General features: G+C 47.1%; 52 protein-coding genes (1 of these 52 running past the window's edge). 7 read left to right on the forward strand and 45 right to left on the reverse strand.

The window, feature by feature from the left end; all coding sequences use genetic code 11:
- Positions 1 to 317 (forward strand): helix-turn-helix domain-containing protein (locus ACPV3A_RS09080; RefSeq protein WP_426199091.1); only part of this gene is annotated, 317 nt, incomplete at its 5' end.
- Positions 318 to 455: 138 nt separating this feature from the next.
- Here ACPV3A_RS09080 and ACPV3A_RS09085 read toward each other — a convergent pair.
- The 15 genes from ACPV3A_RS09085 to ACPV3A_RS09155 all read right to left on the reverse strand — a co-directional run bounded on the left by ACPV3A_RS09085 (position 456) and on the right by ACPV3A_RS09155 (position 24116).
- Positions 456 to 1373, reverse strand: coding sequence for a hypothetical protein (locus ACPV3A_RS09085; RefSeq protein ID WP_426199093.1), 918 nt, complete (start codon positions 1371 to 1373; stop codon positions 456 to 458).
- Between the two features lie 68 nt (positions 1374 to 1441).
- Complete coding sequence (locus ACPV3A_RS09090; RefSeq protein WP_009593946.1) at positions 1442 to 1930, reverse strand: RNA polymerase sigma factor; 489 nt, start codon at positions 1928 to 1930, stop codon at positions 1442 to 1444.
- A gap of 506 nt (positions 1931 to 2436) precedes the next feature.
- Positions 2437 to 7938, reverse strand: coding sequence for a 5'-nucleotidase C-terminal domain-containing protein (locus ACPV3A_RS09095; protein ID WP_426199095.1), 5502 nt, complete (start codon positions 7936 to 7938; stop codon positions 2437 to 2439).
- On the reverse strand, positions 7892 to 8683 hold the full coding sequence (locus tag ACPV3A_RS09100; RefSeq protein ID WP_426199097.1) for a lamin tail domain-containing protein: 792 nt from the start codon (positions 8681 to 8683) through the stop codon (positions 7892 to 7894). Before ACPV3A_RS09100 ends, ACPV3A_RS09095 begins: the two co-directional genes overlap by 47 nt.
- A gap of 182 nt (positions 8684 to 8865) precedes the next feature.
- Positions 8866 to 9819: an ABC transporter permease gene (locus tag ACPV3A_RS09105; RefSeq protein WP_076322522.1), complete on the reverse strand. Its 954-nt coding sequence runs from the start codon at positions 9817 to 9819 to the stop codon at positions 8866 to 8868.
- A gap of 6 nt (positions 9820 to 9825) precedes the next feature.
- Positions 9826 to 10881, reverse strand: coding sequence for an ABC transporter permease (locus ACPV3A_RS09110; protein ID WP_216534982.1), 1056 nt, complete (start codon positions 10879 to 10881; stop codon positions 9826 to 9828).
- Positions 10874 to 12406, reverse strand: a complete 1533-nt coding sequence (locus ACPV3A_RS09115; RefSeq protein WP_260066836.1) for an ABC transporter ATP-binding protein — start codon at positions 12404 to 12406, stop codon at positions 10874 to 10876. The genes ACPV3A_RS09110 and ACPV3A_RS09115 overlap by 8 nt, the downstream gene beginning before the upstream one ends.
- Positions 12407 to 12801: 395 nt before the next feature.
- The gene (locus ACPV3A_RS09120; RefSeq protein ID WP_426199101.1) at positions 12802 to 13902 is read right to left on the reverse strand and encodes a BMP family lipoprotein; all 1101 of its coding nucleotides are present in this window, start codon (positions 13900 to 13902) and stop codon (positions 12802 to 12804) included.
- A gap of 367 nt (positions 13903 to 14269) precedes the next feature.
- Positions 14270 to 14458: a hypothetical protein gene (locus ACPV3A_RS09125; RefSeq protein WP_426199103.1), complete on the reverse strand. Its 189-nt coding sequence runs from the start codon at positions 14456 to 14458 to the stop codon at positions 14270 to 14272.
- Between the two features lie 408 nt (positions 14459 to 14866).
- Positions 14867 to 17767, reverse strand: a complete 2901-nt coding sequence (locus ACPV3A_RS09130; RefSeq protein ID WP_426199105.1) for a DUF4855 domain-containing protein — start codon at positions 17765 to 17767, stop codon at positions 14867 to 14869.
- Between the two features lie 80 nt (positions 17768 to 17847).
- Positions 17848 to 18036, reverse strand: a complete 189-nt coding sequence (locus tag ACPV3A_RS09135) for a hypothetical protein (protein ID WP_216534986.1) — start codon at positions 18034 to 18036, stop codon at positions 17848 to 17850.
- Positions 18037 to 18079: 43 nt separating this feature from the next.
- Entirely contained in the window at positions 18080 to 19624 is a 1545-nt protein-coding gene (locus ACPV3A_RS09140; protein ID WP_426199107.1) for an extracellular solute-binding protein, read from the reverse strand.
- A gap of 105 nt (positions 19625 to 19729) precedes the next feature.
- Positions 19730 to 20596 carry a carbohydrate ABC transporter permease gene (locus tag ACPV3A_RS09145; RefSeq protein ID WP_220687535.1) on the reverse strand — a complete coding sequence of 289 codons (867 nt, stop codon included), beginning with the start codon at positions 20594 to 20596 and terminating at the stop codon, positions 19730 to 19732.
- Between the two features lie 184 nt (positions 20597 to 20780).
- Positions 20781 to 21716 (reverse strand): ABC transporter permease, encoded by a 936-nt coding sequence (locus ACPV3A_RS09150; protein ID WP_071219226.1) that lies wholly within the window; start codon positions 21714 to 21716, stop codon positions 20781 to 20783.
- 174 nt (positions 21717 to 21890) lie between these two features.
- Entirely contained in the window at positions 21891 to 24116 is a 2226-nt protein-coding gene (locus tag ACPV3A_RS09155) for an AraC family transcriptional regulator (RefSeq protein WP_426199110.1), read from the reverse strand.
- Between the two features lie 728 nt (positions 24117 to 24844).
- Between ACPV3A_RS09155 and ACPV3A_RS09160 the strand changes: the two genes are divergently transcribed.
- The 3 genes from ACPV3A_RS09160 (at position 24845) to lepB (ending at position 26523) form a co-directional block, all read left to right on the forward strand.
- Entirely contained in the window at positions 24845 to 25081 is a 237-nt protein-coding gene (locus tag ACPV3A_RS09160) for a hypothetical protein (RefSeq protein WP_426199112.1), read from the forward strand.
- Between the two features lie 22 nt (positions 25082 to 25103).
- Positions 25104 to 25802, forward strand: coding sequence for a hypothetical protein (locus ACPV3A_RS09165; RefSeq protein WP_426199114.1), 699 nt, complete (start codon positions 25104 to 25106; stop codon positions 25800 to 25802).
- A gap of 73 nt (positions 25803 to 25875) precedes the next feature.
- Positions 25876 to 26523, forward strand: a complete 648-nt coding sequence (lepB, locus tag ACPV3A_RS09170) for a signal peptidase I (RefSeq protein ID WP_426199116.1) — start codon at positions 25876 to 25878, stop codon at positions 26521 to 26523.
- Positions 26524 to 26876: 353 nt separating this feature from the next.
- Here the strand turns inward: lepB and ACPV3A_RS09175 are convergent, their stop codons facing one another.
- From ACPV3A_RS09175 to ACPV3A_RS09185, 3 genes are all read right to left on the reverse strand, one after another.
- The gene (locus ACPV3A_RS09175) at positions 26877 to 28481 is read right to left on the reverse strand and encodes a hypothetical protein (RefSeq protein ID WP_426199118.1); all 1605 of its coding nucleotides are present in this window, start codon (positions 28479 to 28481) and stop codon (positions 26877 to 26879) included.
- 433 nt (positions 28482 to 28914) lie between these two features.
- On the reverse strand, positions 28915 to 29148 hold the full coding sequence (locus ACPV3A_RS09180) for a DNA recombinase (protein ID WP_426199120.1): 234 nt from the start codon (positions 29146 to 29148) through the stop codon (positions 28915 to 28917).
- Between the two features lie 48 nt (positions 29149 to 29196).
- On the reverse strand, positions 29197 to 30003 hold the full coding sequence (locus ACPV3A_RS09185) for a class I SAM-dependent methyltransferase (RefSeq protein WP_426199122.1): 807 nt from the start codon (positions 30001 to 30003) through the stop codon (positions 29197 to 29199).
- A gap of 232 nt (positions 30004 to 30235) precedes the next feature.
- Here ACPV3A_RS09185 and ACPV3A_RS09190 point away from each other — a divergent pair, with 232 nt between their 5' ends.
- The 3 genes from ACPV3A_RS09190 (at position 30236) to ACPV3A_RS09200 (ending at position 31833) form a co-directional block, all read left to right on the forward strand.
- A complete protein-coding gene (locus tag ACPV3A_RS09190; protein WP_426199124.1) occupies positions 30236 to 30889 on the forward strand; it encodes a recombinase family protein in 654 nt (217 codons plus the stop codon).
- Between the two features lie 114 nt (positions 30890 to 31003).
- Positions 31004 to 31198 (forward strand): hypothetical protein, encoded by a 195-nt coding sequence (locus tag ACPV3A_RS09195; protein ID WP_426199126.1) that lies wholly within the window; start codon positions 31004 to 31006, stop codon positions 31196 to 31198.
- A complete protein-coding gene (locus tag ACPV3A_RS09200; RefSeq protein WP_426199128.1) occupies positions 31195 to 31833 on the forward strand; it encodes a zeta toxin family protein in 639 nt (212 codons plus the stop codon). The genes ACPV3A_RS09195 and ACPV3A_RS09200 overlap by 4 nt, the downstream gene beginning before the upstream one ends.
- Before the next feature lie 378 nt (positions 31834 to 32211).
- Here ACPV3A_RS09200 and ACPV3A_RS09205 read toward each other — a convergent pair whose 3' ends face one another.
- The 27 genes from ACPV3A_RS09205 to ACPV3A_RS09335 all read right to left on the reverse strand — a co-directional run.
- A complete protein-coding gene (locus ACPV3A_RS09205) occupies positions 32212 to 32730 on the reverse strand; it encodes a type III toxin-antitoxin system ToxN/AbiQ family toxin (protein WP_426199131.1) in 519 nt (172 codons plus the stop codon).
- A gap of 528 nt (positions 32731 to 33258) precedes the next feature.
- Positions 33259 to 33855, reverse strand: coding sequence for a hypothetical protein (locus ACPV3A_RS09210; protein ID WP_426199133.1), 597 nt, complete (start codon positions 33853 to 33855; stop codon positions 33259 to 33261).
- Positions 33856 to 34191: 336 nt separating this feature from the next.
- On the reverse strand, positions 34192 to 34839 hold the full coding sequence (locus tag ACPV3A_RS09215; protein ID WP_426199135.1) for a DUF4367 domain-containing protein: 648 nt from the start codon (positions 34837 to 34839) through the stop codon (positions 34192 to 34194).
- Between the two features lie 14 nt (positions 34840 to 34853).
- Positions 34854 to 35333, reverse strand: a complete 480-nt coding sequence (locus tag ACPV3A_RS09220; RefSeq protein WP_426199137.1) for a peptidoglycan-binding domain-containing protein — start codon at positions 35331 to 35333, stop codon at positions 34854 to 34856.
- Between the two features lie 385 nt (positions 35334 to 35718).
- Positions 35719 to 36738: an SPFH domain-containing protein gene (locus ACPV3A_RS09225; protein WP_426199139.1), complete on the reverse strand. Its 1020-nt coding sequence runs from the start codon at positions 36736 to 36738 to the stop codon at positions 35719 to 35721.
- Between the two features lie 21 nt (positions 36739 to 36759).
- Complete coding sequence (locus ACPV3A_RS09230) at positions 36760 to 37548, reverse strand: TPM domain-containing protein (RefSeq protein ID WP_426199141.1); 789 nt, start codon at positions 37546 to 37548, stop codon at positions 36760 to 36762.
- On the reverse strand, positions 37545 to 38576 hold the full coding sequence (locus tag ACPV3A_RS09235) for a TFIIB-type zinc ribbon-containing protein (protein ID WP_426199143.1): 1032 nt from the start codon (positions 38574 to 38576) through the stop codon (positions 37545 to 37547). The genes ACPV3A_RS09230 and ACPV3A_RS09235 overlap by 4 nt, the downstream gene beginning before the upstream one ends.
- 27 nt (positions 38577 to 38603) lie before the next feature.
- Positions 38604 to 39308, reverse strand: a complete 705-nt coding sequence (locus ACPV3A_RS09240) for a PspA/IM30 family protein (protein WP_426199213.1) — start codon at positions 39306 to 39308, stop codon at positions 38604 to 38606.
- A gap of 157 nt (positions 39309 to 39465) precedes the next feature.
- Positions 39466 to 39924, reverse strand: coding sequence for an Hsp20/alpha crystallin family protein (locus ACPV3A_RS09245; RefSeq protein WP_426199215.1), 459 nt, complete (start codon positions 39922 to 39924; stop codon positions 39466 to 39468).
- A 349-nt stretch (positions 39925 to 40273) separates the two neighbouring features.
- Positions 40274 to 40501 carry a helix-turn-helix domain-containing protein gene (locus ACPV3A_RS09250; protein WP_113059088.1) on the reverse strand — a complete coding sequence of 76 codons (228 nt, stop codon included), beginning with the start codon at positions 40499 to 40501 and terminating at the stop codon, positions 40274 to 40276.
- Between the two features lie 67 nt (positions 40502 to 40568).
- Complete coding sequence (locus ACPV3A_RS09255) at positions 40569 to 40811, reverse strand: cold-shock protein (RefSeq protein ID WP_100539735.1); 243 nt, start codon at positions 40809 to 40811, stop codon at positions 40569 to 40571.
- A 99-nt stretch (positions 40812 to 40910) separates the two neighbouring features.
- Positions 40911 to 41111, reverse strand: coding sequence for a cold-shock protein (locus tag ACPV3A_RS09260; protein WP_006207692.1), 201 nt, complete (start codon positions 41109 to 41111; stop codon positions 40911 to 40913).
- A 394-nt stretch (positions 41112 to 41505) separates the two neighbouring features.
- Positions 41506 to 43311 carry an ABC transporter ATP-binding protein gene (locus ACPV3A_RS09265; RefSeq protein ID WP_426199146.1) on the reverse strand — a complete coding sequence of 602 codons (1806 nt, stop codon included), beginning with the start codon at positions 43309 to 43311 and terminating at the stop codon, positions 41506 to 41508.
- Complete coding sequence (locus tag ACPV3A_RS09270) at positions 43308 to 43811, reverse strand: lasso peptide biosynthesis B2 protein (RefSeq protein ID WP_426199148.1); 504 nt, start codon at positions 43809 to 43811, stop codon at positions 43308 to 43310. Before ACPV3A_RS09270 ends, ACPV3A_RS09265 begins: the two co-directional genes overlap by 4 nt.
- A 2-nt stretch (positions 43812 to 43813) precedes the next feature.
- Entirely contained in the window at positions 43814 to 44104 is a 291-nt protein-coding gene (locus ACPV3A_RS09275) for a lasso peptide biosynthesis PqqD family chaperone (protein WP_326098644.1), read from the reverse strand.
- Between the two features lie 109 nt (positions 44105 to 44213).
- Entirely contained in the window at positions 44214 to 45386 is a 1173-nt protein-coding gene (locus ACPV3A_RS09280) for a nucleotidyltransferase family protein (protein WP_326111669.1), read from the reverse strand.
- 49 nt (positions 45387 to 45435) lie between these two features.
- Positions 45436 to 46422 (reverse strand): GDP-mannose 4,6-dehydratase, encoded by a 987-nt coding sequence (locus tag ACPV3A_RS09285; RefSeq protein ID WP_426199151.1) that lies wholly within the window; start codon positions 46420 to 46422, stop codon positions 45436 to 45438.
- A complete protein-coding gene (gene gmd, locus ACPV3A_RS09290; protein ID WP_426199153.1) occupies positions 46419 to 47405 on the reverse strand; it encodes a GDP-mannose 4,6-dehydratase in 987 nt (328 codons plus the stop codon). Before gmd ends, ACPV3A_RS09285 begins: the two co-directional genes overlap by 4 nt.
- Before the next feature lie 73 nt (positions 47406 to 47478).
- On the reverse strand, positions 47479 to 48816 hold the full coding sequence (locus tag ACPV3A_RS09295; protein ID WP_426199155.1) for a UDP-glucose dehydrogenase family protein: 1338 nt from the start codon (positions 48814 to 48816) through the stop codon (positions 47479 to 47481).
- Between the two features lie 34 nt (positions 48817 to 48850).
- Positions 48851 to 50227, reverse strand: coding sequence for a sugar phosphate nucleotidyltransferase (locus tag ACPV3A_RS09300; RefSeq protein ID WP_426199157.1), 1377 nt, complete (start codon positions 50225 to 50227; stop codon positions 48851 to 48853).
- Positions 50228 to 50230: 3 nt separating this feature from the next.
- Entirely contained in the window at positions 50231 to 51370 is a 1140-nt protein-coding gene (locus tag ACPV3A_RS09305) for a glycosyltransferase (RefSeq protein ID WP_426199158.1), read from the reverse strand.
- Complete coding sequence (locus ACPV3A_RS09310) at positions 51370 to 52566, reverse strand: glycosyltransferase family 4 protein (RefSeq protein WP_426199160.1); 1197 nt, start codon at positions 52564 to 52566, stop codon at positions 51370 to 51372. The genes ACPV3A_RS09305 and ACPV3A_RS09310 overlap by 1 nt, the downstream gene beginning before the upstream one ends.
- Positions 52563 to 53750: a glycosyltransferase family 4 protein gene (locus ACPV3A_RS09315; protein ID WP_426199162.1), complete on the reverse strand. Its 1188-nt coding sequence runs from the start codon at positions 53748 to 53750 to the stop codon at positions 52563 to 52565. The genes ACPV3A_RS09310 and ACPV3A_RS09315 overlap by 4 nt, the downstream gene beginning before the upstream one ends.
- A gap of 67 nt (positions 53751 to 53817) precedes the next feature.
- On the reverse strand, positions 53818 to 55146 hold the full coding sequence (locus ACPV3A_RS09320; protein WP_426199164.1) for a lipopolysaccharide biosynthesis protein: 1329 nt from the start codon (positions 55144 to 55146) through the stop codon (positions 53818 to 53820).
- Positions 55118 to 56317, reverse strand: a complete 1200-nt coding sequence (locus ACPV3A_RS09325) for a glycosyltransferase family 4 protein (protein WP_426199166.1) — start codon at positions 56315 to 56317, stop codon at positions 55118 to 55120. Before ACPV3A_RS09325 ends, ACPV3A_RS09320 begins: the two co-directional genes overlap by 29 nt.
- Positions 56314 to 57096: an SGNH/GDSL hydrolase family protein gene (locus ACPV3A_RS09330; RefSeq protein WP_426199168.1), complete on the reverse strand. Its 783-nt coding sequence runs from the start codon at positions 57094 to 57096 to the stop codon at positions 56314 to 56316. The genes ACPV3A_RS09325 and ACPV3A_RS09330 overlap by 4 nt, the downstream gene beginning before the upstream one ends.
- Before the next feature lies 1 nt (position 57097).
- Positions 57098 to 57671, reverse strand: the final stretch of a protein-coding gene (locus tag ACPV3A_RS09335; RefSeq protein ID WP_426199170.1) for an O-antigen ligase family protein. Its footprint extends 851 nt past the window's final position; 574 of the gene's 1425 nt are visible here — the last part of the coding sequence; its start codon lies off the right edge, out of view; it ends in the stop codon at positions 57098 to 57100.

Consider the following 57671-nt stretch of genomic DNA (forward strand, 5'->3'; position numbering starts at 1 on the left):
CCGGATATATGGGGCTTCATTGCACGGAGAACCTGTCCGTGGAGGAGCTTGCCGCCTGGGCCGGCGTGCATCGCAGTCACTTCACCCGCGCGTTTACCCGCCGATACGGCATCTCTCCGTCCCGCTACATGCAGCAGTTGATCATGGAGAAAGCGACCCGCCTGTTATCCGCCGAGGGAACCAGCATCACGCAGACCGCTTTATCCCTGGGTTATTCGGATTTGTTTACGTTCTCCCGCGCCTTTACCCGGTATTTCGGAATGACGCCGAGCACATTCGTGAAAGCGAACCGCCCATCATCGAGAACAAGCGAATAACAATGATCCTCCATGCGATAAACGATAAAGGAATCACCCTTATCGATCCTACAGCAACGAAAAGAGGCCATCCGATTAGGGATAGCCTCTTTTCGTTTTACATTATCTTTATTTCGTTTCTATAAACGGTAGGACGACCTACTCCTTCATCAGATCCCATAGCGTAGTGAATGCCTCGCCTTCCAATTGAAAGAATACAGGTGCATTGGCATATCGCACATATTGGCCGCCCTTAAACAATCTTAACTGGACTTCCGTCCCGTCCTGCAGCTGGATATACAGAAATTTCTGCTCGCTAGGCCCGGTCTCGTAGATCCCTTGCTCAAACAGAGGCTCTGCCGCTATCGGCTTCGCTTCATATAAAGCTTCAACGAAGGCTTGCACCTCTGCATCGGCGGAAAGCTCGCGCAGCTTGTTCTCGCCCATGTTCCAGCTGTCGAAATCCTGCCATTTAACCGAAGTCATGTTCCCAATCAGATTCAGCTTGCCGATAATATCCTCGCCCTTGACCACCGTAATCCCGTTGAGGTGCTCATACAATTCGGCGTAGACTTCCCCGTCATGCTCCATGTAGGACATAATTCTAAAATCGGAGTCATATCCCTTAACCGTAAAGATGTCCATTTCGCCGATCGTCGAAGCAAGCTCCGTGTAATCATCGGAGGAGCTCCATTCCGTAATACCCGATTTCGACCGTCCGAGCTTGTCGCCCCGCAGCTGCTTGGCCATGTCCGGCGTGATTTGCGTACCGGTTTGGGTGTAGATATTGCCCTGGTATACAACCAAACCGATCATGTCGGCTTTGACGTTGCTGTCCTCCGGAAGCTCGATCTTCGGTATGGTTACCGGATCGTGACCAACCTTCGCGGTCGGCGGGGTATTCTCCCCCGTCCCTTGTTGAACAACCGGGATATCGCTGTTCGCTGGCTCGTTCTCAAGATTCAACACCAGCGAAGCTACTACCACCAGCCCCAACATAACGGCCGCGGTGACGCCGGCGACCCCCATTCGGCTCATTCTGGTCGTTTGACGCTGATTATGTTTCATTCCTTTCATAATCCTCTCCTCCAATCCTTTGTCAGGTTCTATTCGATCTATCAATGATTTGTAGTCATTCCGATTCATCAATCGTCCTCTCCTTCCAAGTCCATGCGCAGCAGCTTCCTGCCGCGCTGAAGACGCATCTTGACCGCAGACTCGTTAATCTGCAAAATCCCGGCGATTTCCTTAACGGAATAATCCTCGTAATAAAACAGATGGATGACCGACTTATACTTGAAGGGCAAACTCATGACGTTATCCATCAATGTCCGTTCCGACGGTTCGACAAAATAATCGTTCATATGCTCCATTTTGGTTACCCGCTTACGCCACAGACTCCCTTGCATGTTCTTGCAATGGTTCGTAATCACCCGAATGAGCCAGGCTTTCTTATGCTCCTGGTCCCTGAAGTCAGGCGCTTTATATATCAGTTTAATGAACGTCTCCTGAATGGCCTCTTCGACATCCTGTTTGTTCCCAAGGTACACCATCGCTATTTTAAAAAGCATATCGCCATATAATTCATAGGTTTCCGTAATATCTCCGCCCGGCCGGAGCGAATCGATCTGCATCTCCTAGACCTCCTTTTACCATTAACACAGTTATGGACGTAGATCGGTCACATTTTGTTTTTAAGTTTTTCGGCATGCAGAAGAAGTTGCCCCAAAAGCTCCCAGATCTGGCGTGCCCCCTCTTTCTGTTAGGAGACGCTCCGTGTACGAATCGTTCCTCCCATCGCTGTTGTCCCCAAATTTCTTGGAATGAATTAAGCAAGGGAGAAATTCGGGGACAAAGGCGACCACGCGCTTGTCCGGAATCGTTTCGTCCTCTCCGCTACCATGAGAAATCACTACATTTAGACATATGAAGAGAACCACATCTTCACATAATGAATGTGCGACCCATTTACGAAAGAAGTGGTGTAACAAAAAAGCAAAAAAATGGCGGTGCTAAGGATGATGATCCCTAGCACCGCCATTTCTATATTTTCAGTATTTTGATCAGCAGATTTGCTGTTGCCCCCCTCGTATATCACAATTGCAAATCCATTAACCATTCTAGCCGCTATAAAACCTGTTTATTTTGCATACGTCAAATCCTGCATCAACCGATGGAGCACTGCGGCGCTTTCGCCTCGGGTGGCATTCGATTTAGGATTGAAGCGCTGCTTCGGATCTCCGTTCAGAATATCAAGACCCGCCAATTCATATACCGCTGCCTGAGACCAAACACCGATCGAGGACGCATCGGCAAAATGGGCTTTTGCCGCGTCGACTGGGTTGTATCCGGCATACTCCAGCGCGTTGTAGGCCATCACCGCCATCTCTTCGCGCGTGATCGTCCGATTCGGCTTAAAGGTGCCGTCCGTGTAGCCGTTAATGATGTCAGCATCGACGGCTGCCTGGATTGCTCCGGCGTACCAGTCGGATGAAGCCACATCCTTGAAGCTGCCTGACGCAGCGTCTGCAGAAAGTCCCAGTGCCCGGACGACAAGCGCTGCGAACTCGGCTCGGGTGACCGAAGCGTTCGGAACAAAGGTCTGCTCCGTGCGCCCGGTCACGATCATTTTGGCCGCAAGCGATTCAACGTCGCCCTTCGACCAATGCGACGCGATGTCCTGGAACGTTACCGGGTTCTGCAACACCAGGTACGTGCTGTTCGTGCGGCTGTAGATATCGATTCGTTGACCATTCACCTTAAATGGAATCGGCGTGTATATGCCGTTTCCGTCCACCCGAACGACCGCGATATCAGTCAACGCATGCGACTTGTCGACATTCAGAGACCGCTTTACATACGATTGGAATGCTTCCAACGTGGCAGTCTTGCCATTACCGGACTTCACCGTCACGGTATAGCTCACAGCTTGTATTGCATTATATCCTTTGGACGCCGCTGATTTAAGGGCATCCGCATCGATAGCAAGCTGAATGACCAATTGAAGGTTGTTCATGTCCGAGCCGGCTTGGGCTGCCAGCGCTTGAAGATCAATCTCCTTCTTCGGAAGCTCATAGCTTCCGTAAGGCGTTGCTACCACCAGCAACTGCACGCTTGTCTGATCAAGCCACGCACGCAGCGCTTCATTCTCGATGGTAATGGATGAAGAAGAGATTGGCTGCGTACTCGTTACCTCTACGGTAACTTTTCCACCAACAGGCTGTTTCAGGGCTTCCTTCATGGCCGCTCCAGTCACGCTGCCTGCAGCCGCGCCGTTCTCCACCTTAACCGGAACCTTGACCTTGCCCGGTTCTGCCGGCGGCGTGGTGCCAGGGTTCGATGGATTTACGGGAGGCGTCGTCGGCCCTGGAGTCCCAGGCGAGCCCGGGTTCCCAGGGTTCCCCGGTCCAGGCTCTACCGGCCCTCCTGGATTAGGTCCTCCCGGAAGCGGCGCTCCCTTCAAGTCCGTAATCCGTCCTTCGACGGCGGAGGTCTTGGCCGTGATGGTGCCTACTTTTTTCACGTAATTCGAGAATACTTCATAATCAGGCTTATAAAGCAGGTTCACGCGCCCTTCCAGATAGGCCTTCTCGAGCGAAGCATAGAAATCTCCGCCCTTAGCGGTAAATGCGTTCGTCGCTACCTCATACGATTTATTCATGTCGATCGGCTCATATCCGTTCTTGCCTTTCACCTCGATGCGAAGCACCCGCTGCCCGGCCGGTTTGGTCGAATCATAATAGAACTTCATACCCGCGATATGCGGGAAGCGGCCATCCGCAGCAGGCATCTTGGAAACCCCGTTCTCCATGGCTTCTTTAATCTCGGCGCCCGTCAGTGTAATCGTAACGAGATCATTGTTAAACGGAAGGACCGTCATGACGTCACCCATCGTGATTTTGCCTGCTTCAATAGATTCGCGGATGCCGCCGCCGTTCTGCAGGGCGATGACCGCATTCGTGCCGGCGGCTTGCGCCGCATCCAGCATGCCATCGGCAATCAGATTGCCGAGATTCGTTTCCTTCGTGCGTACATCGGCGCGAACGCCGTTCAGCTTCACTTCTGTTGTACCAACCTCCGTTTGTTTTAACTGCTCCACGCCCGGCTTATATTTGGTGTTCAGAATTTGCAAGGCTTCGGGATCCGGCTGAATTACATACTGCTCATTGCTATCTTTTGCGTCAACCGAAATGAGCTGGCTATCCCACTCCTGCAGAACACCCTCGTCGTCAAATACGACCTCCAGCTGACCTAAGAATTGACCTTTTTCACCTGTCTGCACAATCAGCTTCGKTTCGCTGTCCGAATGGTCTACAACCGCCTCATCCAGCTTGGTATGACTGTGACCGCCCACGATGATGTCGATGCCTTCGACTTCCTTTGCAAGGTTGACGTCCACATCATAACCGAGGTGCGACAGTACAACGATTTTGTTGATGCCTTCCTTCTGCAGCATCGCTACGGTGTCTTTTGCCTTTTGCACCGCATTCTCAAAAGTTACGTCACCAGGCGAAGCGATGTTGGCCGTGTCTTCAGTTGTAAGTCCAATGAGGCCAACCTGCTCCCCGTCTACCTCCATGATGATGGCCGGGTAGATGGTTGCATCCCTGGCATCCTGGGTCACTTCATTCTTGAATTTCTGGGTCAATAAAGCATCGGCCGAAAAATTCACGTTCGAGGAAACAAACGGGAATTCCGCATGCTCGATGAAATCGTTCAGCACCTCGGATCCTTTATCGAACTCATGGTTACCGAAGGTCATGGCATCATATTGAACCAAATTCATGAACTCCAGATCGGCGAGTCCCAAATATTGATTGAAATACAGCGTGCCGGAGAAGACGTCCCCTGCATCCACGAGCAGAGGATTGACCGCATTCGCTTTGGCTTCCTTGATTGCCGTAACCCGGCGTGCAATATTATCCGGCGAGCTTACGGTATCCAGATTGGCATGCGTGTCATTGGTATGCAAAATGGTCAGCGGGAAGCCGTCCACGGCTTCTTCCTTCAGATCGATCTGCGCGACGATCGGATCATGATCCGATACGCGGCCCTTGGAGGCCGGGAAATCGGCGTTCAGATGCACGATGTCGACTTGCGTAGAACGGGTCAGGTTCTTGCTGACGAGAATATGGTCCAGCACCTGCGAGTTTCCGTCATACGTGTATGTGTACTGCTCCTTGAGCGGAAGCGTCTCGATCAGGTTGTCTAATTCGTTGCCCTTTAATATGTTCGCCGTCTCGGTAAATTGGAAATCATTCAAATCTCCCAGCACGACGATGTTCGCCTCAGGATTAGCGGACACCACGTCTTTCACAAATCCGTTCACGACCGCTGCGATCTGATGGCGCTGCGTTTCGCTGGAGAGAACCGGCGGCTGGGTATTGCCGAAAGGTCCTTGGTCTCCGGATTTCGAGTTAAAATGATTCGCGATGACGATCACTTTTTCCCCTTGGAATTCGAACTGCGCTGCCAGAGGTTTACGCGATGCGTTGAATGCAGGGTTCAGCGGTTCGATTCGTCCCGGATTCAGAGTCAGCTGATCCTTTGCCGCATCATACGCCACCGATTCAATCGGTGATCCCTTCTTGCCGTTTACACTGTCCGATAACTGGACACGATCGGTGTTATAGAGGAATCCGACCCGAATGTTCGCTCCCGGCGCTCCCCCGTCATTATTATTCACCGGATCAATATCGGTAAAGCTGTAGGTTGGTCCGCCGGCTGCCTTGATGGCGTTAATCAAGGTCTGGTAGCTTTGATCTGCCGCGGTAGTTCCGTTGTTCTGCTCCCCGTTGTTATCCTGTACTTCGACAAGACCAATAATATCCGGAGACTTGATGTTGTTTACGATCGACTCCGCCAGCTTGTTGATTTTGGCGGAACTTACGCCCGGATAGAAATTTTCGATATTATATGTCGCTACTCTGAGCTGTTCGTCTTTTACGTCGATCGTGGATACCTCTTGTTTAAAAGAGCTGCTGTTGATTGCAGGCAATTCTCCTTTAGCCGGAATCACCTTGAAATTGCCACTGTTATACCCGATCACGCCGATCACATCATCGGCAAATCTATCGCCGGTGCCCACTTCTTGTCCCGGATTGCCGTAAGCAATCAGGAGACGCTGCGGGTTGAAATTCCCCTGCTCTTTTAGAACCAGTCCGCCGGCTGACGTAATGACATCCGCGATATCATTCTCGACACGGGTCGCAATGTTGTAGGTACCGCCGCTTGTCCAATACGGACTAATGATCGTTGGCTGCGGAAGTCTGACCAGCATGCCCTCGAGGGACTCGTAGAAGTCGATGGCATCCTCCTCTGGATCGAACGTTGCCATGCTGTCATTATCGATAATGGCGGCAGGAATCGGGCGCCCGCCTTCACCTAAGGTAACAGGGTCCGGCAGTTGTTGACCCTGACCCAGATTCTTGATGGATTGCAGCTCGATTTGAGTAGAGGTCAGGTTGCTGGAGCTTCCCTCGTTAAACTCGGCCACTTTTCCGGTTACACTCACCAGATCTCCGATTTGAGGCCGGTTTGGATCCGTGGAATACACAAAAATCGCATCCGAGGTATCCGGATTGGAATCCGGCTTCGGATCCTGGATATAGAATCCCTTGATATTGCCGTTAGAGAACGTGTAACCGTATTGGGTTACAACACCTTCAATATCGGTTACCATCTGTCCGGTATACGGCGAAGTATGGTCCTCGCCTTGGATATCCGCGATACGCGGTTGCTGTGTCGCCTTGTAAGCAAATTCGTATACCTTGCTCTCATTCGCCCCCGAGACAACAATCGCTTTGATGGTCGTGTCACGGTCTATTTGAATAGGCAAGCTGTACTGTGTACTTGCTGTCGTCGGGACTGACCCGTCGAGCGTAAAATAGATGCTTGCCCCTTGCGTAGGGCTGGACAGCGACACCGTCCCTCCAATGATTATAGGTCCGGCACCCGGACTTGCGATCACAGAGAACATGTCCTCGATTAAAGCATTCTCGCCTAAAGGAATTAGCTCATAGATGTTGCCGAACTGCTTCACCACACCCGTGACGCGACTGAAGGTCTTCACCGTCTTCAGCTTGGACAATCCGGAATAGATGATAAATTCATGACCGCCTTGCTCGGCCGTATATTCCCCAGGTCTGTTTTCGGACTTGATGGTGACATCGTCCAGGTAGACAAGTCGCGCTTCATAAGTCTCTCCCGAAGCTGCAGATAGATCAGCTCCGGTGATTTGAAGAGCCTGCGGCACTCCTGCATTTGCGCCCGTTACATCATGCGGCAGCAAGGCATGCGGTTTGATCTCCTGAAGATTGTTGTAAATCTCCATCACGCCGGCCACACTCACCCGGTCGCCAACACTGGCGTTAAGAGGGTAGTCATAGAGTACGATACCGGCCGAATCATCTTGAATGTAGGTTTCTCTGCCTTCGATATGCGTAATGATGCCTTCCGTCCATACATGCTCGCCTTTTGCCTTGCTGCGGGCATCAGCGACGGACGTTTGCCTTAAAATATCGTATTGGAACGAAGAGACCGGCCCATCCGGCTGGCCATCTTGGGCTGCATAGGCATCCACCCGCGTAGGCTCGTTAAGGATGATCGGACCCGTTTCCGCCGGACAAATACACATCCGCATAAACGGAAGCGCCCACCGTAGGCGGATTCAGCGTAATCTCCGTTCCGGCTGGCCAGGCATTAGGCTCCGGATTGGCCGTTACCGCTCCCAGGCCCGAGCCGGGCGTGACCGGCGTAACGGAACTCGCACTGTTCCGGGGATCCGGAGTCATAACGATAAAATCGGCCGCATTGTTATCCGTGTCACGTCCGCGATCATTTTGACCAACGGTCAATTCCTTGCGGATCGCAGCCGTGCTGTTGGAGAGAGCTGCGGTTGGGCTCGTCTCATATTCTGAGGCCGATCCATAGCCAATGAGGTCAATACGATCGCCCGCGGCGTTTACCAGATCTACTTTTCCGTTAGAGCCGCTTAAGTTCAGTGTTCCTGCATCATCAGCTGTCGGCAAAGAAGCACCTACCGAGCCGTTACTCTGCTGTTGGATTAAATAATAAGCATAAGGTTCTATTTTACCAGATAAAGGGATTTCATTGTTAAAATTTCCTGTTGCGCTTGCATAACGTACCTTCCAGCCTGTCAAGTCGATCGGACTGCCGGTCGGATTGAACAATTCGATAAAATCATGCGTATACGTGGCCCCGCTATTCCCGCCGCCACCGTACACCTGGCTGATCACAACCTGGTCATGCCGGGGGGAAGCCTCCGCCACCTTCACAGGGCTGAAAGGAACGATGATACTCAGAAGCATCACGATTGCCAGAAGCATGCTTAACGGCCTTTGGCGCCTATGTAATCGAATGCGCATTCAGGTTTTCACTCCTCTATTCTATTAAATTTCCTTACCTTATTTACTATATATACCAGATATGTTTTGGGAGTTCTAACCTAAAGTATGCTGGATGTAAAAAAACCTCCGATAGACCTAAACCCAAAGCTGGATAGGCATATCAGAGGTTCTATTTGTCTTACATCGACTTGCGCAATACGTTACCGTTTACCTGAATCGAACGGCTCCCCTACGGCTTTCGGCGCATTCGAGGATTTGGAGAAAATCACGAGTGCGATCAGTGTGACAACATAAGGGAAAATTTTGAGAATGACCGGCGGGATTACCGCCAAAGACGGAATGACCTGTGATACGTTGGCTACCGTCGTGGCAAATCCGAAGAACAAGGTGGCCAGCAGGATGCCGAGCGGCTTCCATTGTCCGAAGATCAAGGATGCCAGAGCCAGGAACCCGAGTCCCGCCACGTTCCCAGTAAATTCACCGGAATACGTCAACAGAATGACAGCTCCCCCGAGTCCGGAAAAAGCACCCGAGATCATGACGCCGACATACCGCATGGACTGTACCTTAATACCTGCTGCTTCGGCCGCGTGCGGATGCTCGCCGCAGGACCGGAGTCGCAGACCGAACGGCGTTCTGTACAGTATCAGTGCGCTGAGCACTAGCACTAACAGAACAAGCCAGGTTGTTGCATAGGTTTTGGTAAAAAACAAATCCCCAATAACCGGTATCTTAGACAGCACGGGCACATCAAACGGTGCAAAACCATTCGTGATGCTGATCTTGCCGCTCCCCGTAATGTTACGAGCAAGGAATATCGTCAGGGCACCCGCGATCATGTTGATCGCCGTACCGCTTATAATCTGGTTTGCACTGAGATTAATGCTGGCAAAGGCATGCAATAGCGAGAATAGCGCACTTGCAGCGGCCGCAGCTAATAGTCCTACCCATAATACCCACGATTGGCCGGGCCATTGGGCCTGCATTTTGAATATGACAAAGGCTCCGATGAAAGAACCGACAATCATCAAGCCGTCAAGGCCGATATTGACGACCCCGCTTCGTTCACTGAACAGCGCGCCCAAGGCGGTAATCAAAAGCGGGATCGTGTAAGCGATGGCATACGGAAAAATCTGTTCAATCGTTGTCCACATATGTCCTTACTCCCCCTGCTTTTTATTTGCCGCGCGACGCAGCTTCAATTTACGGTATAGTCGTTCGATCAAGATGCTGGTTGCCGCAAAATAAATAATGATGGCGATAATCGAATCGGCGATTTCCGGCGGAATCTCCGTCATGGCATTCATAAACCCTCTGCCCGAGTATAGAATCCCGAAAAACAAGGCCGACACCAAAACACCGATAGGTGCGTTGATTCCGAGCAGAGCGACGGCAATCCCGTCAAATCCCTGGCTCGGCAGAATGCCGATCTGCATGCTGGAGGCATTCCCCGCATACTGTGCAACTCCCGCGAGGCCCGCGAGGCCGCCGGAGATGAACATGGACAGCACGATGCTGCGTTTGACAGCGATACCCGCATATTCGGAAGCGTGACGGTTGAATCCGACCGCCTTCAATTCGTATCCAAGCGTTGTTTTGTTAATAAGGAAAGCGACGACTAGAACAGCAATGACCGCGATAAAAAAGCCCAGATTGACATAAGAACCTTGGAACATATCGCTGAGCCACTGCTGATGCAGCATGGCTTCCGGTGGAAGCTGACGCGATTCCGTCTCCAGACTCGCCCCTTTGAAGTAACCCGGAATGACATAATAAACGGTCCAGTAGGCGGTCCAGTTCATCATGATCGTGGATACGACCTCATGTACGTTATATTTAGCTTTCAGGAACCCTGGGACAACCGCCCATAGCGCACCGCCGATAAACCCGACCAGTACCATGATCAACAGGAGCAGAGCCCGCGGCAGGTCGAGCGAGAGGCCAACAGCCGTCGCGCAAAAGCCACCGAACAGCATCTGGCCCGCGGCACCGATATTAAACAGTCCGGTACGGAAGGCAAAGGCCACGGACAAACCGGTCAAAATAAGCGGAGTCGCCGTCGCTAGCGTATTTCCGATCCGCTCCGGGTTCTTGAGTCCACCCTGGATGAGATACTTATACCCTTCTACCGGATTATGTCCAGTCAGCGCCATAAGCAGTGCCCCCGCAATGAGTCCGAACAGGACGGCAAGCAACGATTTTACGCTGTTATTCATGTGGTGCCTCCTCTTTTTGATACCCGGCCATCATGAGTCCGAGCTCTCTTTCGTTCGTTTCGGAGGTTTTAACGATACCTACCAGTTCACCGTTATTAATAACGGCAATGCGGTCCGACAAATTCAGCACTTCATCAAGCTCCAGGGAAACCAGTAGAACGGCCTTTCCCTTGTCCCGCTGTTCGATCAGACGACGGTGAATATATTCAATCGAGCCTACGTCAAGGCCCCGGGTCGGCTGAACGGCAATAAGCAGATCCGGATCGCGCTCTACCTCACGGCCGATGATCGCTTTTTGCTGGTTACCGCCGGACATCGAACGCACGATCGACCGGCCGCCCGTTCCGGAACGCACATCAAAGCTCTGAATGATATGCTCCGCATGCTTGCGGATCGCTGCTGGCTGCAGCAGCCCGTTCTTGGAATACGGTGGGCGGTTGTACACCTCGAGGATCAAATTCTCTTCAATGGTATAGTCCAGCACGAGTCCCCTCTTTTGACGGTCCTCCGGAATGTGGCCGATTCCGCTTTCATTCCGTTGACGGACAGATAGACCGTTGAGCGTTTTACCATTCAAGCTCACCGTTCCGCTCTCGGCCTCGCGAAGTCCGGTAATGGCTTCAATCAGTTCCGATTGACCGTTACCATCCACGCCTGCAATACCCACAATCTCCCCGGCATGCAGGTCCAGACTAAAGCCTTTGAGCGCATCGACTTTCTTGCTGTTCTTTACCGTAAGCGATTTAATCTCGAGAACGGTCTTGCCCGGGCGACTCTCCTGCTTATCCACCTTAAAGGAGACGCTGCGGCCCACCATCATTTCGGCCATAGCCTCGCGGCTCGTGTCTGCCACTTCAACGGTGCCGATCGTCTTGCCTCGGCGGATGACGGTGCAGCGGTCCGCAACCGCTTTAATTTCTTTCAATTTATGAGTGATCAGAATGATCGATTTGCCTTCATTGACCAGGTTTTTCATAATGCCCTGCAAATCTTCGATTTCCTGAGGGGTCAGCACCGCGGTCGGCTCGTCGAATATGAGCACTTCCGCATCGCGGTACAGCATTTTGAGAATTTCCACTCTCTGCTGCATCCCGACCGAGATATCCTCGATTTTGGCATAAGGGTCTACATTGAGGCCGTATCGCTTGGACAGCTCCTCGACCCGTTTGGCAGCCGATCTCACATCCAAGCCGAAGAAGTACTTGCGCGTCTCGCTGCCCAGAATAATATTCTCGGTCACGGTAAACGGCTCGACCAATTTAAAATGCTGATGCACCATCCCAATTCCGAGTTTGTTCGCGACATTCGGATTCGAGATCCGCACGTCCTTGCCGTTGACTTTGATTACGCCACGGTCAGGCTGATACATGCCAAACAAGATACTCATCAGGGTGGACTTGCCCGCCCCGTTCTCACCGAGCAGCGCATGAATCTCGCCTTTTTTCAGCCGAATCGTAATATCGTCATTTGCTACGATCCCGGGAAATTCCTTGCGGATGCCCACCATCTCGACAACATAGTCCATGGTTTTGGGTCCTCTCCTTCTTTTGTGTTGAATATCTTCCTATGCATAAATTGCTTTAAAAAAACGCGGATCGACTCACTTCCAAACAGCCAGAACGCAGTTACATAGATCGAATTCTACATTCAATATCAGAATGCAATCGCTTGCGCCGGTGATACGGTCTGATACCTAAAATAGCTCCACAAAGTGGAGCCTATGCTTCGATGCTTGTTCCAAATACTTTGCGGGGGCCCCAAAACATATAAATGCGATTACAGAATTGCTTACGCTTCACCGAAATAACTTATAAATTCTAATACCTTAAAAAAAGACGGAGGGAATCCGTCTTTTTTCATGCGGTATCGCTGCTTTTCAAGTAAGTCTATCCACGTCGTAGATGACCTTGGTGTCTTGGATTACTTAATCAAATCGCCTTGCTCAGCGGCTACTTTAATTTCGCCGGCTTTGATTTTGCCAAACACTTCGTCCACTTGCTTAAGAACGTCATCGCTCAGGTTCGGGTTCTTCTCAGGAAGACCGACGCCGTCATTAGTTGCATCCAGCGTAAGTGTCTGTCCGCCTGGGAATTTACCTTCCATTTCAGCTTTGATCATATCGTAAGCCGCATGGTCGATTTTCTTCACGGCCGAAGTCAGGACAACGGATTTGTCGCCTTCATAAACGCCATCTTGATACTGGTCAACGTCTACGCCAACGATCCATACTTCAGATCCGTTCTGTACGCGAGTCTTCGCTTCGTTAATCGCACCAACGCCCACGCCGCCTGCTGCTGCGAAGATAACGTTTACGCCGCGGTCATACATTTGAGCCGCCAATTGGCTGCCTGCTGCAACATCGTCAAAAGATCCTTGGTAGACAACGTTCTCTTTGTTAACTACCAGTTTCGTGCCGAGATTCTCGTTGGCATAAGCTACACCCTGCTGGAAGCCCCAGTTGAACTTCTGTACAGGAGGGATTTCCATGCCGCCGATAAACCCAGCTTGCCCATCCTTCACATGAAGCGCAGTCGCTACGCCAGCCAGGAAGCCGGACTCTTGCTCAGCGAAGAAGATGGATACGGTATTTTCCTTAACTACCGGTGTTGCGCCCTCTTCCCCGGAATGAGGCGTTCCATCGATAATAACGAATTTAGCATCTTTATACTTGTCTTGTGCTTTAAACACGGCTGTTTCAAATTTGAAGCCTGGGGTTACAATGAACTTAAATCCGGCATCATACAGGTTTCCGATCTCTTTCGAATAGTCGGCTTCCGTAGTTCCGGCCGGCTTCAGGTATTTATACTCCATTTTGAAGTCCTCGTTGGCCTTCACGATACCTTCATATGTTCCTTGGTTAAACGACTTGTCATCAATGGTTCCTGCGTCCGTAACCATCCCTACCTTGAAGTTTGCCTTAGGTGCGTCGCCGCTTGGTTCCGACGCTGGTTTGTCGCCGCAACCTGCCAGCATTGTGACAGATAACGCCAAACTGATTAAAGATATGACCCCTTTTTTCATTAAGGATAACCCTCCTAGGTATATATGCCCGAATACTAGATTCGCGCTATTTACAATATATTAATAAAACAGACCCTTTTCAACATAAATTTGGGTGAATCTGTCAAACTGCATCTGTGCCGCGGTGAAACGTTTAAGACATGTTTTATTCCAATTCTAGTAGAGATAGGAAACCGCAGATTGCGTGGCGTTGATAACACGGTTTTTATAGATAACACGGGGGTTACAGCGGGTGTGATAAGTCAAGCGTGCAAGTGATCAGATCCTTCCGTCAGGAAAAAAATAACTGCGCTTTATGAAAAGAAAGCACCTCGGCAAGGTGCTTACAAGCATGTTGATTATTCCGATGAATGCTATGAATGATTATTCATTTACGACGGGTTTTCATCATGCGATTATACGTAATTAATCCGGCAATAATCATGGCGACTACACCTAAACTGCTTGCCGACTCCGGCGTCATGCCAAATACACCCGCCAAATTCGTAACCAAGCTGTTCGTAAGCAGCGCCACCGCAATTAGCATAATTGGACGCCACACGTTATACCTTCTCATCCTCGCAACACCCCCAAGCCAGATTTACAGCATTATAAGAACCCCAAATCACTAAGATCGCCTAATCTATTAGATGCATTATACCATGAATAAGTATGCGTTTACATTAATCTCGACTTCCGTAGTATGAATTTTTCAGATAGCCTGCAACTACTTCACTATATGAGACGTGTTCATTAACATCGAGATGCGTCACATATTCCTCATGCACTCATCAATACCGATTTAAAGTAAAAGCCACGATCACAACGTGGAAATCTCGCGCTGCGACCATGGCATTTTTTACGAAGCATTAGTTATTATGCATCAGTGTGGCACTTCAGAATTTTGTCATGAAATGCCTTCATCCTACTTCTAGGAAATCAGGCCACATGCCATCGAAATCTGAGCTCGTGCCGGAATAACTCGTCAGTCCTTTTTGTTGTATTCGAATGAAATCTTAACGGGGGCCGACATTCCTTCCATAGAGAGATAGGCGTCGCAGGTTCCCTTTAAATTGCCAGTAAGCTTAATCATGAATTCGAAACTTCCCGTTTCTGTACTGGTCGTCTGGCCTTCGTAGCGAACCTTCCCTTTCGAATCGACTATTTTCAAATTCACTTGGGACTGGCTGCCGTTCACGACCAGACCGTCAATCGTCAATTTCTTCGCAGCGGCATCCACCATGGCTCTTGCGCCGTCGATTGCAATGCCACCCCCCGCCGGGCCGTCAATGCCGAGAACTTCGATTTCATCCAGGAAGACCCAGACGTTGACCGGGAATTCGACTTTAACGTAGCGGGCAGACACTTTATCGGCTCCCGCTTTCCCCGGCACGCCATCTGTTATTCCGCTCCAACCCACGAACTCGGCCGAGGCAGCATCCTGTGCCGGTGGCGGAGAAACGGTTGCCAGCGTGCTCCAGGATTCGCCGTCAGATGAAACGGAAAAAGCGACGTTCTGAGGAAAATAGATGCCAGGTCCTTTATCCTGAAGAAAATGGGCTCTAATTGCCCCGATCGATTTGTTGCTGCCCAAATCAAATGTGATGGTGCGGCTTCGTTCGTCAGGGTAATCGCTTCCCGCATGGGCCTGCCACTGCTCGGTGCGGTAATCCGTCCCGCCGAATCGGCCGTCCGTAAGTTCGTTCCCGGAATCGGGATAGCTGCTGTTAGGCGGCTGCGAAATCGTATAGCTTTGGCCAAGAACCAGATTGCTGAGCCCCCGGCCGTCAGACCAGGTTTGAATGAGAACTCGGGCGTAGGTATCAAGCTGCGATGCTGCCGTGGCCGAAATCAACCCTTGCGCTTGGACGGCCGGGTCGTGAATGTGCGCGAGAAAATCCTGCATATACGTTACGGCATCCTTCGGCTTGTTATCGTCCAGAAGAAGCTTAATGGTCTGCAATCGATACAACAACTCATTGCCAAAAGCCGAATTGATTTCGTTCGACGCGACATAACGCTGTACAAGCTCCGTCATCGTCTCCGGCGCCGGGCTGCTGTCGATGGCGTACGTTCCGTTCAAATACTGATACAGCCAGTCATACATTAAACGCAAATTCGGATCCTTGCTTACGCCCAAGTTGTATACAGCATTATTGCCTTGATAGTGAGCTCTGAAGCCATTTTGCATCAGACCGGATCTGACGCCGCTGTCCAAGTATTCGACAAAACGCTGACGAAGTACGGGATCTGTCAGCATTCCGTCATCAAATTCAACTTCGTTCCCCATTCCGTATCGCTTTGCAGTATCCGTAGCATCGTCCAGACGGTCGGAATCCATTCCGCCGAAGAAATAGTTAGGCTGAAGCGCCGCGGCATCGAACCCTACGTCTTTCCACATAAACATTTTGTAAGCATAGGAGTGTGGAATCCAGAAAACCTTCATGTTCATGGCGTGCACTTTATCCGACACCATGCGAGCTATGTCCGGTCCCGATTCGGATATGTCGATTTGTTCCGGCATCCAGTACATGCCGACAAGCTCAAGATTCGAGTAGTTGGCAGCCTGCCATCTTTGCCGGGTCTGGTCCAGCCACCACTGCACCGCTTTTCCTCTGTTTTCAGACGCTTTTTCTTTGCCTACGACGGAGTCGTTGAAATTTAAGGAACCGCTACCGTCAATGTCGCCAAAATCGGTTAAGGATTCCCCTGGATTCGGAATCATTAACACAACCTTGACTTGATGATCGGGCTGTTTCAGCTTGGCCCCAACTTCCTTGGCAGCCTCATTCAACTGCTGCATATCGCCCGTGGCTGCAAATGTTTTATCCAAATACCATTTCCAATCGTCCAGGTTCGTTTGTCCCTGACCGAAATCGCGACCGGCAGGCGAAGCAATCCCGAGATATAGAACGCCGTCATAAAGCCAATCGACCGGCTCGCCGTCTTTATTTACATAACTGATATTAGGGATAATCCGTTCCTTCTTCCAATCGCCCAAACCATTCGCGTATTGTCCGTTATAAAACAGATTCAGATTCCGGATCCCGGCCGTAGCTTCCCCCGGCTCCAAAAAACGAGGCTGCTCGGCAGGAACCTTTACCGCCCCTTCAATCTTGCCGTCCATACCCATAATTTCGATTTCGTCAATATATTCCCACTGTGTAGGATGCATATAAAAGGTCACCTTCACATAACGGGCATAAGCCAGCTTGCCTTCCGTATTCCCGCCTTTGATTCCATCCCGGCTGCCATCCCATTCAAAGGTCTCCTGTCTGGGCGGTCCTTCTCCCCACAGAAGCTGCGTAGCGTTATGGGAAAGCAGCCCCCAATTTTCCTTATCGTCGGAGACATACATCGATACCGACAGCGGCACGAGAATCGAATTCGCCGGATAATCTTGAAAGAAATTAGCCGTGATCTTTCCAATTGACTTTTCCTCACCGAGATCGAACACAACTTCGCGAGCCTTTCCGCGCAGATGTCCTACCCATGCCGGGTCGTTCATATCCAATGCGCCGTATTTTCCGTCCGTAAGCTTGTATCCGTCATCGGGATGCGAAGCTTCCGGAGCTTCAGACCATTCATACGGAAGGTCTGCCGCGAGATTGCGGAATTGCGCCTCCTTCACTGCCGATGATGCTGCCGCTTGATTTTCGTCTATTGCTTGTGGTGCTTGTTCCGCTTTCGGTTCACCGGTATCCGTCAATGGATCCAGTTCGACCTGTGGATTACCTGAATCATTCCCTGTTTCCATCTGTTCTGCATCCACCTCCTGCAGAACAGTCACATCCGGGACAAGCGATTTCGCCTGCACCGCAGAGACTGGAGCCATTAGCAATACGGCTGCCAATAATCCGGATACCCATTTTTTATTCAAATTCATCAAGGCCAACTCCTCTTCTTTATTCTCGAGTACAGAAATATCAAGAACCTTTAAACCCTTATTTCTGTTCCGGTTGAACGCTAAATTTTGATCCCCCCTTTCGCGAAATCTGGTATAAGCAAGCAGCAAAGCGTATAAGATCGGCTTCCTCCGAAAGAGGAAGCCGTCACCGCCGCGTCCAGTACCGCCAGCGGCGCGGAGTTTCCAGTGGGCAACAGCAGTAGTGCAGCGCTGCCAAACACTCCGCACTTCGGGCGATTCTTAGGCATGGATAAGCAAACTTCGGTTTATCAGTATTCAGGTGATTCTGGTCTACTTCGCCTTTGCCGCCAGGAACTCATCAATCTGCTTTTGCAGTTCCTGCTGAATTTTTTTGAGGGCAGGGCCGGCTTCCGCTTCAAATTTCTTCAATGTCTCGTCCGGATCGATAACCCCGTTGAACAGCGCCGTGTAGTATTGCCCATCAACCGTATTGTACTGGCTGACCTCGTTTTGCACTGGGGTACTGTCAAATTCGAAGCCGGCCAAAATATCGGTCGTGAACATGTCGGCATCCTTAAGCACAGCGTTCAACTCCTCATTCTCGCCCTTCACATCACTGCGCTCATCGACGGGATTCCACAGCCAAACATAGCCGAATGCAGAGTAGCCAGCTGTATCCAGGGTTTTCATTTTGTCTTCTCCTACCGCTTCCCAATGCTTCCCTTCGATTCCGTAAGAAAGCAGGTCGTAGTTCTCCTTCTCATTCGCCCAGTTCAGGAACATAATCGCCCGCTCCTTATTCTTGCTTACCTTCGGAACGGCCAGAAAGTTCCACTGTTTGAAATCGGTGATGTTCGCGCCCTTCTCCGGATTAAAGAAGGTGACCGTCTCCAGCTCGCTGTCCGGCACATTGTTCTTTAACGTGTTCTTGAGGGAATCGCCGATGCCGAACGCGCCGTTCGTGACGATTGCCACTTTGCCTGCCGAGATCGGCTGATGAAAATCTTTTGTCGTCAAAATGTCCTTGAAAATCAGGCCGTCAGTAAACCATTTGCGCGTGTTCGCCAGCCAAGTTTCGATCGGCTCCCGATCCTCCAGCAAATTGTAAACTTTGCCGTCATTGTTCTTGTAATAGAGCATTAGGCTGTTGCCCAGGGCGTGGGTCGGTCTGACATGGGTTTCGTAATCGTTCAGCGCATGGTGAGCGACAAATGAATAAGTGCCGGAGCCTGCGGTCATCGGGATGATGCCTTTCTCCTGCTCTTTCACCTTGTAGGCGAAAGCGATCAAATCTTCATAGGTTTTAATCGGCGGTACGCCGAGCTTCTCGCGAATATCTTTGCGCACCATGTAGGAATTGCCGGACATGTAGCTGACGCCGAGCGGAACGGCCATAATTTTGCCGCCGTATTTGTTGTAGTCCCACATTTGCTGCGGCCGTTTCTCGAGCACCGTTTGGCCGTACTGGGTCAACAGGTCGTCCAGTGGCTCATAGAATCCGTTAGCGATCATTTGGTTGATATGCAGCCATGGCGCATCGAAGATGAGATCGATGTTTTCGCCGGAAGCAAGCGTCACCTGTGTCTTTTGAGCCAGATCGGACCAGGGTACGAAGACGACGTCGAGTTTGACGTTGATCGTATCCTTCATTCGCTTCTCTGCTTCAGCGATGACCAAATCCATATCCGGCGGCCGATCGCCGGGGATCATGATTTTCAGCTTCACCTCTTCAAGTTTGGCGTCACCGCTGACGCTGTCTCCGGTTTGACCCGACGGTCCGGGCGCCTTCCCTTCCCCTTCGTTCTTGCCCGAACAACCTGCAATCGCGATGAGCGCGATCAATAACACGAGCACGATGGGCAATAGCTTTTTCATAGTCATTCCCCCTGAATCAATAATAGAGAAAATAGGCAGATGAGCCGGTTCATAATCTGCAGCGATTGAAGCTCAAACCGGCCAAACGCCTTCACGTTTGCCGCTCTACCCTTTTACCGAACCAAGCGTCAAACCTTTAATAAAGAAGCGCTGGATGAAGGGATAGACGAACACGATCGGGCCGATGGTAACGCAGACGATCGCCAGCTGCATGCCATAGGTCGGCACGACGACGTTGTACTGCGTCTGGCTCCCGCTCACATAAGCCATAACATTCAAATTGGACATAAGCTGGCGGATCATCATCTGCAGCGGCAGCATTTTGTGATTGTCGATAAACAGCAATGACAAGTACCAGTCGTTCCAATATTGCAGCGCGTAAAACAGGCTCACCGTGGCGATAACAGGCAGCGAAATCGGCCAGATGATGCGAAAGAAAATATAGAGATCATTGGCGCCGTCCACAGTCGCAGCTTCATTCAATTCATACGGCAGCGTCCGGTAGTAAGAGACAAGAATGAAGGCATAGAACGGATTGAGCAGATAGGGCAAAATGAGCGCCCACACCGAGTCTTTCAGATGCAGCCAGTTGGCGATCAGCATGTAAAAGCCGACAAGTCCAGCGCCGAACAGCATCGTCAGGAAGGTTAGAAACGATAAAATATGGCGGTACTTCACTTTCCGGTGGCTCAGCGTGTATGCATAGGCAGCTGTCAAGAGGACGCCCAGCGCCGTGCCGGCGATCGTCACGATAATCGTAATGCCATAGCTTAGAAACACCTGCTTGCCGGAAAGCAAAAATTTGTACGCATGGAGGCTGAATTTGCTCGGCAGCAACTGGTACCCCGCCGTCTGCAGAAGCGATTCATCGGCGAACGAGTTGATGAACACAATCCAGAACGGAATGAAGCAAAACAGCGCAAAAGCGCCCAGCACTGCGTACATCAAAACAAGAAACAACCGTTCTCTCACTTCGATCACACCTTAACTGGTTGGGACTGAGGCAAAGGGCCGGTTCGGAGCTGGTGAAACGCAAGTGGTCGCCTTTGTTCCCGAATCGTATCCGCTTAACGAGCTTATACGATCATAACGATTCGGGAACAACAGCGATCGAAAAGCCCGAATCCGGCCTCATGCCAACTCGCCCAACCTTCCTTTAGAATAGTCTTGAATCCGCGTCCACCTTGCGCGCGATCGCATTGAAGATCAGAATTGTGACAAGCCCCATGCAGGACTGGTACACGACAACGGCAGCGGACATGCTGAAATTCCCCAGCTGCCTCAGCGCACGAAACGCATACGTATCGATGACATCTGTCGTTGGAAAGAGTATGCCGTTATCTCCGATGATTGCGTAAATCATGCCGAAATCACCGTAGAAAATACGGCCAATCCCAAGCAGCGCCAATATCATCACGGTCGGCCGCATCAACGGCAGCGTTATGTAGAGCATCTGCTGCATCCGGCTCGCGCCTTCTATTCGGGCGCTCTCGTAATATTCCGAGGAGATGCCCGTAATGACGGCCAAAAAAATAATGGAATTATAGCCGGCAATCTTCCAGGCGCTAATGACGGTTAAGATATACGGCCATACGCCAGGCGTCAAATACCAGTCCACTCCCTCGTAGCCAAGGGCGGCAAGCGCGCGGTTAATGAGCCCCTCGGATGTGCTGAATAGCGTCAACGTCATCATGCTGACGACAAGCCAAGAAATGAAATACGGTAAAAAAATGAACGATTGCGTGATTCGCTTGAACAGCCTGTTTCGGATTTCGTTCAGAAAGATAGCCAGCACGACCGCGCTGCCGAGACCCGTTACGAGAAACAGTGCATTCAGGAAAACGGTATTCAGCGTCACTCGCAGCCAGTCTTTCCCATTGAAGAAAAACTCAAAGTTCTTAAATCCGACCCATTCGCTCCCCCATATTCCATCGGATAGCCGGTAATCCTGGAAGGCGAGCAGATGCCCAGCCATGGGCATATACGCAAATACGACCAGAAACGCAATGCCGGGCAGCGCCAGCAAGTATAAATACCGGTTCCGCGACAGCTCGTGCACAAACGACCCGCCGAACCTTCTACGTCGCTCCAAAAAGCGTCCCTCCTTTCTTGTGCGGCTTGCAGGATTCGAACGGAGCCATCGTAGCATTCACGGCTGCTGCTTGCCTAGTTCTCATTGGCCGGATTCGGTTCTCGCGCGGCCGATTCGCAAGCGTTCGGCCGGTTGTTATTGGTCTGGCCGGTTCTCAATCGCCCGTTGACCTTTCTAATTCGCAGAGTTCCCGGCTATCTGCCGCGTCCGCTCCATCCGCTCGCTCGCCTTGCTATCGCGGTATTGGCTTGGCGTCATACCGGTCGCTTTTTTAAATGCAGTGAAAAAGTGGCTTTTCGTCTGAAAACCGGACTGCTCTGCAATTTCGGTGATCTGCATGCTGGTCTGCTCCAGCAGTTCCTTAACCTTCCCGAGCCGCTCGTTCAAGATGAAATTCGATAGAGGCATGCCATAATGTTCGTGAAACAGCTGCCGGACGTATTTGGCCGACAAAGCGATATGGTCAGCGATATCGTCTACCGACAGCATCGGGTCATGGGTATGATAACGGACGTACTCGATGATTTCCCTCACCAGCTTTTCCTTGCGATTGAATCCCTTTTGATCGCTAAGCTGCCGGATAATCCGCCCGATTTCTTCCTTCAACCATCCATGAACATCAGTAAGCGTGGCGAACTGCCTCAAGTGGCGCTCAATCCCTTCAACACTCTGGATAGACATCACTTTGCTGAACGACTTGACGATCGCAAACAGAAGCAGCTTCAGTTGGAATTGACACTCGGTATATTTCATCGTCTTAAGGCGCGTGAACACCTCGTCCAGCATGGCCAGCACCTTCTCCTCTTTGCCGCTTCGAATCGTCTGGATCAAGCTTTCATGCACGGCGGAGTCGATCGGCGCCTGTAAATCGGCATACCGTTCAAAGTCTTGTTCGACGTAGATTTTGTCATCACCGCTGACAAACTTGAATAATGTCAGTTCGTTCATATCGTCGTATACTTTGCGTAAATCGTCATGTACGCGCCGCGCTTCGCTTTCGGCGATCGTCACGTCCAGCTTTACGTAACGGCTGACTTGACGGCTAAGCTCCTTGAGCTCTTTGGTCAACTCGGGATCAGGGAGGGAACTGGCCGTGCCAACCAGCACGACCAAATGGTCGGTTCCAAAATCGACCACCTCGATCGGCCGTTCAGCTGTGCCGAGCAGCTCCTCTGCGATATTACCGATTGCATATTTGAGCAGCTTGCGAGAGACAAAATCGTACTGCTCGGAAATTTCGTAATAGGAATCAATCTTGATCACAGCCAACCGAAGCCACTCATAATCAAGCAGGCACGATTCGCGCGCAACCGCCGCTCTGGCGCCTTCGGTCAGCCTGCCCTGCAGCAGCCATTGCCGCAAATATTCGGTCTTGATCACTGGATAATGATCGCGAAGCATAACAACGCCCTGCTCGATAACGCCGTAATCGTTCTCCCCCTTCACGCCAAGCTTCCGCTGCAGTTGATCCGCCAGCCGGCGGAATGGCCCGACGAAACGGCGCGAATTCCAATAGGCGACCAGAAGCAGCGCCGCGAGCAGTAAGAGCGAACAGGCGATGATGACTGTTTTGAACGCCCCGGCCTTTTCGCGGAATTGCTTCATTTCAGTGACAGATATAATAGTCCACTCCGGCGATTCCATCCGCGCATAATTGACGAATGCTTTCCCTCCCGTATGGCTCAGCTCAAATGAACCACCCTTCCGTCCCGGCTGGATGCTATCCATGGTCTCCTCGAGATGCTCATCCCGTTCCCCCAGAATCAACCTTCCTCGATCATCCACAATGGAAAGCAGTGTATCAGCCCTTCCGTCGCCTGAAATCAAATGCTTCTGCAGCTCTTTCTTGTCAAACAGGACGACAAGATACCCGTCGCGGTTTTTCTGCACAGGAGCCGAAGGAAGCTGAAGCGCCAAATACGTGTTGTTTCCTATCTGATGATCAAAATAACGAAGGAAGGTCCCTGGCGTACGCTCAATCCGCTTCAGCATCGGCTGATCGGCAAATTCCTCGAACGAAAGCAATCCGACTTTGGAGTCGATCACCTCATGTTTACGGAAGCTAAATAAGTAAGCGGTTTCAATATAAGGCTCGTGAGATAAATATTTAGATAACACTCCCATCGTGCTGGCATTTTGCAGCAGATTGTCGGCGGAAGCATACATCCAATTCTGCACGGTTCGATCTTCGTACATGGTCAGGCTGTACCATTTTAACTTAGCCAGGATGTACTCGACCCGCTCTGCCATTTCGTCGATGCGGTCCTGATTAAACGTCCCCACCTGGGAGTAAGCGAAATGAGAAAATCGGTTGGCTAGAAACAACGAGAACGGTATGATTGTAATTGCAAAAAAGATGCCGCTTATCACAAAAATGCGCCAGGATGTCGATCTGAACATAGTATCCCCCTGTCCCCCTTCGTCTTTAGGAGTTCTCTTACGACCAATATGTCCTATCATAATGCACCCCTTTTCCGTTTGCCTAGTTCTCATTTGTCCGTCAAGTTCTATTTCTCCGGATTCGCGCTGCAGCACCTACTTGTTCAACCCAAGGAATGAGGGATCTGTTGTCCGTCAACCCGCATAAGGTACTCACAAACTGGGCCTTGAAGTGCGGTCCACTCATCTGCCTGTGGACCGGAATGGGATGTGTCCCATACAAACGCAAGGACGAGAAGCAGCAGTTGTCATCCATTCGCTTCTATTGCGGAACTAAGAGAAAACGATAAAAGCAAGCGGCCGAGCAGATGGGGCAGCGACGTCGGGCTCAAAATCAAGGCCGCAGATTTTCTTTTATTCTAGCTAACAACCTGGCAAAAAAGAGTATGATCACGAGGAGGCTAATAACTACTACCGTAAACTCCAATTGATTGTAGAAATAATGCTTGTTATTAACTCAACTTTCGCAGCTACAAATTAGCTTGAACTCGCTGCGGCTGTAAAGATCTTCTTATCGTTCGCATTTATAACCCGGAAGCCTGGACGCTTAGAAATTGTCGAACAGGTGTGCTTAGTCCAATAGCACGGCTTAAACGAGATTGTGCACTGTCTACAAACCACTGACTATTACCGGGTTCTCCACTGGCAATGAACGTCGCCTCGAAATGATTTGAATCAGGAGGGTATTTATGAATAGAAAAATTCTCTTGTTAACCGTTTATGGAAGTGCAGCAAATGTCGTTTATGAAAATAATAGCTATCGTAATAATAGAAATACTGGACACACCTGGCAACAATTTAATCCTGATGTAAATGTTCCACAGAAAAATAATATGGTTTGGTTTTACTACTATTACCAACTAAAAAACCCGAACGGGTCTAATGCACAATTATGGCATCCAATGAGAAATCGTGTGGATTTTTAACACAAAGGAGGATAAGAGATAAATGAAATCTATGAGATACTTTATTTTGCCAATGGTTTCTTTAATGATCTTTGTATTGCTAGCGCCATATTCATCTGCTTCTGAAAGTAACGCTGCTAATTCGGAATCAAAATATATTGCATTCACTGAGACATACTGGCAAGAAGAGCCCCCGGTAATGCTTTTAACTGATGAGGGGGAAGAAGCTGTACAGCAACAAATCAAAGGGAAGTATGTTACATCTAAATACGAAGTGTGGTTTAATAAACAGGGCCATTACCGATTCGATGTGATCGAAGGGCCCTACGCCGGGAATTATGAAATTTGGGACGGATACATTTTATATCAGTATAATAAAATGACAAATGATATTGTGGTAAGAGATTATTCAAATGAGAATGTAAATCCGATTCCTCATCTGTTTTTAAGTGAAACAGTTACAGAGAGAATAAAATCGGATATAAAAAATGGTATTTTATCGATTAATCAAAAAAGTACAGGAGACATTTCGCATCTCGAAAAAAATGAATTGGAAGGTCAAGCAAAGACGAAGACAGAAATCACGTTAGATAAAGATAGAAATATTGTATTGAGTAGTATTTATAGTCGTGACGATAAAGTTACCCATTCATTAATAATTAATGAGTATAAATCTGATGTTGAGTTTAATCTCTCCTTGCTTTCTGTTCCAACAAATGTTCCCAAGTTTCAATTGAAATAATTTTTTAGATATGCACTCAGTAATTGAGTGCATATTATAATTTATATCTAATATTACAGCAGGAGGTATTCGTATGAAAATTAAATTACTGCTCTTGATGGTTTTAATTTTGTCAATAACAGGCTGTACTACAAATAAGAATACTCTTGAAAACATTAACGTTTCAGAAAAACCTAAAGTTTTAAAGTTTATTGATTATAAGATTGACAATATGAGCAGAACGAGATCTGAGTATCATTTTATCGAAGATGGATCATTAGTAGTTGATACCGTAATTGATAATAAAACATTGAAACCAGGTGATATCGTATATTTTCAACCCCCAGAATTCGAAGGATTTCCAGGTAACCCAGATTTTAAGCTGGCTGATTATAATATATCCAGAGTTATTGCCAATCCTGGAGATAGTATTGAAATCAAGAAAGGGAAAATTCTTGTAAATAATAAGAAATTAGATTATTTCTTTGGAGAAGTATCGAAATATGGCTTTACAAAAAATGTTTATATTGAAAAAGAAAAAGAGGATAATCCTAATTTTGAATTATCACAAGAGGAAATGGACTTTTTTAATCAGAGTATCCCAAAAATGAAAATTCCTAAAAATCATATTTTCGTGATTGGTGATAATTGGGGACGAAGTGTAGACAGTCGTCATTTCGGTCCGGTACCATATGAAAATATTCAAGGTAAAGTACTGGGTGTCACAAAGGAAGCTAAGTAAGCAAGAAAGAAAATCTCAAATTCATCAGTCTTATAGACAACGTAGGTTGCCCTTACGGTTTGACATGTGTTCTTATTTACAATGAAACTATCCCCTTTTCCATTTATTATTTTGCCTCCGGCATTTTTTTAACGATATAAGTTAAGTAATCATGTGAGACGGCAGGGAACGATATTTGGCTTCTGGATGACCATTGTCACATGGCTGGAATTCATACTTTGCTTCATCAACATCAAGACCTTCAACCTGCCGCTGGCCACATAAGCAAGCAAACTTAAAAGCTGTTCCTCCATCATCTTTCAAAGTCGTCCATTACAATTCTTTTTCGTAATGTCCGTCGGTTTCCCCCACCTCTATTGCCTTCGTAATATCGTTTCTCTGTGCTCCCATAGGAGCGATCGCAAATTTGACTTCGAACCTTGAATCACAAAATGAGGAATACGTTGTTGTTTAGCAATTTCGATACAACTCCACGTTGCCCGGTGGGAAGTTGCAGTAAGCAGCAAAAATAGGGCATTAGCTCGGCGTAAATCGGCGTGAGTCCGTTCCGGATGATCACCGTTCTCATGAATAAGTTCAGCCCCGGTTTCGGAGACAACCGTCTCGAACCATTTTTGCTGTCCGCCCACAATGGCAATACGACAGCCAGACAAAAAAGGCTCCGGTTTTGTTTGGGTTTTCGGCAGAGCCGACGGTTTGATACGGTGTTTGGTTTTTTCTTCTTTCTCTGTCTCATCTGGTATTTCCCGATACAACCGGGATAACCGGGCGATGTGCCCTCCTAGAGCGACATTGAATAAACACGGATCACCGTCCACCGGCTGCTGAATCTGAACATCCTTCTCATGAAGGGGATAGCGATTCTCTGAATTATTGATGTCCACGCAGTACCATGTATAATGTTCGCCGAGCTCCACATACCCGTCAAACTGATGAATGGGGGCAAAGGTATCGTCCCCCTGCAATAACAGTTCAATGCGGTAAAGCGAAACGCCGTTTTCCTGGTAAGGAGTACATTGTACCTCCGCTTCATGCTCCAAGTTATGATGATAGACCATCGATTCTGTAATATTAAACGTTTCACCGTTTTCTAATACGATGTATCCGCCATGATCCCGGCGGTTAAAAGAACCGTTGACACCTGTTTTATTTTCCTGAACCTCCGTTTTGGGGGTATGGATAACAGCAGGTGCCTTTGGACGTTCCGTCGTGATCTCATCCTCTCCTTGCTGATATTGCTCCAGGAGATCTATAAGGTCAAACAGCGCACGAATTTCCTTTCGCTGCGTAATCCCCTCTCTTCCGTTATTATAGAAACCATGGCACAGTTGTTCCGATTCTGCATACAGGGCCTTCACTAACCGCTTGGCAAGCTCCGCGGGATGCTCAGGTTTATTTCGCTCGATGGCTAACCGCAGCTTACTTTGTTTGAGATCACGTTCTGCAGCTGCCGCTTGTTCTCGTAGTCTGGCCAGCTCACCCTCGAGTGATCGAGTTTGGGACAGCAACCGGCTCCTTTCCTCTTGAAAGTTCCTGATGTGCAGCCGCTTTTCTTCCAGTGCTCGCTGCTTGTCCTGCTCAGCCTGTTTCACCTCAGTTACTAATTCCTTGAGTTTGTTGTTCTCCGCAGAGAACTGGGATGCAAGCTTTTCCTGGTGTTGCAGTTTTTTACGCAAACGGTTTAGTTCTTGCTCAGCCTGCTGACGAAACCCTGATTCCCGTTCCAGTTTCCGTTTCAGGGCCAACAGCTGCTTGTCCTGATCTGACATTATCTTATCTTGATCGGTTGTGGCCATGGATGTGGAATCTCTTACCGAATGATGACTTTGCACCAGCGGATTCAGGGCAAGTTCCCCCAATCGTTTTTCGACCTGTTCGTTACGTTCCGGATATAGCCGAAGCGCCCAATAGTAATGCCAGAAACCATACGTCTTCACCTTTTTTTCCTCTGAGGACAAAAGCGCCTCCGGTGATTCATCTGTATCTTCATATACGTCAAAGACCGTTAATAATATGGCATATAAGAGCTTTTGTTTCCCCTCTTGTTCCTGTAAAAAAGGGGAATATGTTTAAAAAAGACAGCTTCCGGGAAGACCCGTTTAGGATGGATCCGGATCGGAATCTTCAGATACTTGCACATGAAGCGTTTTTTCTTTTCAGACAACTCACGGAGAAACCCATTCATATGCGCAACCGTCAAAGGCTGGAAAAGTTCTTCTTGAAGTCTCTGCTTAAAGGGAAGTACATCTTCCATGTCCGGTACAAAGTCCTCCGGAAGGACCATATCCAATAAACGCGCCATATATTTTGTATTGATAGGTATCCCTCCCACATTACAGGGTGTAATTTTCAGACAAACAAATTGCCCCCGTCGGGGCAGTAAGCGCAGAGTCACACTTTCGACAACTGCTGCTCGTACTCCTTTACACGCCGATAAAAAGTGGGCTTTTTCATCCCGGTTTGGCTCATAGCCTCCGTCGCTGTAATCTGGCCTGATTTCCATAGTGCGTATGTGCGGATAAACCTGTCATCAATCCCCTGCTTGGGCCTGCCGAACGTCACACCACTTGCCCGGGCAACCTCAATGCCTTTGAAAATGGCAACGACCCCTGCCCGAACTGCCATTGTGTCTATTCAGCTATAGTTCTCCGTAAGTTGAGGCACATTGGTAAGCTATCTTGCCCTTCCGATCATCAAAGCATGATAGTTCACGACGCGTAGACCTCTTGGAGTGGCATGCTGATAAAATATTTCCTCTACATCTTTTAAGCATTCCTGCCACACGATTTTCTTCAGCGATTCCTTCTGGCCAAAACATTTCTTAATCAGTACATCCTCGGGGGTCAACAGATATTCAACCTCTTCAAATATCCGCAGTTCAATTCGCTCCAGATTGCTTTCGGACATTTGGCTTTCAAACTTCGCCGTAATATCCTCCAAGTAACTGTCTGGATGTGGTGAATACAACCCTGGAAATAAACTTCTAAGGCCTCCATCCGTCCCACAGTGGTATAGCCCCAACGCAGTACCGCCAGGCTTTATAATCCGATGGCCCTCCTCCATTCCCTTGTGGAATAGCCATGGACCTTTCTTTGTGTAGATGACGTCAAAGGAGTCACCGGAAAAAGGCAATGGCTTGTTGGCATCTACGACAAGAAATTTTACAGATTCGCTGGCACCCTCATTTGCTGTTGCTATGTATTTCTTATCGACGTCGATTCCCATGATTTCTTTTGCTCTATGGACAAACGTCTTCGTAAATTCACCGTGGCCGCAGCCGACGTCTAAAACCCTCGCGTTCTCATGGAGAAAAGCCGAAATTTTCTCCGTAAAAATGACTTCCGCACGCGGCTCGTCAAACACAGATTTCCAGGGGTACTTGTATCCGCCGCTTTCCAATGCCAAATTTGCATGCCACTCAGCCGTTTGCGGCGGGATCCAATCGGGATGTTTCATTGGGTCAAATAGTAATTTCGGCAAACCAACAGCTCCTCTCGAAAATATCCATTACTATGAATACGGGGAAATATTCAAGCGGTTTCAGTTGAGCTATTCTGCCAGTAGCTTAATGGGGCATCGCGAGTATTGTCCGTAAAGGTATATCTTTAGGGACACTTCAAATAAATAGATTTCACTCTCCCTAAAGGTGTTTATTTTATTTTAAAAACGTTTATAATATATAATATACCTTTACAAACTTCGGAGGGCGGCTATGAGGACATTCACGAGGGAATATGGATATGCTAGGGTATCAACAAAAGATCAGAACGAAGATAGACAGGTAACAGTGCTACGAGAACAGGGCATTCCGGATGAATACATATTTATTGACAAGGCCAGCGGAAAAAATTTCGACCGGCCTGAATATAAGCTCCTGAAGCGTGTTTTGCGTGAAGGCGATATCTTGTTCGTTAAGTCTATCAATAGGTTTGGCCGTAACAAGCAAGAGATCCTAAAAGAGTGGCAATGGTTGATTGATGCCAAGATACACGTTGTTGTGATCGACATTCCTATTCTTGATACAAGAAAGTATGAAGACCTGGAAGGGATCGGTCAGCTCATTATGGATTTAGTCCTTCAGATTCTGAGTTGGCTGGCTGAAGAAGAACGTAAAGGGATTAAACAGGCACAAGCTGAAGGGATTGCTGAAGCAAAGAAGAAGGGAAAACACCTGGGACGTCCGAAGATCAACCTGAATACTCTTACGCCTAGGCAAAAGGGCATCCTAGATGCGGAGTATCCGCGCTGGAAAGATAATGAGTTATCCGCTGTAGAATTTATGAAGAAGCTAGAGCTGAAAAAAAACACTTTTTACAAGATTATAAGAGAGTATGAAGATCATTTGCATTTTCTTTTAGGTGTTTAAGGTGATTATATTTGGTAATATAAATAAAAAATCATTGTACGGGTCAGCAATTATATATTGACGTTTTATGAAGGACTGTAGTTGACGTTCACACAGAGATGGAGGTTGCGTAACATGGAGCGTATAACGATATCAGAGTTGAATGAAGCTTTAGTAAAGGCTACAAAGTCATCCAGGGAAAAGGCGAAAAAAAATGGAGTAGCGATTGTATACGAAGAAAATGAAAAAATGATCAAAGAATATCCTGATGGAAGAAAGACTCAGATTATTTACGAGAATGGTGAGCAAAAGGAAATTGAATACAAATGAGTAAACCCGTCATGACGGTTTTTGCTGGAACCAACGGAGCAGGGAAAAGCACTCTTACAGAGCAACTTGCTAATCGGGTTGGCGAAATTATTGATCCAGATGCCATAGCGAGAACGATTAATCCTCAGCATCCAGAGTCAGTTTCCCCTTCAGCAGGAAGGGAAGCTATAAAACGAGTGCGTCAGTGTATCCAGGATGGAAAAAGCTTTTCCATTGAAACGACACTTGCCGGTAAGAATGCAATACGTCAGATGGAGCAAGCTAAAACTGCAGGTTTTGAAATCAATCTGTATTTTGTGGGCCTTAAAAATGTTGAATACCATATCCAACGGGTGAAAATGAGAGTGGAACAGGGTGGACATGATATTCCGGAGGAGGATATCCGGAGACGATATGATCGATCCATTGGGAATCTACCCGAGGCGATGAAGTTGGCAGACCGTTCCTTTGTATTTGATAACACATCAAAATTTAGGTTGGTTTTGGAAGTCGATAAAGGGAGAGTTCAGACGATATCTAAAGATATTCCTGAATGGGTTAAACGCTCTTTTTTAAAAGACAGGGAGAATGAAAAGGTTCAGAATCAAATGCCTACAATTGAAAAGCAGGATAAAGGAAGAGAATTAGAGAGATAGTTTTTATCATATCGTTCTTTCCTCTCCATCATATACCTCGCGGAACAAAACGGCGTCTTGGTCTTCACCGGTCAATTGAAAACATAAAAAAACAAGCAGGGGCTTGAGCTGAAGTTGTTCAAGTCCCTGCTTGTTTAGTTTGGTATCTTTCCTACGAACTTCTTATGAATACTCTTAAATTTTCCATGGAAGAGTTATCATACTTAACTTGATAACCCGTTCAGAATTAATCCTCAAACAACTCGTTCATTAAATCATCTATTTCTTTTCTTTTGTTCTGTGTATCTGCTTTTGATAACGCCAATCCCTTTGCCTTGGGAATATAAAATCAAATGAGGGGGATAATGTCGTTAAGAGCGATTCAGCAAATTTCATGATTCAAGATGCACTTGTATTTTGAAGTGAATAATTCCTGTATTCATTTTCTAACAAATTAAAATTATTTGAGATTTTCGAATAGAATGTGTTACCTTTTAAAACATCTTGGTATAATTCATGGGCTCTCTGGCGTATTGCTTCCTGATTGGCTACTATAAACCGGTATTCTTTTTCAAGTAGAACACGATACTTTCGTTCTTCTAAACTAAAGTCGATTCTTTCAATTTCCGTTGGTATGATTGGAAACATGTTATTAAGATGAATTACAGATATTTTTTCATTTGGATTAGAGCCATAGATCTTAAAAATTGTTTTATTCCAAGTTTTAATACGGTCATATTTTTCTGGTTTATATGAGGATAACGGGGCAAAATATTGATGAATTCCAATATTTATGATTACACCAATATGCGGCTTAACTCGATTAGGATAATTGCTATGTATTTTCGGCTCAATAGTTCTTAAATAAGAAAGGTAACTATCTGTAATTTTATAAAATTGAAGCTTGTCCTCTCCCATCTCTTTTCCCCCTTGTAATTCCTTGCAAAACAAAAAGACGGTGAGCAATTCACCGCCTTTCGTTCGCACTCATGGTGGCGAAACACCAATTATATCGTTCGCACTCATGGTGGCGAAACACCAATTGATCGTTCGCGTCTCATGGTGGCGAAACACCAATTGTATCGTTCGCGTCTTATGGTGGCGAAACACCAATTGTATCGTTCGCGTCTTATGGTGGCGAAACACCAATTGTATCGTTCGCGCCTTATGGTGGCGAAACACCAATACGTCCTAACACTTATTGTGTACTTTATTGTACCAAAGAAATAAGGTGAATTCAAGAAAATCAATAAAAAAGCAGCTTTTTAGGTATGTATCAAACATATTAGTGGGATTACCGTTGAATATTGTGCTGCAGCCCACTATCCCGTATTGCCATCTAAATGTCTAACAGGAAGTTTTTCATTAACAGACATTTCTGCAAGAAAAGATCATTTATCCTTATCAGTAACGTATCCAATGGATACTTAATGAAAATATATATCATTAACTCCATGCATCAATCGTTTTATTTATTTTTTTCTGACTCGATAAACTCCCTGTGATTACGTGTTCCATGACCATTGGAAGCGTTATGTATACTTCTGGACTACGTTTATCGAGATATCTGCAAATGTGACGAAGCTGTTCTTTTCTTTTCGGATCTAATTCCCTGATGATCCCTTTGCTCAAAACCGAGAGCATAATGCTTTTCCGTTCTAATGCCGTTTCGATCACGTACCCCACAGCCATTTGAAGAGAACAGTCCAGTGCAAAGGCCAAGGCTGCAAACCTTTCGTGCTCAAAATTATAAAAACGCATCGCCAGCCGGTACTTCTCTCCTTCAAAGGTCATCCGGAATGGCTTGTTACCAGCTTGTCCTAAACAATATTGGTAATCATCAACGATAAAATCTCTCCGGAAATTGAGTTTGATGACATCCAGGAGTTCTTTCGATTTCAGTCCTTCCCTGGCCAACATTTCTCCGACCGTTTTTAACGGAAGATCACACACATAACTAATCCGAGCGACTAACTCATAAGCAGCTGCACTTATATATGGAGCAACCGGCCTTTTTTTATCACATCGTTCTTTCCTCTCCATTACCATCCCCCCTAATTTTTATGGAGCAACAGCCGTAACACTGTTTCGGTGTTGCAGACTTAATTTATATATATGAGGGAGTAGGGTAGAGGTATGCATGATTTTCCATGTGTCAATACTAAGACCATGGGAGGGATTTAAGGTGAAAATTAGTGATAAGGAAGCTCAAGAGTTGATTAGCGCTATTATTAAAACTGCTGAGGATAATGGTTTGAAGATTAGAAAAAAACCAAAAAAATAGAAGACAATAAGATTGTCTCCTAACAGATGCACTTGCTCTAATACCGCAAGCCTTAGTTCCTGCAGCCCGATTAAGAGCTGCTTTTTTAATGGAAATTACTCATGAATTTGCTTTGCGATATCCATCAGTTCATCAATTGTGGCAGTGTTTGAAATTATACTGAACAGGTGGTCATTTGTAATCAGATGCACAACTTTTCTAACTTCCCCGTCGACATACAGCGTTGATATACCATTAACTTCTGTTATTTCAACCGTTTCAAGGGAGTAATCTTCTTTTAAGCTCTCAATGACATATGGGATATCTTTTGTCGCATCAGTTTGGTGTACAAGTATTTCGTCTCCATCTGCAGATTTGAATGAGGACGTAATATGAAGTCCGTACTCCTTCTGTACTGCTTGGACATACTCTTGAGTCAATCCTGTAGATTGAAGAGATGCTATATCGCCTGAAAGCGGAATATGTATATCCGCTGCCGGTATATCTGTAATATCAACCAACCCTTCAGGCGGTACCCCAGGACCAACTGTTGTTTCTGGTTTAATTTCAATTGTTTCTTGACCTGTAGATACAGAATCATTCACAACTGAACTGTTAGTGTTTTGCTCGGTCGGTGAAGACGCTTCAACTGCATGATTTTGTCCTTCTTGCTCTGCCTCAGAAGCATATGAATAGTAGGCAAAACCACCACCGCCAAGAACCAGTGCACTAGCTAAGGCTGTAATAGCTAATTGTTTTTTCATAGGAAATCCTCCTTTTAATAAACTCTTCCAGAATTTACGATACTATGATTGCTTTTATACTTCAGGTAGTAATTTAAAGTTGAAGTACTACCACTAGAATGAACATAGGTTACATAATAGGTTGAACTATAGGGTGACCGAAATTCAAACTCGTAATCAGTCACTAAAGTGGAAACATATTTATTCATTGCATTCCAACTCCCTGATCCTACTACCCCATCAGCAGTCAAACCTTCTCTACTTTGAAAAGCTTTTACTGCTGAAGTTACCCCAGAACCAAAACTACCATCGATCGTCCCTACAGTACTTTGATATCCCGAAGCCCATAAATTAGATTGCAAAGCGCGTACATATCCTCCGGTTGATCCTTGTCTTAAAGTTGGCCATCCGCGGAAATCATTATCTGCGTGCGCTTGACCGGATATCCCAAGACTACCAACTAGTGCTACGGATGCAAGGGTTAGTGACATAATAGACTTCAATTTTTTCTTCAATTCAACTTACCTCCCTTGTAGTTTAGGTATCTTGTTACTCATATATATAAACACCAAAAAAAAGAAAAGGTTGGTAATTATTTGGGATTTTTGTGAATTTAATAGAGTCAATCAGCGTATCCTGCAAATTGGAATATTCATACGGCTGTTCTTCATCCCTGTTGGAGCCAATTTCATCTGCGGGAAGGTAGATGCATATCTAGATAACGGATGCAGCGAACATAGCAGAACAGCACCCTCCGCTTTATGAGCGAGGGGTGCTGTCTTGATGGTCATTCATATTCAATAGAAGAAACCGACCATTTGCATCATTTTAACCGTGACATCAAATTTTATGTCAAATTCCAAAGTTGCGCATCTATCTTTTCATGCTGCTGGACTCAATTCAACTCAGCTTCTGCCCACAATTCGGACAGAAGTTTGCCCCTTCATTCTTTGCACCGCAGTTCGGGCAGAAATTGGGCTTTTTGCTTCCTTTAGAAGGGGATGCAGCCGCCGGGGCGGATGGCTCCTTCGCAGCCGGAGGTTGTTGGCTTTGATTCGAATTGTTTTGGTTCTGGTTCTGATTCATATTTTTCATCATTTCATTAGCCATGTTCATCCCCATCATCATGCCGGCCATATCCGAAGCCGCACCGCCGCCTTGCACCTTGCCGGATGCGATCCCATCCGTCATGCTCACCTGCTGGTATTTTTGCAGATTGCCGATCATTTCATGGGAAGCCGTCTTGGTGATCATATCCTGAATTTCCTTCGGATAATTGAAGCTCATCACCTGGAAGCCGGTGATCGTGATCCCGTTGTCCATCACTTCCATGTCAAGGTCTTCTCGAATCCCTCTCGCGATATCGGAAGCGTTCGCCTGCAGATTAAACATGTCCTTGCCTTCGCGGCTGATCCATTTCATCAACAATTGATCGAGCACCGAAGTGATCCGGATCTTAACGTCCTCAACTAAGTAGCTTTCTTTCATCCCGGCTATTTTGTCGATCAGCGTCACATAATCATTCACTTTAAAATTGAACGTGCCGTTGGCACGGATCGGCATACCGCCCGGAAGCTGCGGCGTCGGAATGAGGACCGGATTCTGCGTCCCCCATCTGACAGTGAATTCCTTCGTGTTAACGAATAGGACTTCCACGCGCATTCCGCTGTTAAAGCCAAATTTAAATCCCTTTAAAGTAGAAAGGAACGGAATGATATCGGAATCGATGCTATATACGCCTTCATCCTCAAAAATCCCCTCGATCTTGCCGTTATTGACAAAAATCGCGTCCTGACCGGAGCGGATGACCAGCTTACTCCCTTTTTTAATCTCCCGGTTGCTCCATTTCCAGAAAATCATATCGTCCCTAAACTCTTCCCATTCCACGACGTTAGAGAATTGGTTCTTGAAAAATCCCATCGATGTTATTCATCCCTTCCCTTAAAATTTCCCGCTGCTGCTGCTATGCGAATGGCCGCCACTGCTGACGCCGCCTTCGCCTCCGCCGCCCGAGCCGCTGCTCGTGTTGCGCTCGATCTTCTGCTTTGTTACCGTTGTTCTAATATAACGGTCCTCTTGGTTTAGTATCCTCGATGTGCTGGTATCCTCATAGGTTCGACGATCGACCGTCACCCGTCCGCCGGAACGGTAAGCCATGACACCCACGGCGATAGCGCCGATGGCAGCGGCAGCTCCCAGCTGAAACCAAATGTTAAACAGAATATTATCCGGGTTCACGTCGGGCTCAAAGCCCATATACCGATGAGCGGTTTTGATGTATTTTTCAAAAGCCTTTTTATAATCGCCGCTGGACAAGTCCGGCGTAATCTTGCTGCGTATTTTATCAAGCCTGCCGCCGTCCAAGTACTTTTCGGCCTTATAATAACCTTCCAAATGCACATCGTGGGTATCTAGTACTACGGTCAAAATAACGGTATTGCCGTGCGGCTTATCATACCCGGGTGCATACTCATCGTAAAAGTTTTCCGTCCATGTCTCAACGGCATCATTTTCAACGCGGTTAGTAGTTAGTATCATGATGTCTGTCTCACGTTCAGCACCATACTCATTCGCCATCGCATTCAACTCATCCCGCTCTTCCGGACTGAGCAGATTGGCTTCATCAAAGATTAATGGCTTATCATCCGCAGCTCTAGCGATCCCGGAGGGAACCGCCAGATGTACAGCCAGTAAAAATAAGACCGTCCATAATACATATCGTCTTCTCACAGGAAACCTCCTCCCATCGCCCAGGAGATCAGCTTCAATGACAGTAACGAGACACCCGAAATGCCTGCAAACCACGCAGCCACTTTTGCTTTGCTAATCGGTGGTTTGCCGACCACTTTTCCCGTCTGGCCATTCATGGCAAAGGTATGCTCCGATTTATTGTAATCATAGTGCACCATCCATACCGGAAGAAGGACATAATCGGCCTGTTTCAAGGTGGTATCGATTCGCTTGTTGGTATAATTCACGGTTGTGTATCCTGACACCGCGGACGAAATATACGAATCAATGTAGGAGCTGATCTTATCCTTGGCCCGCGGAAGAAGCTGCTCTTCATCATGGCTGTATTTTTCGGCAATATACCCGGCGAGATAAGGCGTCTTGAATTCCTTCAGCTGCTGATAGGGAAAAGGCTCCAGCTTATCCATCAGCTCATCGTTCATTTTCTCCGAAGCATCGATCGGCACCTTCACATAGTTCAAGCGAATCTTCCGGTAGATATCGAAATGCTGGGTCTCCGTGTACTGGTAATCTCCTTGCGTGTAGGTTCTCACCTTGGTGCCGTGGCCATGAACTTCAACCCGATTATGTAACTCATACAGCCAAAAGGGTACATAGATCCCGGTAATCTCCTTGATCCGATTCGCTGTCATAAATCCGCTTGGCGTCAGAAGGCCATTCCTGCACCATTTCTTGAAAGCCTTCATCGCTTCTTCCTTGGTAATCGAAAACGGGATGACCATGACCGGAGCCAACTCACCGCTCAGCCGGTCGCTGAGTACAACGGCGGATCCACAGAAGCTGCAAGTCGTGGCGCTGGTTTCGGGCTCTGTCACGATGACGGCCCCGCAGCTGTTGCAGTGATACTCCTTCACTTCGTTCTCGACGAAAACCTGCTTTTTCAGCGGGTCGGGAATTTCCTCGATATTATCTTTTCTTCCGCAGCTCGGGCAAGACAACATTCCTGTATCGCCGTCAAAAACCATGCTGCTGCCGCAGTTCGGGCATTTGTATTCGATAACCGGCATTTCTTCACCTCGATAACAATGAAATGATTATTCCTTCTTTTTCAGCTTGTCTTTGATTGCTTCCAGTTCATCCTGGGCAGAGGGAGTCTCCATTGGAGCAGCTCCGTCCTTCTCCATATTCTTCTCCAATTCAGCGATCAGATCGTCCAGATCGTCTTCCTTCGCTCCGGAGCGAAGCTCGGCCAGGGCCAGCGCTTCATCCAAGGCACGGTTTGCCTTCTCTTCCATCGTGTTGAATGCCGCATTCGCACCGCCCGAGGATGCATGGCCCGCGTTTATATTCTGCTGGACTTTGGCAGCCGCCATCTTCCCTTTCAACTCCACATAGCGAGCTTCCAGCTGACTCATGTCCGACACCAGTTTATCCTGCATTTGTTTCATCCTGACGGCGTTTGCGGAAGCCGATTCGTAGGCTGCCTGCAGTTCGCTAAGCTTCTCGGCCTGAGCCGCTTTTCGCTCTAGGAACCTCAGGGCATCGCCTTCATTTCCCGCTTCCACGGCCTTCTCCGCATATCGCTGCAGCTTCTTGATCTCGCTACTGCACTCATCAAGCGCCCGCTTCGCTCTTCGCTCATCCGAGAGCACGGAAGCCGTCTCCGCTTTCACCTTACCCAAGTCCGTATTCAAGCTGCGCATATAAGTATCAACTGTTTTCTCCGGATCTTCCGTCCGATCCAACAGCGCGATCACATTCACCTTCATAACATCCTTAAACCTCGATAAGATTCCCACCATGAGTGTCCCCCTCGAAAAGTTTACATTTAAACTATAATACCCTATATACCGACAAAAGGTTTCAATTGCCGAAATTCGATGGAATATATGTAAATTTATTGCTATGGAAAAACAAAAAAATACCCTCCGACCCAATGATCGGAGGGTGTATATATTAGATATCATCCCGAATCTGGATACGCTTCTTACCGGGATTCGGCTGCTTCGGTATTTCAAGCTTAAGGACTCCATCCTTCAGGGAAGCGACAATTTGATCCTCGGCGATGTTCTGCACGTAAAATCTGCGCACATACTCGCCATAACGGCGTTCCTTCCGGACGATTTGCTGCTTCGTATCCTCTACGCTGTGATCCTCTTTGCGAACGGCTTTGATCGTTAAGTAAGGGTCAGCGTAGCTGATTTCGATGTCGTCCTTTTGAAAGCCTGGAAGTTCCGCCTCAACCAGATAAGCGTGCTCCGTCTCTTTAACGTCTGTTTTGAAAGACATCATCGAGCCTTTGAACGGTGCAAACGCCTCATCTTGAAACGCATCGTTAAAGACATCGCGAAATGACTTCACCAACTGTCCGAAGGCATCCTCTCTGCGCTTTCCAAATGGCATCAAATCAAACATCATAGATTTCCCCTTTCTTATTTGACCTTGTTTGACCTTACGCCTTTATTATATGCCTTGCACGCATTAATGACAAAACCGATTATGAAGAAATCAGGACTAAAATAGCGTATTTTCGGCCGATTTTTTGAATGAAGGGGTATCGATCTTTCGATTTGACCTTTTTTGACCTTTAGACTATATTGTATCTACCGTCATCAAGCAGCCTGGATCGCGGCGAATCTTGGGATCATGAAAAAGGCACCCTAAGGGGTGCCTTTCACATTATATATGGGAGCCTGAGGATAGTCGATACATCATGAAAGATTGCCTCGACACCGTCTTTTGCGAGAGCAGCAAACAGCTGAGGTTATCGTTTATTCACAATACGATCGATTTCACTTTTCAACAAAAGGTATCGATGCACGCTTCTCATGATCGGAACTTTGGTCAGCTTATTCTGATCGACATAGCTTTTCATTTGATCTTTGGACAAACCTAATAATTGACCTGCCTCAGAAACGGTTAATACTTCTTCATTACTGGTTGCATTAAACGTTTTTTTCACCTTTAAATTCCAATCTTCGAATACCTGCATGAGATCTCAACCTTTCTTTAACGCTACGAATAAAACAAAATGGTGAAGGAGCCGCGAGAGCTACTCCCTACGATTTGGTATCCTTGCGCTGATTCTTACGGTAAAGCTTGATTTGCTGATCCGACGAAACAAGGATCGGCAGGATTTTGTTGCTGCTGACCATGGACGACGCGCACTGTGAACAAACGGGAACTTCCTTGAACGAGAAGCTATCTCGAATCCAACCGTTACACCCTTCCTTCGTACAAGACCAGATCGCGGTCATCTCTTCCGGCAGATTTTCCAGTGGTTTATTCCAAGAATATGACAATGAACTTCCCCCTTAGCTACATTTTTAACGCCTTCATGCTGGTTGAGTTCTATTATAAAAAAAACCCCAAACGGTACGTTTGGGGATCTTTTCTCGAATCTACAGTTTTACAACGTTCTCGGCTTGCTGTCCGCGGTTGCCTTGAACTACGTTAAATTCAACACGTTGTCCTTCATCAAGCGACTTGAAGCCGTCACCAGTGATTGCACTAAAGTGTACGAATACGTCTTCGCCACCTTCAACCTCGATGAAACCAAAGCCTTTTTCTGCGTTAAACCATTTTACTGTTCCTGTTTGCATAGAAACACCTCCTAAATTTATATGATTTTCTCATTTTTGGTTAAAAAACAAAAAATTCACATATTGCACAAGGTTCCTAATCAAAATAATAACCCTCTGCAATATGTGAATCTCAGGTCAAAATCCCAATAAACTTATTATAACCTAACCGATCCAAAATAGCAAACGTCTTATTTCTTGGGTGATGATTCATAAAAAGGGATGGGCAAGATGAATTTTAACGATGCCCGCTTAGGGATGTTAATCAGGAGGCCGGTAGCAGGGTTAATCTGCTAGCTAAAGACAGGTTTATGCAAAAAAAGGCCATTCCCCGGCAGAATACCGGGAAATGGCCCAAAGTTACAGCTTTAAAAATGTTACGCGAATACAGCAATGTTATGCATCCCATCAGGGTTTACATCTGAGCACCTGTCTGATAACTGAGCAGCTGCCGGAAAGTGCCTTTGTGATCCTGGGCCAGCTGCTGATAGCCCCCCTGCTGGATAACCCGCCCTTGCTCCATCACGATGACCTGATCCGCATGGCGTATGGTGGACAGTCGGTGGGCGATCACGATAATTGTCATGCTCCCTTTCAGCTGTTCCAGCGCTTCTTGTATCCGCTGCTCGTTCTCACTGTCAAGGGCGCTTGTCGCTTCATCCAACACAAGAATCGAAGGCTTCTTCAAGATAGCTCTGGCCAGCACAATCCGCTGGCGTTCTCCCCCGGACAGGCGGATACCGCGGTCACCAATGACGGTATCGAGGCCTAGCGGAAGCACGTGCACGAATTCATCGGAGGCTGAAAACCTCAGCGCTTCCCACAGCTCGTTATCCGAGGCATCGGGAGCAACCAGCTTCAGGTTATCCCGGATGCTCTCATTGAAGAGGAAAGGATCCTGCGCCACATATCCGATCCCCCCTCGGAGCGACATCAACTGACGTTCGTCCTCCATGGACACGCCGTCCACAAGAACTTGCCCGCTCTCCGGTTGAATCAGCCCCATGAGAAGATCGATAAGGGTGCTCTTGCCCGCGCCTGATTTGCCGACGATGGCCGTCATGCGATTGGCAGGAATATGTAGGTTGATATCTCGCAAAGCATAAACGGAGGAAGAGGCGTCGTACCGATAGTCCACATGACGACAATCGATTCCATGCTGCAGCCGATGTCGCTCGCTGCCTGTCATCGGAATCGATCCGGCAATCTCCCTGTCCACCTCGTATTCCGCTTGCAGCTCGCGTATCGCCCGGAAGGCCGGGAAATTCGACACGAGCTGCTCGGTGCTCGATTGAATGCTGATAAATCTTGGCCATAAGCGCGAGAAGATAAGAACGATCATCAGCAGCTGCTCCGCAGGCGTACGCAGCACTTCCAGCGCCAAATACACAAATCCGGCAACCAGCAGTACGGACGCGAGCCGATAAATCAGCTGGGACAAGGAGTTGATTCTGCCAAATTGAATGAAGTTGTGCTCCATTTTTCGCGACAGCCTGTCAAACCAGTTCATATGAAATGGCTCCAACCGGTTGCTCTTGATATCCTTGATGCCGTTGAAATGTTCGCTGATGCCCGCAAAATAATATTTCGACAGCTCTGTCGTCTGCTCGCCGATTCGCTTCGATCGCCGGATGAATCGGCGTCCAAACAAGGCAAGGAGCCCTCCGCTCAACAGGACGATAAAGGTCAGCATCGGAGCCAACCATAGGGCAAGGCCGATCTGAATGATCGTGAACAAGAAAGACGAGACCATCTGCAAGAATAAAAACGTGCCTTGATTCACGCGCCCGAGTTCATTGGTCATGACATGGTTGAAATCCGACTTGCGGTGGCGCAGGAAGAACTCCCATTTGGCATGCAGCAACCCCTGATACGTTTCCATGCGCAGTTTACGAATGAATCGCTGCAATATTTTTGCATTTAACAGGTTCTGGCTGCGCTGCAGCAAGGCTTGCCCGCCCACAATCACAACATAGAGGGCCAGCACCATCGGCAAATTAAGCTGCAATGACCATGAACCCGCAAGGTCCATCAAGGTTGAGACGAGCGGCACCCCGCTCAAATCGGTCTCGAATACGCCAATGACACCGAGAAGCGGGACGATCAAATAGATGCCGATGCCGTCCAGGACACTAATGACCAGGATCATACTCATATTGAGGTAGAGCTTAAACCCGGCCATCCCATGCATTTTACGGATAAAATATAAGAGATCCTTCAATGTAAAAACTCCTTATCGGATGACCGCTTCAAGTTCAAGTCTCCGGCCCTCATATCCTTACCGAATATACCGACGACGGCATACCGTTCGTGCCCTTCTCTCCCCGTTACAATATAAGAGCCGCAGCGGAGCCAGGCATGGGCCACCATCATTCCTTTGTCGTCCCGGCCGCTTCCCAGATAAAGCGTGCTCGGAATCCCTCTTCGCTCCAGCATCTTCATCGCGGCAACGGCTTTAACCAGGCACTGGCTCTCCCACCATGTGACACGGCTCATGGTATGGACGGCTCTTGAGATTTGGCGGACAAGCGATAGCTCTGGCTCCGTATAGCCAACATACGGCGTCTCCTTCATATGTTCTCCCAGAGAAGGAGATACCTTTTGAAAGGGAAACATCTTAAACACCCTTCCCCAGGCCAGATAAAAGTAAGCTTCAATGTACATAAGCTTTATGGCAATCGGAAAAGACATATACCTTCTTGCTTTCCGGTAAAGGCCCATTGCTATTTATCCACCTGAACAAGGCCTTCCGCGGCTAACTGCTTGAGGAATAATCGCACCTGCTGCTCACAGAGCTCCGGCTCGATCTCATACTCCAATACCAGTTGATCCACCATATTGGAGATCGTGACGGGAGACGAAATAAGTTCCCATATCCGCCCGCCAATCCGTCCCAGATTATAATACTTGCCGTTTTCGATGCTTAGCATCACCTTCTCGCCATCCATATCACTGACGAGGAAACCTTCGGATTGCACAACGAGCGCGTCTGTCGTGATTAATTCCGTACTCATGAATAGAACCCCCTTTTTTCAGCTATTTAAGCTGGTCTGAGCAATATTCTGATGCTACTCGCTTATACCAAATGGATTACGATCCAATGTTAAAAGCGATAATGCACCCTTAAATCGACGGTTGTTTCATACGCCGCCAGAACCAGAGAAATGGCCGAAGCGGATAATACAGAAAATGCAGTGACTTTGGTAGTGGCAGCACCGAAGCGTCCCGCGAATTAGGCAGAAACTTATTCAAAATATATAAAACCTTCTGTTTTCTCGTCATTAACGAGAAAAGGTAACGGTTATAACGCCATGCCACGCTTTTCTCCGGCACCGGGTTCAATTTGACGATCCTTTTAATATAGTAGAGAGCGCTTTGTGCAAGGCGATGGGCTTTGGAGTTCATCGTCAATACAGTCAAATCGTGCGGAATGTCGACCGAGAACAATCGTGATAAAAGAATGAAGGCCTGCCCTACATATTGCTGTCCCCCATATCGCTCAAAGTGGGCCTTCATATCGCTGCTGTTTATCATGGGAAGCAGTCTTGCAATATCCATCAGCCAACGCAGCCGGAACCAACCATGCCTGGCGCCATGGTCGGCCAGATAGTTAAGCAAATCCTCATTTCCTAAATAATGATAAATCTGATGGGACAGCATTACATCATTCCTGCGCTCCCACAGCAAATCAAATGAAAATGACTTATTATAATGAGGATTTAGACGCCAGTGAACTTCGATCTGCGTCGAATGTTTCTTATGCTCGTAGGAGAAGTGATGGCTTGTTTTCTTCCAATTTTCCAATATACGTTCATCCTGTAACTCGTACCCAAGCTGCCCCAACACCCGTTCAACTCTCTCCACGTCATCCGCATCCACCAAGATATCCAAATCCTTCGAAGTCCTGTGTGCCAGATCCCCGTAGAGCTGCGTGGCTAGTATTGGGCCTTTAAGCAAAAGCGTACGCACCCCATTATCCTTGAGCGCCTCGCAAAGCTGACTCATTTCCCTGCTTAAATGCAGCATTTTCATCACGTTGTTATGATAATGCTGCTGGAGGGACGCCATAACCTGAGACGGAATGAGTGAGGCATCCACCCCTTTAAGCCGCAGATATACAAGGGGATAAACCCGGTGGTGCAGCGCGAGTTTCATAAACATTTTCCAATCGATATCCGATACATATTGCTTCAAGAGGAGTTCTTCATGAGCGTTATTCCGGAGAAGATAGAGTAAAAAAGACAGTTCCTTTGAGATATCGCTCAGGTCCAGCTTTACGGTATCTTGAATATTCAAGGTATTCACCCCCTATCTTTATAAATTTGTACGCCGTATAGTCCTCCAATCAGATCTGCCGACTGTCTAATGTCAGTTGTACTTCATCAGAAGTTATATATAAGTGCTGTTTCTTCCAGTACATGAAAATATCTCTCAAACTATTTTCTAATGAGATGGAAGGGGTCCACCCGGTCGTCTCCATCAACTTATGGTTCGAGCCATAATACTCAGGTACATTATTCGGTCTTAATTTGTCTTTGTTTACGACAACTTCAATGGGTTTTGAAGAAAAAGATACGAGTAACGTAAGGATGTCTTGAATGGAGACACATTTACCGGAGCATACGTTATAGACTTCTGCCGCTTTACCTTTTTCAGCAAGCAACCGGTACGCCTCGACGATATCTCTTACATCTGTAAAATCTCGTTTACTGCTCAAATCTCCTACAGAGATCACCGGCTCAGCTTTACCCAGCTCTATCTTAATCAACTGGTTGGCAAAGTCACTTGTCACGAAACCAAGGGCTTGGCCTGGTCCTATATGATTAAAGGCTCGGGCGTGAATAATATTCATCTCATGAATGCTGCAATATGAGTGTATCAACTTACTCAAAGTAAGTTTGGACAACCCATAAGGGTTGCCAGGATTCGTATCTGCGTCCTCCACAATTGGTAAATCTTTAACCAATCCGTACTCTTCCGATGAGCCTATCGATATAATCCTTACTCTGCTTCTTATGGAGGAGTCCTTTACAGCCTCAAATAGTCCAATAGCATCCATCACGTTCGATTGAAAGGTTTCATTAATATGACTCCATGAATACTGGACTGAGCTCTGACCGGATAGATGAAAGATGACATCCGGTTTTACTTGATCCATAACTTTCGTTATCGCTTCTTTATCAGAGAAATTCATCTCAAGGATCCTCACATCACCTAGCATGGAAGAAGGCACCTCACGTGACGTGCCCCATACTTCATATCCATGATTAACCAGGTTTTGCGCTAGGTACCTGCCCACAAAACCACTAACTCCAGTAATTAAGGCTTTCATTGATGTACCAATACATTATTGTTGCTGGAGATTTTCTGCAAATCGTTATCGACCATCATCTTAACCATTTGCTCAAATTCAACCTCCAACTTCCATCCCAGCTTCTCTTTCGCTTTTGAACAATCCCCTAGCAATAAATCCACCTCAGCCGGACGAACAAACTTCTCATCAATTACAACATAATCTCTCCAGTTGAGATCCACATGACTAAAAGCAATGGAGACAAGCTCCTCTACGGTATGGGTTTCTCCTGTTGAAATAACAAAATCCTCTGCCTTGTCTTGCTGCAGCATAAGCCACATGGCCTTTACATAGTCTCCTGCAAATCCCCAATCACGTTTGGCATCCAGGTTACCCAGTCGTAATTCGGTTTGGAGTCCTAATTTAATTCTTGCAACCGCGTCTGTTACTTTTCTAGTAACGAATTCCACGCCTCTGCGAGGAGACTCATGGTTGAACAAGATACCGGAACAAGCATACATATCATAGCTTTCTCGATAATTAACTGTTATCCAATGCCCATATACTTTGGCAACACCATAAGGGCTGCGCGGATAGAATGGTGTTGTCTCCTTCTGGGGTGTTTCCACCACTTTACCAAACATCTCACTGCTCGATGCCTGATAGAATCTTGCATCTGGCTTTGCATATCGTACAGCCTCGAGCATATTGGCGACACCAATCGCTGTTGATTGTCCTGTCAGTACAGGCTGGATCCATGAAGTACCTACGAAAGATTGGGCTGCCAAATTGTAAACCTCATCCGGATTCGAAATGCGCACCGCATTCATTAGTGAACCCTGATCCAGTAAATCACCATCGATAAATTCAATCTCATGCTTAATATGTTCGATATTCTCCATGATTGGTGTACTGGTTCTTCTACGCAGTCCATAGACCTTATAGCCCTTCTCCAGCAATAATTCCGCCAAATAGGAGCCGTCCTGTCCAGTTATTCCAGTAACGAGTGTATTCTTAGTCACGATAAATCTTCCCCTTTATCCATAGTTTATAAAGCTGATGGTGAGTACATGGCTTTTTCATTCAAACATTGACCTACAAAGCAAGGGATGGCGCCTTTTCCTTAATCCCGCCCCGCATATTGGGCCTGCCAACCGAGTAATAAACAAGTTGGGTATTGGCCAACTGCTCTTCCGTGTATATATTTCTTCCATCGATCAGATAAGGTAATTTCAACCATTCGGCAATGTCGGTTAACGAGATACGCTCAAATTCCTTCCATTCGGTCAGAATGCATAGTGCGTCTGCCTGCCAAGCCGCCTCCTTCGCTTCCTGACAGTAAACGATCTGTTTGAAATCCGAGTGATTTCTGAAATTGTCGGATGCAATAGGATCATAAGCTCTAATTCTAGCCCCCCGCTCCTGCAAGGCAGCAATAATTTCGAACGCGGGGGAGTCACGAACATCATCCGTCTCTGGCTTGAACGCTAACCCCCAAATGCCGATTGTCGCCCCGGATAAATTACCCAGTAAAGTCTCGAGCTTGCGGACCACATTAAATCGTTGATCACGATTAACTTCAACAACGGACTTCAGGAGCTTGAAATCATAATCCATCTGTCCCGCTATTTGAATAAGTGCTTGTGTATCTTTAGGGAAACAAGACCCACCGTAACCAATGCCCGCTTTCAAAAATGAAGAGCCGATGCGACTGTCATAGCCCATACCAGAGGCTACCTTCGTCACATCAGCTCCAACTTTTTCACATATATTCGCAATTTCATTTATAAAAGATATTTTGGTTGCCAGAAAAGCATTCGAGGCGTATTTAATCATCTCGGCACTTCGAATATCGGTTACGATGATATCCGAGGTTAACGTTTTATGAAGCTCAACCAGTTGTCTCTTCGCTCTCTCGCTGTCGGTGCCAATGATTATACGATCCGGATTCAACGTATCATAAACGGCTGTTCCTTCACGTAAAAATTCAGGAACCGACGCGATATCAAAGGGTTCATTCGTATATTCAGAAATGATCTCCCGAACCTTCTCGTTGGTGCCAACTGGAACCGTGCTTTTCGTTACGATAATTTTGTAACTATTCATGGCCAGCCCAATTTCTTTGGCCGCCTGTTCGATGTAACTCAGATTGGCATGACCATTGGGTAAGGATGGCGTTCCCACTGCGATAATCACAATATCCGAGCTCTTGACCGATTCATTTAGGTCTGTTGTAAAGCTTAATCTACCTGCTTCTTGGTTATTCACGATCAATTGCTGAATCTCTGGTTCGTATATGGGTACCTCTCCACGATTAAGCTGCTTGATCTTCTGTTCGATTTTATCGACGCATATCACTTCATTCCCAAGCTCAGCAAAGCATACGCCCGAGACCAGTCCGACATACCCGGTTCCAATTACCGTTAATTTCATCTCTTATCACTCCCATGAGTAGTGAAAATCCATGTTACACAGAAACAATATGAATGATTTCCTCCCACCTGATGGCCAGTCTTACAATATCGTCTTCAATGAGCTCATTACCCGTCTGAACCTCAATAATTTCAAGCTCTGTTATCGCTCTTATGCTATGCTTCGCTTCGATCGGAATGACAATGACATCGCCAGCTTTAATATGACGGACATCATCATTTAGTATCATTTCACCTTCTCCGGATATTACCGTCCACACTTCTCTGCGCAGCATATGGTATTGATAGCTTAAGTTTTGCCCTTCATGAATACAGATGCGCTTCGTTAATACTTCGCACCCATTTGGATATTTAGTATAGTCCAGAACACGATATCGTCCCCAGCGGCGCTCTTCATGCATGGGCCGTTGATCTCCAAATTTAACTACCTCTTTAAGCCGCATACTGGCATTCTTCTCAGATACAAGAATCCCGTCCGGACTAGCAGCAACGATCAAATTATGAGCACCTATGACGGTTATTGGTATGTCCAGCTCATTAATAATATGTGTATTGGAAGAATCCTCGCTCAATGTGCCCCGTCCAACTAATGGGTTTTTAATTTCCTCTGTCAACACATTCCATGTTCCTAAGTCTTTCCACAAGCCGCTATAAGGCATAACCACAATATTGTTTGATTTCTCCACTACAGCGTAATCGAAGCTCGTTTTTTGCATTCGTTTATACTGCAGAAGTAATTCATCGTATTGAATGGGAAGAGACTGCTCTATAAGATGATTGATAAGATAACCGAGCCGAAAAGCAAATACGCCGCAATTCCAGAGGGCGGATTGCTCCAACAGCTGAAGAGCGTGTTGTTCTTCAGGCTTCTCAACGAAATGGCTAACCTTGTAGAATTCCATCCCATTGCTTAACTGCGATACAGACTGCGGTATGATATAACCAAATTTCGAGGAGGGATGATCTGGCGAAACCCCCATTAATCCAAGATCCGCTTCCGTTTCATGCATTAATGCTTCCAATTCCTTTACTTTCTCAAAGAAGTGATCCTCAACAAAAGGATCAACGGGAAGCACAATGACAACGTCATTCAGACTTACACCCTTCACCGAGTATAAATAACCAGCAGTTAAGGCAATAGCCGGGAAAGTATCTCTTCGTTCAGGTTCAACAACGATTTCTACCTCGTGTCCAAGCTGATTTTGAAGCAGCTCAACCTGCGATCTTCCGGTTGCGACAACAGCGGTCTGAGTTAAGTTCATCTTGCCAAGCTGATTCCATACTCTCTGTACCATCGACTCACGTTGGCCAGCTGCGTTATTCAGTATTTTAAGAAACTGTTTGGATCGTGTCTCATTAGACAGCGGCCACAATCGATTTCCGCTACCTCCTGACAATAGAACAATATGCATTTGCTAATAACTCCCCTCCGGTTCTGGAATAGCAGATTTGATCTCTCTTGATTTCAGCGAAGATTCAATGATGGACTGCATCCGTTCGATAAATACGTGTTCGCTGAATTGTTCTGCATGCTGCCTTATATACTGTGGGTCCCAATCATATTGATCGAAGCGGTTAATCGTATTCACCAAGGAGTTTATCGACTGCTCCTCGAAATATAATCCTGTCTGTTCAGTTATAATGGTATCCAGCGCTCCGCCTCCAAAGAAGGCAATAATCGGTCTGCCACACGCATTGGCTTCAAGAGGAGTTATGCCAAAATCCTCAATACCGGGAAATATCAATGCCTTGCAATTCTGCATGTAGCGGACAACATCCTCGTCACTTTTTCTTCCAAGAAAAGTGATCGTATCTCCAGCAAGCTGCTCCAGCCTTTTCCGATCCGGTCCATCTCCAATTACGATCAGACGCTTACCACTCTGTGTACACGCCTCAATCGCCAAGTCTATTTTTTTGTAAGACACCAATCGAGAGACGACAAGAAAATAATCCTCCGGCACCCCTTCCTTGACGCTAAACCGGCTAACTTCTACCGGAGGAAATATGATTGGAGCATTTACTCCATAACACTGTCTAATTCGCTCCTTAACGATTGTGGAAATAGCGATCAAACGATCCACGTGTTCAGAGTTATTCTTATCCCATCTCTTCAAAGGATAGATCAGCCATTTCGCAATTCTTTTAACCAAACGGGGTACCTGAATACTTTCCATATACGTATCGAAATCCCAGACAAAGCGCATTGGTGTATAGCAATAACAGACATGAAGACTCTGCCTACCCTTCCGAACCCCCTTCGCATAAGCACTACTGGAACTAAGAATAAGATCATAGCTCTTCACGTTTATAGACCTTATTGAGAGTGGGTACAGCCAGAAATACAGCTTAAATTTATTCAATATCCCCGGGATTCGCTGCATCCAAGTCGTATGGATAACGGCGTCCTGTAACTCAGGGAGTAGTTTGTTGCGATCAACGATGGTTGTGTAGATTGGTGCCTCGGGAAACATTTTGTGTAATACAGCCACCACACGTTCGGCTCCCCCCATTTGATTGAGGTAATCATGCACAATGGCTATTTTCAGATCCCGCATTATACCAGCTCCCTTGCATGCTGATGCTCCACCTGCTTCATTCCTGGCTTAGACAACAGCTGTTGATAGATCAGTTCGATTTTTTGTGATGTCTGCTTAATCGAGAAGTGATCTCGTACACGTTCTTGCCCGTTATGGCTAAGTGCCAACCACATTCGTTTATCTTTTAGTACCTGCCGGATACAGCGTGTAAGCTCTTCGATGTTCCCCGTCTCATACAGCAGCCCACTTTCACCGCTCTGGATAATTTCAGGCACACCGCCTCCAAGACTGCCAACAACCGGCATACCTTGCGACATAGCTTCAATAATTACGCGCCCAAACGGTTCATTCTCTGAGCATAATAAAAGGAGATCTGCTGCACAGCAGATCTCCAGTACATCATCTCTAAATCCAGTAAACCTAACTTTATCTTCGAGCTTTAACGTTCTAGCTCTGGCCTTTAAACGTTCAAGATAGCGTTCATTCTCCTGCCTGAATTTAGCCTCACCAACGATCCATAGAACGGCTTCCGGTTCTTCAACCGCAAACCTTGAAAATGCTTCAATCGCATCTTCCTGCCTCTTCCATGGGGCAATCTGACCAATTATGGCTAGCACTTTCGCATCCCGCGGTGTTTGGAACTCCGACCTTAACCGTGCTCTTATCTCGTCTTTTTCCCCCGCATTAAAATGAACCAGTTCTACTCCGTTATGCACAAGATGGCACCTTTCTTGTAAAGAGGGATGATCCATACTATGAATAACGGATTCAGAAATACCGATAAGTGCCTGCGTCGTATGAATGGCTAATTTTTGAATAAGCTTTCCAATGAGTCCCTTAGGCGGCATATCTCGCAAATGCCATACGACAGGAAGCCTATGATACCATCTGAATAATGCTGCCATCATACCAGCACGAATCGAATTGGCATGAATAAGATCTACCTGGCTTCGCTTCATAAGAAGAGCAAGCCTCCAACCTGCCCATAGCATACCGAATACATATATAACAAGAAGGAGAGGATTTTTAGTTAACCTCGGACGAAAGCTTGGTATAACAACAGCTTCAAGCCCTTGGCTGCGGGCTCTCTGAAGAAGCTCCCCCTCTGGTGCAAACAATATCGGATGGGCTTTGGTTAAATGCCTGGCGGTCAACAGCAAGCTAATTTCGCCCCCGCTCACGGTACTCGTATGATTATAGAAGGCAATCCTCATGTTCTAAGTACCTTCCTTTTCTCAATCTCTTCCGTAAATAACCCGGTTACAGCCTCCGCCACCCTGCTCCATGTATACCGATTCAGCACATGTTGTCTGCATGTTTCTCGGGTTGGCAAAAATAAATTGTTATTTAGAACATCAATAATTTTTTCACTCATGGCCTCAGATGTCCCGTCTTTGAACAGTAAGTCATTCGACAATTGCTGCAGAATCTCTTTCGTCCCCCCATATGGAGTTCCTAGCACGGGCGTCCCGCACGCAAGAGACTCAACAGTTATAAGCCCAAATCCCTCTAAGGTAAGTGTCGGAACAACACTGATATCCGCAGCTTGATAGTATCGAACAAGCTCTTCGTTAGAAATTCTGCCAAGCAATTTAACATGCGAAGAGAGTCCAAGCTGACCGATTAACGCTTCGTATTCCGCACGCATGGGTCCGTCTCCACCGATGAACAGGCGAGATTCAGGATGTATCTTGATCACGTCTACCATGGCGTGAATCAGCCTGTCAATTCCCATCCTACGGACTAATCTTCTTATACAGAAGAGCATAGGTTGAGTAGCTGACATACCCAGCTCTGTTCTCAATTGCTCCCGATTAGGATGAGGGCGGAAGCGTTCATGATCTACGGCCGCTGGAATTATATGAACGTCCCGCTCGTTCACATCGTAGTTCTCCACGAGCATCTGTTTAAAATATTGACTCAAAACAATAAAGCTGTCGGAACGCCGATAGCTAATTTGTTCTACTTGTTTCTTCAGCCAACACTTCACCTCTGTCACGGCTCCGTTCTGCTTCTTCTCCTCAATTTTTGATTCTAACGCCCAAGGTCCTTGAAAATGAGTAACAATCGGGACATGCGGCGGTATTTTCCTCCTTGTAACCATAGCAGAATAGAGTGCAAAGTGCGGATTGTACACATCGGGCTGAAAGCTGCCCACTGCCTGAAAGGAACGTTTCTGAACGGATCTCATTCGAGACAAGAGATCATGATTGGTTGCTTCTTCCGTTGTATTGATAATATTAAGATCTGTCTCTATTGTAGCCCCCTGAGGACCTACGACCAGTCCAAGCTCAGTATGGCCATACTCCTTCATTGCTTTCATGTAATCCGCAAAATAACGGTTTAATCCGCCATGCTGAATATCGATCCAACCCATTCCAGTTGTAAGTATATTCATCATAATCTCTCTTTTCTTCAATAAGATTTAACGGGTAAAGCAAGTTCAATTGGCACAGTATGATTCCTTAGCTGCTCAATTGAATACGAATACGCTGAAGCAGCCATACAATATCCTTCTTCGTCAAGATAAAATCCCGCGGTTTAATATGATGCTTCAGTGTATAGAGCAGGAAGATCAGAATAAATTCCACAACGGATGTAATCAACAGCGAGATTGCCGCACCTTCAATTCCCAGTATCGGGATAAGAATATTCAGCAGCACAACATTAAGTCCAAGAGTTGATACTCTTATGATGGTAACTACCCCCGGCTTGCCAGTAGACATAAATCCCTGTGAAAGGATCCATGAAAGACTCGCAGTCCCCGTTTGAAAGATTAGAATCCGGAATATCGGAACAGCATCCGTAAATGACTGTCCATACAAGAGAATTAACAGATACGGTGCAATAAGAAATACCGAGACGCCTACAAGAAGGGTCACCAGTGTACTAACGCGATAAACTTTGAACGTGAGCCGAATGGCTTCCGCCTTTTGAAGCCCGGACGCCTTGGGAAACAATACGGAGGTAATAGCAGTTTGAATTGTATTTAAAATTTTTGACAGGCTCAGCGACACAACATATAGGCCAAGACTTGCCGGTGACAGTAAACCTACCACCAAAATCTGATCAATATAACCGGAAAAGGTCCCTGCCACATCGGTTCCATAGGAACGGACCCCGTAACTGAGCAGCTTTTTGGCGGATTCCAACTTGTTCCTCTGCTTCATTTTATAATGCAAGACCAGCTTGATTGTTATCCATATGGTTATTGGGATAGCGGGAAAAAGATATACAATCGATGTATAAAATGACGTAACATTCCCGGTTGCAACAAGAACACAGAGCAGAATCAGTGTACCCAGGACCGGAATATATCGCATGAAATTATACAAGAGGTATTCTTCCCTAGACTGTAAGGCTGCTATATTAATGGTGCCTAGTATGGCAAGCGGCGAAACTGCCAGTGCCCACACTGCAAATTCAATGACTTCCGGTGAGTATCCCTTCATCCAGAACGGAATGAGGGCAGCACCGATCGCTATGGCCACGCATCCAAGAATCAACGACATAATCAACGCGGTGATATAGAGCGAGCCCTGGTTCCCATCTTTTTTTTTCATATAATAGACCAGTGCTGACGGCATGCCTAAAGTTAAACAGTACGCCAAGAATTGCGGCCACATAATCATGGCTGCCTGTTCTCCACGGCCCTCAGGGCCTAAAGTCCTCGCGATAATAATACCTGTCAATACGTTGACACCGAGGATTAACACATTGGATGCAAATGTTTGCATCACATTGCCAAGACTGCCCCAACTTCTTTTATTTTTGAGTATATGTATTTTCAACATACCGTTCTTTCCCTTCAAGCCTGTCGATCGGCAGGATGCCTGACTGAGCGTTCATCGTCTCTCTGAATATTTCCATGTATTTGATCGCCATGGCCTCCCAGTCGTTATGAAGCGCATGTTCCCTCGCTCTTCGTGCCATCCTTCTTAATTGTTCCGGATTGGAGGATAGTTCTCTGATTGCATTGGTCAGAGTCTGGACATCATCCGGATTGTCCAAGATTATGGCTGCATCGTCAGACAGAAGCTCAACCACGCCGCAGCGGTTGCTCATGATCACAGGCAGGCCTGATGCCATCGCTTCTAAAATGACAAGCGAGAACGACTCATACCTTGAAGGAAAAACAAACAAGTCGGCAAGCGCCATAAAATCTGCGATATTCTTCCGATACCCAAGGAAATGAACACGGCCCGAAATTCCTAATTGTTCGGCAAATTTCGGATATGGGCTCTTTTCTGCATTTCCTAGAACCAGCAGGTGAACATGCTCCACTTCGGATAACGCACGGAGCACTGTATCCAGGTTTTTTATGCCTGAGTTCAAATCTCCTGCAAACAAGGCATAGACTGTATGCTCATCCAGCTTATAATCGGCTCTATTGATCGGCCGTGGATAGAATTCACTCGTGTCAACGCCGTTATGAACGACTGAAATGCGCCGACCGCCTAATTTTGCATCCCGGACAAGCTCCTGCTTCACCTGCTCAGATACGGAAATAATGTGCCGGGTTTTCTTCAGTGCGATTCGCTCCAGAACGGCATTGATCCCGTTGTAGACGAAGTGGTAATACGTCCTTATCGTTTTCTTTTCCCGAAACGGATGATACTTCGATTTCACCCACGCGCTATGAACTAAGTGCACACAATTGATATCAGACCGGGCATAAGTTATGAATCCATTGACCACAACTAGCTGAATACGGGCTCGACGAAGCCAGATTGAGCATGCGGAAACGATAGCAAATAACTGATTTCGCAGCAAGGCTATCGGGACTTTGCTAACATTGATCCTAATCCACTGCACTTGGGAATGATTTCGGAGGTCCTCCGACAGCTCTGAGGATATCACGATCACTTCGTGCCCTTGCTTTAAGGCCTCCACGATGACTTCATAATTGACTCTGCCTTGTCCGTCTCCCTTCTTCACCTTGTGCGTAACAAAACAGATTCTCATCGTTGTACCTCTTTCATCCATGGTTGTGCAGCAAGGGAATCCTCACGAATGGCGCTGAGCAACGCTTTAGCAATTTTACTGTGTCCCAGTTCATTCGGATGAAACCGATCTTCCAAGTAATCACTCCATTTATTTAAGACTTGGGATGTGTCGCACAGATATACCCGGTTTGAATCTTGGCCGTTCTCGCAAATATCGTGCAATATACCTCTGTACCGCTTCATTGATTCTACAGATCCCGGAAAATACTTCTCCTCGATATCACTGGGAGTAAGCAGCACCACCTTGGTCTTCGGGCTGTTATTCAGAATGTTCAGAACAAGCTCGGTCGTATGCTGTCTAAATTCCTCGAGACTCATCCATGGTCTGCCGCCGAACACTTTAATCAGGGTCACCTTTACTCTCCATCGAATCGCCGATTCCACCTTTTCCATAAGTCTCCGCGCTTTTCGAGTCGAATAATAAGGTCTTGGGTCCATCCAACCGGGCCTTCGCCACCGTCTGGGCAGCCAATTCAAATACTGTTTCTGTTCCCGTACAATGGATTCCGTAATGCCGTGGGCAAACACGATGAAATCCGGCTGCAGCTCCATAATGCGCTGTTCATACTTCGCCCTTGATTCGTTTACCTGCATGGCGCTGGAGCCGAAATTCATGATTTCAACAGGCTGGGAAAGCAGTGACTTGAGCTGAGCCTGCAACAAGTTGGCATAATTGGTATTGGAGCGAATGACACCTAATCCTTCCGTAATGGAGTCGCCTAAAAAAACGATTAACATGCTATAATTCCCTCCGATTTGTAGACGCATATGGAAATGCGAGTGAGATAATCAGCAGCAGAATATATCCGCTTAATCCGCTCAATACATTGCTTCCTAATAACAGAAATAGAATCGCACTGATAGCTGCAAAGGAAATCGGAGCATAACCCTTCTCTGTTTTGCTGATCTTGAAGAGAATCACGAACAGATATCCTAATGAAAAAATAACGGCCAGTCCCAGAGGTAACCCAAATGAATAAAACAAATTTAAATACCCGTTATCAAATACAGCCACTGTATTCGAACTTTGGGTTAGCTTGACCCCCAGTCCCGAACTGCCCAGTCCTCTTCCAATGGGATTGGATATCACATCCGAGATAATATATTTAGCAAAGTCCAACCGCTCATTAAAAGAGTGATCCTCCTCCAATGACTCGAACGTGCTAATGCGCGAGGATACCTGATTGGCCCCCGGCAAGAGCGGAAGAATGAAGGTATACGCCAGCACCATAATGACACCTAAGGCTACCAACTGCACTTTGCTCTTTAATCGGGAACGGGCAAAATAGGCAACAATCATTATTACACACGTA

The organism is Paenibacillus sp. Dod16 (assembly GCF_049893405.1).
In the GTDB taxonomy this organism is placed as follows: Bacteria; Bacillota; Bacilli; order Paenibacillales; family Paenibacillaceae; genus Paenibacillus_AQ.

What these genes read in the sequence shown, in the direction of transcription:
- ACPV3A_RS09315 (WP_426199162.1), bottom strand. Translation starts at nt 53,750, where the DNA reads ATGAATATACTTACAACTGGAATGGGTTGGATCGATATTCAGCATGGC.
- ACPV3A_RS09180 (WP_426199120.1), bottom strand. Translation starts at nt 29,148, where the DNA reads ATGGCAGTTCGGGCAGGGGTCGTTGCCATTTTCAAAGGCATTGAGGTT.
- lepB (WP_426199116.1), top strand. Translation starts at nt 25,876, where the DNA reads ATGAAAATTAAATTACTGCTCTTGATGGTTTTAATTTTGTCAATAACA.
- ACPV3A_RS09285 (WP_426199151.1), bottom strand. Translation starts at nt 46,422, where the DNA reads ATGAAAGCCTTAATTACTGGAGTTAGTGGTTTTGTGGGCAGGTACCTA.
- ACPV3A_RS09195 (WP_426199126.1), top strand. Translation starts at nt 31,004, where the DNA reads ATGGAGCGTATAACGATATCAGAGTTGAATGAAGCTTTAGTAAAGGCT.
- ACPV3A_RS09085 (WP_426199093.1), bottom strand. Translation starts at nt 1,373, where the DNA reads ATGAAAGGAATGAAACATAATCAGCGTCAAACGACCAGAATGAGCCGA.
- ACPV3A_RS09320 (WP_426199164.1), bottom strand. Translation starts at nt 55,146, where the DNA reads ATGTTGAAAATACATATACTCAAAAATAAAAGAAGTTGGGGCAGTCTT.
- ACPV3A_RS09160 (WP_426199112.1), top strand. Translation starts at nt 24,845, where the DNA reads ATGAATAGAAAAATTCTCTTGTTAACCGTTTATGGAAGTGCAGCAAAT.
- ACPV3A_RS09210 (WP_426199133.1), bottom strand. Translation starts at nt 33,855, where the DNA reads ATGGAGAGGAAAGAACGATGTGATAAAAAAAGGCCGGTTGCTCCATAT.
- ACPV3A_RS09215 (WP_426199135.1), bottom strand. Translation starts at nt 34,839, where the DNA reads ATGAAAAAACAATTAGCTATTACAGCCTTAGCTAGTGCACTGGTTCTT.
- ACPV3A_RS09140 (WP_426199107.1), bottom strand. Translation starts at nt 19,624, where the DNA reads ATGAAAAAGCTATTGCCCATCGTGCTCGTGTTATTGATCGCGCTCATC.
- ACPV3A_RS09090 (WP_009593946.1), bottom strand. Translation starts at nt 1,930, where the DNA reads ATGCAGATCGATTCGCTCCGGCCGGGCGGAGATATTACGGAAACCTAT.
- ACPV3A_RS09225 (WP_426199139.1), bottom strand. Translation starts at nt 36,738, where the DNA reads ATGGGATTTTTCAAGAACCAATTCTCTAACGTCGTGGAATGGGAAGAG.
- ACPV3A_RS09305 (WP_426199158.1), bottom strand. Translation starts at nt 51,370, where the DNA reads ATGCGGGATCTGAAAATAGCCATTGTGCATGATTACCTCAATCAAATG.
- ACPV3A_RS09235 (WP_426199143.1), bottom strand. Translation starts at nt 38,576, where the DNA reads ATGCCGGTTATCGAATACAAATGCCCGAACTGCGGCAGCAGCATGGTT.
- ACPV3A_RS09130 (WP_426199105.1), bottom strand. Translation starts at nt 17,767, where the DNA reads ATGAATTTGAATAAAAAATGGGTATCCGGATTATTGGCAGCCGTATTG.
- ACPV3A_RS09260 (WP_006207692.1), bottom strand. Translation starts at nt 41,111, where the DNA reads ATGCAAACAGGAACAGTAAAATGGTTTAACGCAGAAAAAGGCTTTGGT.
- ACPV3A_RS09275 (WP_326098644.1), bottom strand. Translation starts at nt 44,104, where the DNA reads ATGAGTACGGAATTAATCACGACAGACGCGCTCGTTGTGCAATCCGAA.
- ACPV3A_RS09300 (WP_426199157.1), bottom strand. Translation starts at nt 50,227, where the DNA reads ATGCATATTGTTCTATTGTCAGGAGGTAGCGGAAATCGATTGTGGCCG.
- ACPV3A_RS09190 (WP_426199124.1), top strand. Translation starts at nt 30,236, where the DNA reads ATGAGGACATTCACGAGGGAATATGGATATGCTAGGGTATCAACAAAA.
- ACPV3A_RS09165 (WP_426199114.1), top strand. Translation starts at nt 25,104, where the DNA reads ATGAAATCTATGAGATACTTTATTTTGCCAATGGTTTCTTTAATGATC.
- ACPV3A_RS09325 (WP_426199166.1), bottom strand. Translation starts at nt 56,317, where the DNA reads ATGAGAATCTGTTTTGTTACGCACAAGGTGAAGAAGGGAGACGGACAA.
- ACPV3A_RS09310 (WP_426199160.1), bottom strand. Translation starts at nt 52,566, where the DNA reads ATGAGGATTGCCTTCTATAATCATACGAGTACCGTGAGCGGGGGCGAA.
- ACPV3A_RS09205 (WP_426199131.1), bottom strand. Translation starts at nt 32,730, where the DNA reads ATGGGAGAGGACAAGCTTCAATTTTATAAAATTACAGATAGTTACCTT.
- ACPV3A_RS09155 (WP_426199110.1), bottom strand. Translation starts at nt 24,116, where the DNA reads ATGTTCAGATCGACATCCTGGCGCATTTTTGTGATAAGCGGCATCTTT.
- ACPV3A_RS09135 (WP_216534986.1), bottom strand. Translation starts at nt 18,036, where the DNA reads ATGCCTAAGAATCGCCCGAAGTGCGGAGTGTTTGGCAGCGCTGCACTA.
- ACPV3A_RS09115 (WP_260066836.1), bottom strand. Translation starts at nt 12,406, where the DNA reads ATGGACTATGTTGTCGAGATGGTGGGCATCCGCAAGGAATTTCCCGGG.
- ACPV3A_RS09100 (WP_426199097.1), bottom strand. Translation starts at nt 8,683, where the DNA reads ATGCGCATTCGATTACATAGGCGCCAAAGGCCGTTAAGCATGCTTCTG.
- ACPV3A_RS09250 (WP_113059088.1), bottom strand. Translation starts at nt 40,501, where the DNA reads ATGCAGGTATTCGAAGATTGGAATTTAAAGGTGAAAAAAACGTTTAAT.
- ACPV3A_RS09270 (WP_426199148.1), bottom strand. Translation starts at nt 43,811, where the DNA reads ATGGGCCTTTACCGGAAAGCAAGAAGGTATATGTCTTTTCCGATTGCC.
- ACPV3A_RS09125 (WP_426199103.1), bottom strand. Translation starts at nt 14,458, where the DNA reads ATGAGAAGGTATAACGTGTGGCGTCCAATTATGCTAATTGCGGTGGCG.
- ACPV3A_RS09105 (WP_076322522.1), bottom strand. Translation starts at nt 9,819, where the DNA reads ATGTGGACAACGATTGAACAGATTTTTCCGTATGCCATCGCTTACACG.
- ACPV3A_RS09330 (WP_426199168.1), bottom strand. Translation starts at nt 57,096, where the DNA reads ATGTTAATCGTTTTTTTAGGCGACTCCATTACGGAAGGATTAGGTGTC.
- ACPV3A_RS09245 (WP_426199215.1), bottom strand. Translation starts at nt 39,924, where the DNA reads ATGTTTGATTTGATGCCATTTGGAAAGCGCAGAGAGGATGCCTTCGGA.
- ACPV3A_RS09110 (WP_216534982.1), bottom strand. Translation starts at nt 10,881, where the DNA reads ATGAATAACAGCGTAAAATCGTTGCTTGCCGTCCTGTTCGGACTCATT.
- ACPV3A_RS09200 (WP_426199128.1), top strand. Translation starts at nt 31,195, where the DNA reads ATGAGTAAACCCGTCATGACGGTTTTTGCTGGAACCAACGGAGCAGGG.
- ACPV3A_RS09120 (WP_426199101.1), bottom strand. Translation starts at nt 13,902, where the DNA reads ATGAAAAAAGGGGTCATATCTTTAATCAGTTTGGCGTTATCTGTCACA.
- ACPV3A_RS09295 (WP_426199155.1), bottom strand. Translation starts at nt 48,816, where the DNA reads ATGAAATTAACGGTAATTGGAACCGGGTATGTCGGACTGGTCTCGGGC.